General features: G+C 46.2%; 54 protein-coding genes and 1 pseudogene. 24 read left to right on the forward strand and 31 right to left on the reverse strand.

The window, feature by feature from the left end; genetic code table 11:
- The first annotated feature begins 146 nt into the window (after positions 1 to 146).
- Positions 147 to 776: a ParA family partition ATPase gene (gene parA, locus SFSGTM_RS16580; protein ID WP_162086393.1), complete on the forward strand. Its 630-nt coding sequence runs from the start codon at positions 147 to 149 to the stop codon at positions 774 to 776.
- Complete coding sequence (locus SFSGTM_RS16585) at positions 773 to 1,009, forward strand: hypothetical protein (RefSeq protein ID WP_162086394.1); 237 nt, start codon at positions 773 to 775, stop codon at positions 1,007 to 1,009. The genes parA and SFSGTM_RS16585 overlap by 4 nt, the downstream gene beginning before the upstream one ends.
- A gap of 167 nt (positions 1,010 to 1,176) precedes the next feature.
- On the opposite strand, the gene SFSGTM_RS16590 is transcribed toward SFSGTM_RS16585, so the two are convergent.
- The gene (locus tag SFSGTM_RS16590; protein ID WP_232526105.1) at positions 1,177 to 1,779 is read right to left on the reverse strand and encodes a hypothetical protein; all 603 of its coding nucleotides are present in this window, start codon (positions 1,777 to 1,779) and stop codon (positions 1,177 to 1,179) included.
- Positions 1,780 to 2,204: 425 nt separating this feature from the next.
- Between SFSGTM_RS16590 and SFSGTM_RS16595 the strand changes: the two genes are divergently transcribed.
- Positions 2,205 to 2,654 carry a hypothetical protein gene (locus tag SFSGTM_RS16595; RefSeq protein WP_162086395.1) on the forward strand — a complete coding sequence of 150 codons (450 nt, stop codon included), beginning with the start codon at positions 2,205 to 2,207 and terminating at the stop codon, positions 2,652 to 2,654.
- A 37-nt stretch (positions 2,655 to 2,691) separates the two neighbouring features.
- Positions 2,692 to 2,820, forward strand: a complete 129-nt coding sequence (locus tag SFSGTM_RS17245) for a hypothetical protein (RefSeq protein WP_269780113.1) — start codon at positions 2,692 to 2,694, stop codon at positions 2,818 to 2,820.
- Positions 2,821 to 2,977: 157 nt separating this feature from the next.
- Here SFSGTM_RS17245 and SFSGTM_RS16600 read toward each other — a convergent pair whose 3' ends face one another.
- The gene (locus SFSGTM_RS16600; RefSeq protein ID WP_162086396.1) at positions 2,978 to 3,214 is read right to left on the reverse strand and encodes a hypothetical protein; all 237 of its coding nucleotides are present in this window, start codon (positions 3,212 to 3,214) and stop codon (positions 2,978 to 2,980) included.
- A gap of 1,892 nt (positions 3,215 to 5,106) precedes the next feature.
- Here SFSGTM_RS16600 and SFSGTM_RS16605 point away from each other — a divergent pair.
- On the forward strand, positions 5,107 to 5,832 hold the full coding sequence (locus tag SFSGTM_RS16605; RefSeq protein ID WP_162086397.1) for a hypothetical protein: 726 nt from the start codon (positions 5,107 to 5,109) through the stop codon (positions 5,830 to 5,832).
- 43 nt (positions 5,833 to 5,875) lie between these two features.
- Here SFSGTM_RS16605 and SFSGTM_RS16610 read toward each other — a convergent pair whose 3' ends face one another.
- Positions 5,876 to 6,589 (reverse strand): autoinducer binding domain-containing protein, encoded by a 714-nt coding sequence (locus tag SFSGTM_RS16610; protein ID WP_162086398.1) that lies wholly within the window; start codon positions 6,587 to 6,589, stop codon positions 5,876 to 5,878.
- Between the two features lie 219 nt (positions 6,590 to 6,808).
- Between SFSGTM_RS16610 and SFSGTM_RS16615 the strand changes: the two genes are divergently transcribed.
- Both SFSGTM_RS16615 and SFSGTM_RS16620 read left to right on the forward strand, forming a co-directional pair.
- A complete protein-coding gene (locus SFSGTM_RS16615; RefSeq protein ID WP_162086399.1) occupies positions 6,809 to 7,195 on the forward strand; it encodes a DUF4902 domain-containing protein in 387 nt (128 codons plus the stop codon).
- A gap of 89 nt (positions 7,196 to 7,284) precedes the next feature.
- On the forward strand, positions 7,285 to 7,839 hold the full coding sequence (locus tag SFSGTM_RS16620) for an acyl-homoserine-lactone synthase (protein WP_162086400.1): 555 nt from the start codon (positions 7,285 to 7,287) through the stop codon (positions 7,837 to 7,839).
- Positions 7,840 to 8,098: 259 nt separating this feature from the next.
- Here the strand turns inward: SFSGTM_RS16620 and SFSGTM_RS16625 are convergent, their stop codons facing one another.
- The 11 genes and pseudogenes from SFSGTM_RS16625 to SFSGTM_RS16670 all read right to left on the reverse strand — a co-directional run bounded on the left by SFSGTM_RS16625 (position 8,099) and on the right by SFSGTM_RS16670 (position 19,184).
- On the reverse strand, positions 8,099 to 9,079 hold the full coding sequence (locus SFSGTM_RS16625; protein ID WP_162086401.1) for a M14 family metallopeptidase: 981 nt from the start codon (positions 9,077 to 9,079) through the stop codon (positions 8,099 to 8,101).
- 1 nt (position 9,080) lies between these two features.
- Positions 9,081 to 10,340 (reverse strand): ATP-grasp domain-containing protein, encoded by a 1,260-nt coding sequence (locus tag SFSGTM_RS16630; RefSeq protein ID WP_162086402.1) that lies wholly within the window; start codon positions 10,338 to 10,340, stop codon positions 9,081 to 9,083.
- On the reverse strand, positions 10,333 to 11,277 hold the full coding sequence (locus tag SFSGTM_RS16635) for a PhzF family phenazine biosynthesis protein (RefSeq protein ID WP_162086403.1): 945 nt from the start codon (positions 11,275 to 11,277) through the stop codon (positions 10,333 to 10,335). Before SFSGTM_RS16635 ends, SFSGTM_RS16630 begins: the two co-directional genes overlap by 8 nt.
- On the reverse strand, positions 11,274 to 12,473 hold the full coding sequence (locus SFSGTM_RS16640) for an MFS transporter (protein WP_162086404.1): 1,200 nt from the start codon (positions 12,471 to 12,473) through the stop codon (positions 11,274 to 11,276). The genes SFSGTM_RS16635 and SFSGTM_RS16640 overlap by 4 nt, the downstream gene beginning before the upstream one ends.
- Positions 12,463 to 13,332: a sugar phosphate isomerase/epimerase family protein gene (locus SFSGTM_RS16645; protein ID WP_162086405.1), complete on the reverse strand. Its 870-nt coding sequence runs from the start codon at positions 13,330 to 13,332 to the stop codon at positions 12,463 to 12,465. The genes SFSGTM_RS16640 and SFSGTM_RS16645 overlap by 11 nt, the downstream gene beginning before the upstream one ends.
- Positions 13,333 to 13,357: 25 nt before the next feature.
- The gene (argH, locus tag SFSGTM_RS16650) at positions 13,358 to 14,833 is read right to left on the reverse strand and encodes an argininosuccinate lyase (protein ID WP_162086406.1); all 1,476 of its coding nucleotides are present in this window, start codon (positions 14,831 to 14,833) and stop codon (positions 13,358 to 13,360) included.
- Positions 14,826 to 15,065 carry a hypothetical protein gene (locus SFSGTM_RS17370; protein ID WP_434784344.1) on the reverse strand — a complete coding sequence of 80 codons (240 nt, stop codon included), beginning with the start codon at positions 15,063 to 15,065 and terminating at the stop codon, positions 14,826 to 14,828. Before SFSGTM_RS17370 ends, argH begins: the two co-directional genes overlap by 8 nt.
- Positions 15,066 to 15,077: 12 nt before the next feature.
- A pseudogene (locus SFSGTM_RS16655) lies at positions 15,078 to 16,049 on the reverse strand (ATP-grasp domain-containing protein); the annotation flags it as partial.
- Positions 16,046 to 17,104, reverse strand: coding sequence for a cysteine synthase family protein (locus SFSGTM_RS16660; RefSeq protein WP_162086408.1), 1,059 nt, complete (start codon positions 17,102 to 17,104; stop codon positions 16,046 to 16,048). The gene SFSGTM_RS16660 and the pseudogene SFSGTM_RS16655, both read right to left, overlap by 4 nt.
- Positions 17,101 to 18,084: a GHMP family kinase ATP-binding protein gene (locus SFSGTM_RS16665; protein WP_162086409.1), complete on the reverse strand. Its 984-nt coding sequence runs from the start codon at positions 18,082 to 18,084 to the stop codon at positions 17,101 to 17,103. The genes SFSGTM_RS16660 and SFSGTM_RS16665 overlap by 4 nt, the downstream gene beginning before the upstream one ends.
- A gap of 2 nt (positions 18,085 to 18,086) precedes the next feature.
- Complete coding sequence (locus tag SFSGTM_RS16670; protein ID WP_162086410.1) at positions 18,087 to 19,184, reverse strand: iron-containing redox enzyme family protein; 1,098 nt, start codon at positions 19,182 to 19,184, stop codon at positions 18,087 to 18,089.
- A 390-nt stretch (positions 19,185 to 19,574) separates the two neighbouring features.
- Between SFSGTM_RS16670 and SFSGTM_RS16675 the strand changes: the two genes are divergently transcribed.
- Complete coding sequence (locus SFSGTM_RS16675; protein WP_162086411.1) at positions 19,575 to 19,913, forward strand: hypothetical protein; 339 nt, start codon at positions 19,575 to 19,577, stop codon at positions 19,911 to 19,913.
- 129 nt (positions 19,914 to 20,042) lie between these two features.
- Here SFSGTM_RS16675 and SFSGTM_RS16680 read toward each other — a convergent pair whose 3' ends face one another.
- Complete coding sequence (locus SFSGTM_RS16680; protein ID WP_194367992.1) at positions 20,043 to 20,600, reverse strand: recombinase family protein; 558 nt, start codon at positions 20,598 to 20,600, stop codon at positions 20,043 to 20,045.
- A gap of 179 nt (positions 20,601 to 20,779) precedes the next feature.
- On the opposite strand from SFSGTM_RS16680, the gene SFSGTM_RS16685 reads away from it, so the two are divergent.
- From SFSGTM_RS16685 to SFSGTM_RS17250, 3 genes are all read left to right on the forward strand, one after another.
- The gene (locus SFSGTM_RS16685) at positions 20,780 to 21,433 is read left to right on the forward strand and encodes a class I SAM-dependent methyltransferase (RefSeq protein WP_162086413.1); all 654 of its coding nucleotides are present in this window, start codon (positions 20,780 to 20,782) and stop codon (positions 21,431 to 21,433) included.
- A gap of 141 nt (positions 21,434 to 21,574) precedes the next feature.
- Positions 21,575 to 21,946, forward strand: a complete 372-nt coding sequence (locus tag SFSGTM_RS16690; RefSeq protein ID WP_162086414.1) for a cupin domain-containing protein — start codon at positions 21,575 to 21,577, stop codon at positions 21,944 to 21,946.
- 308 nt (positions 21,947 to 22,254) lie between these two features.
- Positions 22,255 to 22,383 carry a hypothetical protein gene (locus SFSGTM_RS17250; protein WP_269780114.1) on the forward strand — a complete coding sequence of 43 codons (129 nt, stop codon included), beginning with the start codon at positions 22,255 to 22,257 and terminating at the stop codon, positions 22,381 to 22,383.
- Positions 22,384 to 22,537: 154 nt separating this feature from the next.
- On the opposite strand, the gene SFSGTM_RS16695 is transcribed toward SFSGTM_RS17250, so the two are convergent.
- The 5 genes from SFSGTM_RS16695 to SFSGTM_RS16715 all read right to left on the reverse strand — a co-directional run bounded on the left by SFSGTM_RS16695 (position 22,538) and on the right by SFSGTM_RS16715 (position 25,066).
- On the reverse strand, positions 22,538 to 22,774 hold the full coding sequence (locus SFSGTM_RS16695; RefSeq protein WP_162086415.1) for a hypothetical protein: 237 nt from the start codon (positions 22,772 to 22,774) through the stop codon (positions 22,538 to 22,540).
- Between the two features lie 158 nt (positions 22,775 to 22,932).
- Complete coding sequence (locus SFSGTM_RS16700; RefSeq protein WP_162086416.1) at positions 22,933 to 23,313, reverse strand: type II toxin-antitoxin system VapC family toxin; 381 nt, start codon at positions 23,311 to 23,313, stop codon at positions 22,933 to 22,935.
- Entirely contained in the window at positions 23,310 to 23,516 is a 207-nt protein-coding gene (locus SFSGTM_RS16705) for a type II toxin-antitoxin system VapB family antitoxin (protein ID WP_162086437.1), read from the reverse strand. The genes SFSGTM_RS16700 and SFSGTM_RS16705 overlap by 4 nt, the downstream gene beginning before the upstream one ends.
- Before the next feature lie 73 nt (positions 23,517 to 23,589).
- A complete protein-coding gene (locus SFSGTM_RS16710; protein ID WP_162086417.1) occupies positions 23,590 to 24,297 on the reverse strand; it encodes a hypothetical protein in 708 nt (235 codons plus the stop codon).
- Position 24,298: 1 nt separating this feature from the next.
- Positions 24,299 to 25,066: a hypothetical protein gene (locus SFSGTM_RS16715; protein ID WP_162086418.1), complete on the reverse strand. Its 768-nt coding sequence runs from the start codon at positions 25,064 to 25,066 to the stop codon at positions 24,299 to 24,301.
- Between the two features lie 766 nt (positions 25,067 to 25,832).
- On the opposite strand from SFSGTM_RS16715, the gene SFSGTM_RS16720 reads away from it, so the two are divergent.
- Positions 25,833 to 26,060 carry a ParD-like family protein gene (locus SFSGTM_RS16720; RefSeq protein WP_162086419.1) on the forward strand — a complete coding sequence of 76 codons (228 nt, stop codon included), beginning with the start codon at positions 25,833 to 25,835 and terminating at the stop codon, positions 26,058 to 26,060.
- Positions 26,057 to 26,335 carry a type II toxin-antitoxin system RelE/ParE family toxin gene (locus SFSGTM_RS16725; RefSeq protein WP_162086420.1) on the forward strand — a complete coding sequence of 93 codons (279 nt, stop codon included), beginning with the start codon at positions 26,057 to 26,059 and terminating at the stop codon, positions 26,333 to 26,335. Before SFSGTM_RS16720 ends, SFSGTM_RS16725 begins: the two co-directional genes overlap by 4 nt.
- Before the next feature lie 67 nt (positions 26,336 to 26,402).
- Here the strand turns inward: SFSGTM_RS16725 and SFSGTM_RS16730 are convergent, their stop codons facing one another.
- Entirely contained in the window at positions 26,403 to 26,675 is a 273-nt protein-coding gene (locus tag SFSGTM_RS16730) for an HU family DNA-binding protein (RefSeq protein ID WP_162086421.1), read from the reverse strand.
- Positions 26,676 to 27,052: 377 nt separating this feature from the next.
- Between SFSGTM_RS16730 and SFSGTM_RS16735 the strand changes: the two genes are divergently transcribed.
- The 4 genes from SFSGTM_RS16735 to SFSGTM_RS16750 are packed head-to-tail and all read left to right on the forward strand — an operon-like array spanning position 27,053 to position 33,147.
- A complete protein-coding gene (locus tag SFSGTM_RS16735; protein WP_232526103.1) occupies positions 27,053 to 30,082 on the forward strand; it encodes a type VI secretion system Vgr family protein in 3,030 nt (1,009 codons plus the stop codon).
- Between the two features lie 11 nt (positions 30,083 to 30,093).
- Positions 30,094 to 30,960 (forward strand): DUF4123 domain-containing protein, encoded by an 867-nt coding sequence (locus SFSGTM_RS16740; protein ID WP_162086422.1) that lies wholly within the window; start codon positions 30,094 to 30,096, stop codon positions 30,958 to 30,960.
- Complete coding sequence (locus SFSGTM_RS16745; protein WP_162086423.1) at positions 30,950 to 31,486, forward strand: DUF3304 domain-containing protein; 537 nt, start codon at positions 30,950 to 30,952, stop codon at positions 31,484 to 31,486. Before SFSGTM_RS16740 ends, SFSGTM_RS16745 begins: the two co-directional genes overlap by 11 nt.
- A gap of 2 nt (positions 31,487 to 31,488) precedes the next feature.
- Positions 31,489 to 33,147, forward strand: coding sequence for a T6SS phospholipase effector Tle1-like catalytic domain-containing protein (locus tag SFSGTM_RS16750; protein WP_232526104.1), 1,659 nt, complete (start codon positions 31,489 to 31,491; stop codon positions 33,145 to 33,147).
- Between the two features lie 511 nt (positions 33,148 to 33,658).
- Here the strand turns inward: SFSGTM_RS16750 and SFSGTM_RS16755 are convergent.
- Together SFSGTM_RS16755 and SFSGTM_RS16760 are read right to left on the reverse strand one after the other, a co-directional pair.
- The gene (locus tag SFSGTM_RS16755; protein WP_162086424.1) at positions 33,659 to 33,961 is read right to left on the reverse strand and encodes an addiction module antidote protein; all 303 of its coding nucleotides are present in this window, start codon (positions 33,959 to 33,961) and stop codon (positions 33,659 to 33,661) included.
- A 3-nt stretch (positions 33,962 to 33,964) separates the two neighbouring features.
- On the reverse strand, positions 33,965 to 34,261 hold the full coding sequence (locus SFSGTM_RS16760) for a type II toxin-antitoxin system RelE/ParE family toxin (RefSeq protein ID WP_162086425.1): 297 nt from the start codon (positions 34,259 to 34,261) through the stop codon (positions 33,965 to 33,967).
- Positions 34,262 to 34,713: 452 nt separating this feature from the next.
- Between SFSGTM_RS16760 and SFSGTM_RS16765 the strand changes: the two genes are divergently transcribed.
- Positions 34,714 to 35,358 (forward strand): hypothetical protein, encoded by a 645-nt coding sequence (locus tag SFSGTM_RS16765; protein ID WP_162086426.1) that lies wholly within the window; start codon positions 34,714 to 34,716, stop codon positions 35,356 to 35,358.
- A gap of 116 nt (positions 35,359 to 35,474) precedes the next feature.
- On the opposite strand, the gene SFSGTM_RS16770 is transcribed toward SFSGTM_RS16765, so the two are convergent.
- Positions 35,475 to 35,990 carry a hypothetical protein gene (locus SFSGTM_RS16770; protein WP_162086427.1) on the reverse strand — a complete coding sequence of 172 codons (516 nt, stop codon included), beginning with the start codon at positions 35,988 to 35,990 and terminating at the stop codon, positions 35,475 to 35,477.
- 65 nt (positions 35,991 to 36,055) lie between these two features.
- On the reverse strand, positions 36,056 to 39,034 hold the full coding sequence (locus SFSGTM_RS16775) for a Tn3 family transposase (protein ID WP_162084761.1): 2,979 nt from the start codon (positions 39,032 to 39,034) through the stop codon (positions 36,056 to 36,058).
- 158 nt (positions 39,035 to 39,192) lie between these two features.
- Here SFSGTM_RS16775 and SFSGTM_RS16780 point away from each other — a divergent pair, with 158 nt between their 5' ends.
- From SFSGTM_RS16780 to SFSGTM_RS16790, 3 genes are read left to right on the forward strand one after another with little or no spacing between them, the layout of a single operon-like run.
- Entirely contained in the window at positions 39,193 to 39,393 is a 201-nt protein-coding gene (locus SFSGTM_RS16780; RefSeq protein WP_162084760.1) for a DUF5397 domain-containing protein, read from the forward strand.
- The gene (locus SFSGTM_RS16785) at positions 39,393 to 39,674 is read left to right on the forward strand and encodes a virulence factor (protein ID WP_162084759.1); all 282 of its coding nucleotides are present in this window, start codon (positions 39,393 to 39,395) and stop codon (positions 39,672 to 39,674) included. Before SFSGTM_RS16780 ends, SFSGTM_RS16785 begins: the two co-directional genes overlap by 1 nt.
- Positions 39,675 to 39,718: 44 nt before the next feature.
- Positions 39,719 to 40,276 carry a recombinase family protein gene (locus tag SFSGTM_RS16790; RefSeq protein WP_162084758.1) on the forward strand — a complete coding sequence of 186 codons (558 nt, stop codon included), beginning with the start codon at positions 39,719 to 39,721 and terminating at the stop codon, positions 40,274 to 40,276.
- 6 nt (positions 40,277 to 40,282) lie between these two features.
- On the opposite strand, the gene SFSGTM_RS16795 is transcribed toward SFSGTM_RS16790, so the two are convergent.
- Positions 40,283 to 40,615, reverse strand: a complete 333-nt coding sequence (locus SFSGTM_RS16795; RefSeq protein ID WP_162086428.1) for a hypothetical protein — start codon at positions 40,613 to 40,615, stop codon at positions 40,283 to 40,285.
- Between the two features lie 139 nt (positions 40,616 to 40,754).
- Positions 40,755 to 41,285 carry a hypothetical protein gene (locus SFSGTM_RS16800; RefSeq protein WP_162086429.1) on the reverse strand — a complete coding sequence of 177 codons (531 nt, stop codon included), beginning with the start codon at positions 41,283 to 41,285 and terminating at the stop codon, positions 40,755 to 40,757.
- A gap of 266 nt (positions 41,286 to 41,551) precedes the next feature.
- Between SFSGTM_RS16800 and SFSGTM_RS16805 the strand changes: the two genes are divergently transcribed.
- The 3 genes from SFSGTM_RS16805 to SFSGTM_RS16815 all read left to right on the forward strand — a co-directional run bounded on the left by SFSGTM_RS16805 (position 41,552) and on the right by SFSGTM_RS16815 (position 43,474).
- The gene (locus SFSGTM_RS16805; protein WP_162086430.1) at positions 41,552 to 41,962 is read left to right on the forward strand and encodes a hypothetical protein; all 411 of its coding nucleotides are present in this window, start codon (positions 41,552 to 41,554) and stop codon (positions 41,960 to 41,962) included.
- A gap of 129 nt (positions 41,963 to 42,091) precedes the next feature.
- Positions 42,092 to 43,027, forward strand: coding sequence for a J domain-containing protein (locus SFSGTM_RS16810; protein ID WP_179954410.1), 936 nt, complete (start codon positions 42,092 to 42,094; stop codon positions 43,025 to 43,027).
- Between the two features lie 84 nt (positions 43,028 to 43,111).
- Complete coding sequence (locus tag SFSGTM_RS16815) at positions 43,112 to 43,474, forward strand: hypothetical protein (protein WP_162086431.1); 363 nt, start codon at positions 43,112 to 43,114, stop codon at positions 43,472 to 43,474.
- Between the two features lie 88 nt (positions 43,475 to 43,562).
- Here the strand turns inward: SFSGTM_RS16815 and SFSGTM_RS16820 are convergent, their stop codons facing one another.
- The 4 genes from SFSGTM_RS16820 to SFSGTM_RS16835 form a co-directional block, all read right to left on the reverse strand.
- Entirely contained in the window at positions 43,563 to 43,964 is a 402-nt protein-coding gene (locus SFSGTM_RS16820; protein WP_162086432.1) for a type II toxin-antitoxin system MqsA family antitoxin, read from the reverse strand.
- Positions 43,965 to 43,966: 2 nt separating this feature from the next.
- Positions 43,967 to 44,269, reverse strand: a complete 303-nt coding sequence (locus SFSGTM_RS16825; RefSeq protein ID WP_162086433.1) for a type II toxin-antitoxin system MqsR family toxin — start codon at positions 44,267 to 44,269, stop codon at positions 43,967 to 43,969.
- Positions 44,270 to 44,481: 212 nt separating this feature from the next.
- Complete coding sequence (locus SFSGTM_RS16830) at positions 44,482 to 45,003, reverse strand: GNAT family N-acetyltransferase (protein ID WP_162086434.1); 522 nt, start codon at positions 45,001 to 45,003, stop codon at positions 44,482 to 44,484.
- Positions 45,000 to 45,281, reverse strand: a complete 282-nt coding sequence (locus SFSGTM_RS16835) for a type II toxin-antitoxin system TacA family antitoxin (RefSeq protein WP_162086435.1) — start codon at positions 45,279 to 45,281, stop codon at positions 45,000 to 45,002. The genes SFSGTM_RS16830 and SFSGTM_RS16835 overlap by 4 nt, the downstream gene beginning before the upstream one ends.
- Positions 45,282 to 45,416: the final 135 nt, after the last annotated feature.

Here is a 45,416-nt window from a genome sequence, read left to right on the forward strand (position 1 = left end):
ACTGTTGCTAGGCTGGGTATTATTCCTTAGCGTACGATTCTTCTGTTTTCTACAGTGCCCATTTTAAGCCAAGTATTAATTATGTTTGCGTAATTTTACGATTAGTCGCAAAATCACATAAACGTAAAAACATAAAAGGTGAAAAAATGATTGTCGGGATTTTGAACCAAAAGGGAGGGGTGGGGAAAACCACCATCGCCGTGAACTTGGCCGCTAGTCTTGCACGAACTGGAGCGCGAGTGCTGCTGATCGATGCCGATCCACAAGGCAGTGCATTGGATTGGGCTGCGGCACGACAAGGGGTGCCCCTTTTCTCTGTGGTTGGATTGCCAAGACCAACAGTACACAAAGAAATCGGTCAGATCGGCTATGGATATGATCACATCGTCATCGACGGACCGCCTCGCGTCACTGATTTGGCCCGATCAGCCATTATGGCTGCCGATGTTGTTCTAATCCCTGTGCAGCCAAGTCCATACGATATTTGGGCTGCTGATGAAGTGGTGAAGCTTATTGATGAGGCTCGTGTTTACAAAGAAGGGCTTAAAGCCGCTTTTGTGGTTAATCGTAAAATCGCAAATACTGCAATTGGGCGTGACGTGGGCGATGCTTTAGCTGCTTACCCAGTTCAAGTACTAGTGGCTAGCATCACTCAGCGGGTAATTTTTGCCGAGGCTGCGGCTCAAGGTAAAGCGGTTCATGAAATTGATGTGGATGGACCAGCCGCTGCCGAAATTGAAGCCGTGGTAGCCGAACTACTGGGGTTTACACAATGAGTACAAAGAAAGTTTCAATTGGTGCCAAACCGACCAACAAACCAGCCACACCAACCGCCGATGCGTGGGTGGAAAATCGAACCGCTGCCGATGCACACGAAACAATGAAGCGCTTAACAATTGATGTACCAGAGAGCTTGCACCGCGCAATCAAATCTCAGTGCGCTATGCGCGGTACCAAGATAGCCGACGAAGTACGTGAGTTACTTTTACAGAAATACGGAAATCATTAAATGATATTTTGTAATTTTTCATCAATGCGACATTAGCTAAAACCTCCCTTTCCAAGAGGTGGATAAAGCGTCACGCAGGCCAACGGCCTGCTGTTGTTGATTTTAGGTGAAAGCCCCTTCCTTTCTTGCCTAAGCAAGTTTTGCCTTGGCAAAAGGTAGGAGAAGCTTCACTCAATTAGCCTAGCTTGCCTACTTTCTTCTAATTTAGCGCGACCGTTCTCATCTGGCGATGTAGATTTCCGACGATACTCTTTTAGGAACATAACTCGATTGCCTTTAAAAAATAGTGACGGATTGACCCAAAACAGATTGGGCTGTCTTGGTGAGATAAATCCCTTGGATAACAACTCTTTTAGTCCTCGAGTGAAAGTATCGTCACTCATATCAATTTTTCTTCCAGACAATCCACCATCAAACCAAGCAAGATAAACACTATCAGCAAAACCGCCATTCATTGGCTCTGCCTGGTAAATTTCAAGAACCGCCTGAAACACCCTAGCCGCCGTTCTACTTAAGTCATAAATTGCTTTAACACCTGCGGCAAATACCTTAACAAACTCCTCATCGTCTTTTTCTTCAATTGTATGAATTGTAGCGATTCCAGAAATAACACCTGTTGTCGGATCGATTAAATCCTGTTTAAGTCCAGTCCTTACCCTACGACGCTTTATATCAATCTCACCAGCAGTAACAAGTGGATTGGTATTTGGGCTGTACTCTAGCTTACGAAGATTTGGGCCTTTCCTTGCTGTGGATTGTGTCATTTTCATGCCTTTAATCTGCTGGTAAATCAACTATTTGATTTTTAATGCTGGTCAAAACCGCATTTTACAATGTTTTTTGCGGTTCAATAAGCACAGTATCCGCGACTAAAACGCAAAAATCAAATCTTTTTTGCGGGTCAAGTGGGTGCGTTTTGCGGTTCGTACCGTTAGTTTTGCGGGACGTTTCTCACCTGGCGTGGCCTGGAGGCCACCCCTTCTCACTCTATACGTAGTATGTGCATTTTTATTAAATAAATTATATACAAATCTAAGGCAAGCGAAGCGCGTCAGTAAAGCTTTAAAACTGCCGTGATGAGCCTGTGTGCAGGTCAGGAATCGGCTTGCCGATTGTGCACAGGCGAAGGGTTATCAGCCTGTGTGCAACTGAGCTGTGCACAGGCGGACGCGAGATAAACCACTGTAAGTGAGTCTTGGAAGGTGTTATGCCGCTTTGCGGCATCGCGCGCCATGCGCGCAAACCCAATAAGGCGTGCGCTGTGCGCACACATTTTAAGAAGCGAACGCTAAAAACAAAACCCTACAAACAAAGCCAAAACCAAAACAAATCGTTATTCAACCGCAAGTGGCCAGCCCAGTCTAGGCGTGATGAAACCCACGCCAAGACCCGCATAAATCACCCCAGAGCGCCAAAACCGCGCTCTGCGGCTCAAGCGGGTGCTTGTGAGCACTTGGGCAATACTGAACAAGGTTATTTAACCATTTTAAAACCAGCTTGCATAAAGGCAGGTGGGTTTGGCCTTGTGGATACGTTCTGGTATTGTCAGGAGCTGATTGGTGCGATTATTTTGACTGCGCTGGTAGTCATGTATGTCTTTGGTTGTTTTAATCGCTTAAATCGCCTCAAATCGGGTTTTTTGTGAGATAGTAAATCTTCTGTATTTGTAAAAGGATATGAAAATGTCGATTGCATCCTTAGTCGGTCTTGGTGCGTTTACTTTGTTTATGCTTTTTATGGCGATCTACGCGAACACGCATCGCGCCGAGGATTCCAAAAAGAAACAAAATATTCAGGAAAATAAAGCATAAAGCATCATTTAAATTGCCTTATCATGATCGTACGTATCCTCACCTGGCGTAATTAATATGAAAACCATTACATCATTATTCATTTCTGGTTTTATAGACGGCGTTGAACTGGCTTTGGTAAGCAACAAAAGGATGTTGCTACAGGTATTCAGTCATCTCAGATAGCAAAAGCAATGCTGGATACATGACTACCCATGATGGTTTCTATTTCACGCGTTAACGTATCCAAGGTGGCAAACACTTTTGTTTTGCCAAGCGCTGTTTGTAGCGTCCAGTTTTTATCCTGTTGACCTTCGATACACAAAATCCAGCAGCCTGGCTCAATATCACGCACCGCATAAAATTTAGTGATGATGCCTAGCTCAAAATACGCTTTTGCCTGATTTATTTTCATGAAATTTTGTTTTCGTGATGATGAATTGTGGTTTTCATTATAACAAAACATTCAAAACGTGATGTAATAGACGTACGGAAGCCATCCTAATTTTTTCAAATTAGGATGGCTAAAAGCTTAAATTTTGCGAGACGGCATGATCTAGGCAACTCAAATGAGTCTTAAAATGCAACCTAAGTTGCGGCAGGGATTTAACCCCAATTATCATTTTGCCGAACTCGGCTTATTTTGGCTCTGTGCCAAGTAATTCGCGCTTTTTGGCGAATTACAGTAAGTAAAAACACGTGTTTTCAGCCGCATGTTTTTTGGTCAAATCTTGATTTCTTGATTACAAGAGGGTTGATTTTGCGAGAGGTGATAAAAATACACGTCTGGTATGAATGACAATTGCACGGTCGGGTAATTTATGCAGGCAAAAAAAAACCACCAGACCCAGAGGGAATGGTGGTTAAGTTGTTAAATACACTGTAAAACAGGTATTTTTGCTTACCCGCTTTTACCAAATAAATTGGCTTTGCGGGTTTCGGCGTTTCGTAAATTTCAGCCGTCTCGACTTAAATTTAAACAAAGTTGGTACTTTTTTTCTCCCGTTTTTATTTATTTAACAGGTAGTACTACTAAACAAAAAATCATGGTTCTGAAAAACCAGTCCATTCTTGTTTTTACCACCAATTGTCACGATTTTTTGCGCCAATCTTCTAGAAAATACCACCCCACGGCCAGGCAGGGCAAGACATTCGCGGCCAAGCGAACATCAGTTTCAACCAGGTTTCCAGCCTGATCTAAGTCACTTTAAAACACACACATGGGCTTTCAACCCTAACACCTTTCATACGGCCCCTGCTTTCTTACCCTGTTCGTCACAGGCTCACGATCACCACCGCTTTGGTCAGCAGCATTCGTGCCTCATACTTGCAAAGTCTCCCTCTCTTGCGCCTCACCAAGTGCCACCTTGGCTAAAACGGCCGTCAGAGATTCCCAACTTAGTCAGTTCCCCTTCTTCGGTGTTTTGAAGTGTCGGGATTCTTCCATTACTGTCACATCCTCCTAGCGGTCATCTAATTTGTTTACCTTGGCTTTAAAAGCCTACCCCGCATCATTTCTGACTTGGGTTTCGCGGGAAAAAGATTCCAAAAATTCTCCGTTACTGGCTACAAACGTCGCTGATTACCAAAATACCGCCGCGCATCAAAAAACTGATGTTTTCAGAGATAACATCTCGAACGCTCCCTCCAGCTTTCGCTGTGGGTTACGATTACATGCTTAAGCTATCCATAGACCCAGTCCTTCAACTGGTGCCGATCTGTCCAGGTTTCCCCTCAAGACCCTGTTATGTTTCCATAACCTCATAAGCCCACATGTCGAGCCACGTCATCCGCATTACTGCAAATCCCGTGGGCTACTGGCAAAAAACACCAGTAACTTTCATGGCTGACAGGTACCGTCCAATTCTTTCCTGAACAAGCCCGTTTCGTTGTCGCCCAATATTCATAATAAAAATTTGAAAGATTGAGTCGAAGGAGGCATTTCAGCCTCCAGCGCTCAGCGTAGCCGGACGAACTCTATTAGAAGTATCCGGCTTCACCGTACTAACCTGAACTGGCAAGTTCAGGCTAGGGAGAATCCTCTCCCAGCGTTTTTGTGTGTTGGGGCTGGCGGCCCCTTGTGTTACAATTTCAGGGTTGGCCGCCCCGTGACAGTCTCATTTTGAAACTGCCAGAGGAGAAAGTCAAATTTTTATGTGGAATCTTAATATACTATGTAACACCATTGTCATTTTGCTTTTATATGATGTAACATAACAGTAAAAAGCCGTAACCGTATCAGCTGCCATAGCCGCTATTTTCGGTGTCAATTTTGTTGCTAGTTAATTTTTCCGTAGTGAGATTTCCATGACAGAACCCCAGCCCTCTGCCGTCCAGAAAAGACCCCAAATCAACCACGCCTTGTTCCTATTTGACAAGAAAACCGCCTGGATGCAACGGCTGGCTGATCTGTCCAGGTATGGTTATTCGTTCTACATACAAGGCCAAATCTCTCGTGAAAAAGCCTACTTCATGGCCGAAAAATTCGCCTTATTCTACGGCACGGGTTTAGGCCGAATGGAGCAAAGCCGACTACGCAAACAGGGGCAGGCGACATTTCGATTTCTTGCCTGGCATGATGAAAAGAACGATGTTGTCCATTGGGTATTATTGCGAACAGATGGTTCTACCCCAGAACAAGCCGCTCGGGAAAACTGGCGCAGCCTGGTTGATGACAGGCTGGTTGTTGTCGGCGGTTATGAACTGGTGCGCGTGACCAAGGTGGGTACAAAGAAACCAGTGTGGACATGGCGTTATACCAAAGCCCACTATGCCGCTTTACGAGAAAGCCTGATTGGTGACATTCGCGGTCATCGAGACCTGCTTACCAAACAGCTTATCCATGAGATATGGCGCACCCCTGGGTTCTCTGCAGCCCGTGAGCAGGTAAAGCAACTGAAGACCTTAATCCTGGCCGAATGGAAACGTAGCCGGGGAACAGACCCACTGCCTGAGATTCCAGCCAGACTGGGCTATGTGCGCAAGCTGGCAGACAAAGGTACCGTCATGAAGAAAACCAAGGTGAAGAAGTGAAGATTAGTCTTGGTTTTTTGTTAAGGGCGCACAGGTATGTATTTTATTTTAAGATTCCCATCATCGCGGCTCGGATTACTGCTGCTGTTTTATTTGGTGTATTTAGCTTAGTAATAGCATTACCAATATGAAAATTCACTGTACGCTCGGAGATGTTTAGGATGTCAGAAATTTCGCTGGATGTCTTTCCATCACCTGTCCATTTTAATACTTCGATTTCTCGAGGAGACAACTGTATCATGGACTCTGGCAACAGTTTTGGCGTTAGTCGCTGCGCCATCACTGAGTGTGTTGCCTGGGCGAGCCATGTCATTTTACACTCATTAGCCTGACGTTCCATTTCAGAAATGGGCTCCTCAGCACGGGCTAGCGTCAACATGCCTGACGCATTATTTATATCCCGACTCGACTGAGCCCAGCCAATCTTCAATCCGAAGGATTGCGCATCTTCCCAGAGTTCGCGAGCAGAGGAAAACAGACTCTCCGTCCAAATGACCGGTAACGTAGAGCGCATCCCATGCTGTACAGTCGGGTCAGCTGCAATATAATTCCGTTCCTGATATTGGTTTTGCCATGCTATGGGATAATTATTGAATAGGGCAAGCTTTGGTTGAGTTAACGGCAGTGGCATACGTAAACCATAAGCGCAATGGTCAAACCCAAGCTCACGTCCTATGGACACGACCAGACAAAAGAGTTTGTCTTCGCACTCAACAGATAATAAGGCATGAAGCTGATTTTCTTGCCAGGTTGTCATTTTTAGTTCCTTGATTGATATGTCTCTGCTGAAGTGGAGTGAATCCACTATACACTGTGGTGTCAACTTTACACCGTATACAATGTAGGAAAAACCCTTCCTGTTAAAGATAACAATAGGTTTTTTTTTATGTCATGTTAGTGTAAGGAATTCTATTTTTTAAATACAATTATGTTTAATTTAATTGACAACGATATGAGGCTGGGTAACTTTACTCTTATGGATAAGGTATCTTGGGATTTTTACGTGCGTATGACAGTGGAGACACTTACCTCGCTTCGGTTGAAGCATTTAATGTCTGCCATTGATTTAGATGAGCCGGATCAGTGCCAAAAAGGGACGGGCCTTACGCAGATATCTGGATATACCGAATGGGTTAGCGAGACCACACCAACCATTACGCTAGGGTGGGACTGGGAACTTAATACGCTGCAAGCACACCCATTCGTTTGCAGGGTTGGGGCACCACGAAGTAACATTATGATAGTTGACGATCTGCAGCAGGACTTAAAATATATTGAAAACTCAAGACTATTAGAGACTTTTATTGACCAACTCCAATGGCAGGAAGAGGTACGTGAAAGTGTTAATAATAAATATAGTTAATCTGTCAATCTGTTAATTCTAACAGTTACCTAAAGTGCTGAAATCCAGCCTAATATCTCCACAACACAACGTGTTTTGGAGGAGTGGTGATGCGAGTCATATCAGGTATACCAGAAGTATTTTCGGGAAGCTTATTCCCTGATATTTATCGTTATCGCCATAAAGTGTTCGTTGAGCAGCTGGGCTGGGATCTTCATACAAAAGATGGTTTGGAACAAGATCAGTTTGATCGCGCAGATACAGTATATGTCGTAGCGCAGGATGAGGAAGGTAGTATTTCTGGATGCGCAAGGCTGCTTCCAACAAACCGTCCTTATCTCCTGGGGGAAGTATTCCCACAGCTTCTTAATGGCTTGACACCACCATGCTCTCATGAAATATGGGAGCTTTCACGTTTTGCCGCAATCGATTTTAATAATCAGACCTCTTCAGCGTTAAATCAATTTTCTTCACCGGTTGCAATTGAATTACTTCGGGAATCTATTGCTTGTGCCGCTAGACATGGTGCAAAACACATCATTACCGTATCACCGATTGGAGTTGAAAGACTGCTGCGTAAGGCGGGTTTTCATGCGCATCGGGCGGGGCCGCCGATGGTTGTTGATGGGCATGCGATATTCGCGTGCTGGATTGAACTTGATTAGCCATATCTTGGGGTAATCCCCCAATTTTTAGCTGGGGTTAAAAGTAGAGTCATGCGGCCATGGCAATTTAGCACCAGCCGTGTTCGCACAAAAATTTAGCAAACAACAGGCTGGCATTTGAGGTGGGTGTGTCTACGGTAGTCAGGACAGGTCATACCGGCAGAGTCTTGGATTTGAAACATAAACCAGTCCAAGTTTTTGTCCGCATCCCCCTCATAATTACGTTTAAATGGTCATTATTCGATGAGCGTCAACACCCCTATGCTACCAATGGAAGTGCATTTTTGTGATTACCGCGATTGCTTATTTTGGCCAGATAAAACCACTCATTTTGCAATTTTGCATTTGGATTCGGGAATAAAATTAAACCAGCATCTGATGCTCGAATTTCTTCCCCAGAATATCTTGTAGCGATTATGTCCCCTGCCTGCAGAGGAGAAAAATTTACCCAGTCATGGGTGAATTGATCTCCAAGATGCTCACGATCATAAACCTTGTATAGTTCATATACTTGGTGGGAAGGAACTTCAATAGATATCGACGCATCGATTATTTCTAAATAAGTTAGTGCGTTAAGGATTGCAGTATATGCAATAACTTCTGCATTCGGATCCGTATGTTGACCACATTCTAACGTAACCCCATACTTGCCAAGTATTCGCATAGTCTCCGTGGTTCCAATACCATGACTGGGGGAAAAATTAGTTATGCCTTCAGTATTAGAAGACCCAACCCGATCAAGCCTTTTCTGAATACCTCCAGTGAATGCATTCAACCAGCCATAAATTATTTTTTTAGGTCCTAACTGCAAAGCAAGTTCGAACTCTTCATTAGCAAAGGAGAAGGGCTCCAGCAGTCCATTATTATTTTCTGGGCCAATGAATATAAAAGGGCATCCGGGAGCTGCAAAAGAATGAAGGTCCAAGAGAACATCGTGTCTTTGCAAAATTGGAATTAGCAAATTTGATATGTGATCTTCATTATTTTCAGGATTTGAAACAATTTTCATATTGCGATTTAAATTACGATCCCCTTCTCTTGATAACTTATGATAGGCGAGTTGGTTCGTAACCGGAATAAAGGTTACACCACCTTTGACTAATTTAATCTTATTGGAGTCTATCTCTTCCATCACTCTTCGTATGGCTCGTGTACCGCAGGTCTCATTACCATGGACTGCGCCAGTAACAAGAAATTGGGAGCCCGTGGCTAGAGCTTGATATGTATGGCTTTTAAGCATATTAATTTGTGATTACTACATCAATTCCAGAGACAATCTGGGCCGAATACTCCGCAAGCTCCTGCGATGTTGCGGCATCAAGAATAACCCATCCAAGCCTGGCTTCAGGACCTGTCATTTTGCCAAGTTTGGCACCAATTTTGTGTTCAAGGACAAGCTCTCTGACAGTTGCAGGAGAGGATAAATCAAAAACATGGTCTCTAGCGTAATACTTGTTTTCAGGAAAGCAATTAACTACGATATTCTCATCATGGATCGAAACCTTTTTAAGAGTTCCAAGGGTATGACGCAGATATATTTGTTGAGTGTGCCGAATAGGTCGAGGATATTGTACGAGCTCACCTAAAACCGTTCTAATTATAGCCTCCTCAATTAATTGACCGGTTGCTAATTGATACATTGCAAATATCCCGTCACCGGGAGGCCGAGCTGCAATCTCCATAAGGTATATCTTACCCTCTGCCGTAATCCTATATTCAGCGTGAGAGATGCCATCGAGAAATCCCATTCGTTTTAAAATTTTTTGATTTATCACATAAGCTGCTTCAATCCGATCCTGTGCAATTTTTTGGGCAGGTATGTTATAGCCCATCTCCAAGTGATGCCCATCTATAAAAAGATTTTCTTCTTCTGTAAGGTTGTCGTATTTCACTACACCATTACAAACGATGGTTTCAATTGAAAAGTCCTTACCTTGAATATATTCTTCGAAATTCAATTGTTCTCTGTAATTGAATTCTTCTAAAGCCTGTAGCGCTGCACTCTCATCTTCAACTAAAACTATTCCTTGTCCGCCATGTTTGTCTGAGGCTTTAATAACAGCAGGATATGCAATATCCGTTGGAAGCTCCGAGCCTTTTGAGATATAGCTAAAAGGGGGGCTCCATTGTGAGAAATAAGCTCTTTGAAGGATTTTGTTGCTTGCGATGATGCTTGCCTTGATACTAGGGCCCTTCAACTGAAGGTAATCAATTGCAATAGCACTGCTAAGTGTAAACTCTTCAATTGTATTTAATGCACCCTTGATATCGTATTTTATGGCCCACTGTTTGCACTGATGAAGAATCGCAGATAAATCTGAGCCTTCCGTATAGCAAACTTCGGATTTGACTGGCGTATATCCGGCATCATTTCTGTAACAGTCGCTACTTGGCAAATCGATTATCAGAACATTAAGATCTAACTCCGCCAAAACTGGGATGAATTTGTGGTAAAGCGAACGGGTAAACCCTCCAAAAAGTATAAATGCCGACTTACGCATTTGCTACCTCCCCTACATAAGAAACATCAATCTTAGTAAGGATATCGCTAAGGATTTCACCTGTGCCGATAACGACCGCGTCTCCTCCTAGTTCGACATTACCAATACCAGATATTGAAGGGATTATTTTCACTTGTAACATACTTTTCCTGCCAATTTGGGCCCCTTGGTGAATTGACCAAGTTTGAATCTCCATGGATTTATTTTTTTGCGCTAGGTAACTACCTAGCGCAGCAGCTGCTGCGCCAGTTGCCGCATCTTCAGCTTGTCCAAATGCTGGTGCGAACATACGCACAAAAGCCTCATGTTTTTCACAATCTACAAAATATGGATAAACTTGAGGTGCTGGCGACTTACTAATTAACAACTCCCATTCATTCAAATTCATAGATATATTTTCCAGCACTTGTCTGGATTTAACTGGGATCATTGTAAATGGAACCCCGCAGGTTACGTATGCTGGTTCAATAAAGGAAGTTTCTATCTGATCTGACTTAACATTTAATAGCGTAGCAAGTTGATCCAAAGAATGCGGCATTCTTTGGATTACAGCTGGTCCAACTTTAAGAAATGCAGAAAAGGTGCCATCCTGCGATTTCATTGCTTTAACAGGTATCAATCCAGCAACTTCGTCAAATACAAGCTCAACTGAATATTCATCAGGCCCAAGACTGGATGATGCCAGAGCTACAGCAGTACCAATTGTAGGGTGGCCTGCAAACGGTAACTCCTTTGTTGGCGTAAATATGCGCACTTGATGGGTAGCAGTTCTTTTCGCAGACGGCACTACAAATGCTGTCTCAGATAAATTAAGTTCTTTGGCTATCTTTTGCATTAGAGACGAAGAAATGCCTAGTGCATCTGGGAACACAGCCAAAGGATTTCCACCAAATGGCGTGCCAGTGAAAACATCAAGAAGCATGAATTGATAGTTCATTTATCTAGGCCCTCAGAAGCTATATGGATTTTTATAACGTCACGAGCAGTCATAGTCATAATAAATATCACAATATGTACTAGGACAATTAAAAATCCAAATGACTCCAAAGCGTTCGATACCCCTTTAGAGTCAGCTACTATACCAAGTAGAATACTTGGTACTGAAAAACCAACATACGCGGCAAGAAAATAGCCTGAAACAGATCTTGCCTTGTCCAATTTAGCTTTTTCAACTACGTATGTTAGACCTCCTAAATAAGTAAATCCATAACAAGCCGCACCCGCTATAGATGACCCCAATAATAAATAAAGTATGCTACCTTGTTGAGCACCATAAATAAGCGTCAGATAGCCACTAGGGACCAAAACACAACCGATAGCCATGTTAATTTTAGGTGTAAGTCGCCGTGCCATTGGTTGGAACACTATGCCTGCAATATTTATGAGAAATAGTGCCGGACCGGTCCAAGTTGCTAAGTCGTGAATTGCCAATTGAGCCGGAAGCAAAGCTATTACTAAGCCTGAGACGCTCCATGCGGCACAAATTGCAAGATATGGAGAGATATTTCCAGAGATAAATTTAGGAATACGCGTTAGTGGTACATTCCTGAGTTTATTTGAAGTTGGTATCTTCCACATTCCCATCATTACAATAGGAAATGCAACTAATGCAATCCAAAAACTAATTGGAATTCCTTCTTGAGAGTACATTAAACTGATTGTCGTTGCGAGTGCACCACCTCCAAAGCCTAAAGAGGAAGCGAGAGCCACATGAGCTGATATAAACTTTTCCGTCCCTGGGCGTTGCTCGCTCAGGAATGCAGTGACAGTGCCCATTGCCAAGCCGACGCTAACACCTTGGAGCACTCTCGCAAAGAACAGTGAGTTCATGGATGAAAAAAAAATCATCAACAATGTTGCTAATAGAGAACAACTTAATGCTGTAATGATAATTAATTTCCGGCCCATTCGATCAGAAGCTCCAGCAAATCCAAATAATACAGGGACAAGTCCTGCAACATAGGCAGCAAAGGCTAATGACGATACAGCGTGAGAAGCATGATTAATTTCCGCATATTGGTGATATAAAGGCACCTGCAAGTTTACAGCTCCAGTAATCAATAACAAACTAAGAACTGTCCACCAATACTTATAACTTTCTAGGGCGCTATATTTATTTAGATTATTGGGCATATGTGGTTTCTTCATTGTTCAAGAAGGAATAAATCTCCTCAACGTAAGCAATTTCATCTTTTGGATCGCGACCTCTAGTTTCAAAAGACATGATTCCTTTCCAGCCACTCTCACTCATCGCGGTTAGAAACCCACTGATGTCTAAAGTGCCCTTACCTAGCGCCATATGTGTATCGTGAATACCGTCATTATCGTTTAGACTGACCGCGGCAATCCTATCCTTCAATTTATTAAATGTAATGATTGGATCACCTGATATATGCTCATGACCAACGTCAAGTATCATCCTAACATTAGCTGGTGAGCCATCAAGTAGCTCCTCGTACTCTTTCAACTTAGAATAAACTGTATAAAATGGATGCTTATCGGAGTAATACTCCAAATTTTCCACCCAGATTTCGACACCTTTTTGCTGTGCGTATTCAGCTAGAGCAATGACAGATGATTTGTAAGCGCTGAGTGCACCCACCTTATACTCATTAATCATGTTATGAGTAAAAAGGCCTGATCCGTGTACGATAAGGGGTGCATTAAGCTTCTGGGCAAGGTCAATTTCAAGCGTAGCATATTTAACGGCAGCCTCCCTCACTAAGTCGAGTTCACTACTGAGGGGGTTGCGATAATTCCCGTGAACTATGGGGTGGACGCCTTTCGATGCAGCAAGAGTGATGAGTTTTGATACTTTATCATCACAAAAACTGGTCACACTATCCACTCGGGAGGCGCACTCTACATAAAACATCTTACATCCATTTTTAGTTGCAAACTGTATGCTTTCTGCATAAGGCAAGCTTCGCTGAGCAGCAAATCCTGTTATAAATGGAATTGAGCTGGAAGGGGATTGGGAGGGCTGTGTCATAGTTTTCTCCAAGTTAATTAGATATTTATTGTGCAACTGTTTCGATAGTTTTTTTTACAAGTAATTGCCTAGTTTTATCAGATTTGTTACAGCGATTAATGGCTTTTGTTAACTTAGTTCTTATTTCTACTAGAGTTTCATTGAAGCATATCCGTTCGTTAGACCAACCTTTATGTCCAGGTCCTCCACCAAACATCGTTGAAGCGACAATATTTATGGGTGAGAACTTTTCACGACACTCATCCTTGGTTAATTCTTTGCACAAATACTCTGCGGCTATTTGGACTCCATTCATCCCTTCAGATTCTGCGGCAGTAATCTTTTCGCCAATCTGATGGTGTGCTGATCTAAAATCATATCCCTCATTTAAAACAAGGTATTCAGCCAAATTAGTAGCACAAACATTTCCATCAATAGCAGCTTGAAGCATCCGCTCAGAATCTATCTCAAGTACTACAATGTGTCTTTCAAGAATGAGCAATGCCGATCGAATTTCCTCCATGGCTAGGTCAAATCCTTTGATAGCTTCTGTACCTACTGCGACCGAGTTTCCATAGGGGGTAGCATGCATCGCCAGCAAGGCATGCTGAAAGGCAGCGGCTGGCGACCCACTTCGGCCCTTAACGTGTTCGAGTAGAAAAGGGTTTCGCTTCTGGGGCATCATTGAACTCGAGCCAACCAATTCGTCCGGAAGACGAATGAATCCAAACTCGTGAGTAGACCATAACAGAAGGTCCGCTGCCAACCGACTCAGAGTCAATCCCATAATCGCCGAAGAAGATAACACTCTCAATATGTAATCTCTACTAGCGATAGCATCAATCGAATTATTGGCAGATGAGGAAAATCCGAGTAATGATGCGGTATAGTTTGGGTCGATGCTAATTGAAGTGCCCCCCCCCGCGCCCGCGCCAAGCGGAGAGATACTAAGCATACCCTCGATAACTAAAAGGGCTTGTATATCACGTACAAGAGCATAAGAAATCCCATTAAAGTAATGGGCTAAAGTGATTGGAAAAGCTGGTTGGTAGTGCGTATAGCCTGGCAATACTGCATCTCCATTTTTTTTTGCTCGCATTTCTAACGACTCAATCAAATTAAGGGCTGCTTTTATTAAGGAGAACAGCTCATTCCGTGTCTTCATTTTAGTAATAGTTGCCGAGAGGTCATTACGAGATCTTCCTGTCTGCAACATTCCACCTACGCTGATTCCAAGCTTTTCTATCAAATAGTTTTCGTACATCAAATAGAGGCCTCTAGCAGGATGCACATCCTTAAGTGGCTCGAAGTCGCTTCTTAAGAGATATCCTATTTCGGCAAGTAATTTAGCCGAATCTGCTTGATTTATTAGACCGCATTTAAGCAACATCAAAACATGAGCTTGATCAACTTCTGCTATATAACCTAATTCTGTAAGCAGCACTTTACGGTCAGGTGTTTTGAAGATAATTGATTGCAATACCGGGTCAATAGTTTTCTTTATACGACCTGTGTCATCCATTTAGTGGTTCCCATATAAAATCAGGAATGGAGCATGCCTCTTTGAGTGCATGTAAGATTTTAATTCTGGAGTCTCCTGCAGCAATAACATGCCCTATACGATCCCGGAAATCATTATGTACTTGTCGCTTGTCCCCCACGTGTGCATAAAGCTGAGCATCAACCAGAAACGGCTGATTATATAAAGCTTCCCAGTTAGATATGCTAATGAGCTTTCCACAGTCTGGAATCATAAAAAAACGTATACCTGCATGACTAGTCAAGCCAATTTGCAGTTTAACTTCGTACCTAGCTGCCTTTGCTATAGTCGCAGATACCAGATCGTTTCCAGTACAAATTTTTATCAAAGCGGGGATGAATCCTCCAGCCAATCGGGGATTCACTTCAATAATTACTGGCCCGCGCGATGTCATCCGCAATTCGACATGTGTTGGACCCCATTGGAGACCTAAAGCCGCGATGGCAGCTTGAGCACATTTCATTAGTTTTTCTTTAACATCATCAGGCACAGCCGCGGGCATGTCGTGGCCAATCTCGACGAAAAACGGCATTTCACTAAGATGTTTTTCAGTAACAACTATTGGCTGACCATCAAAAGCCTCAACCGAATATTCTTTACCTGTCAAATAAGCTTCTATAAGAACCCCACCAATTGGCTGTCCTCGTTCGTTGTGTCCTTGCGCTAATAAGGATTTCGCCCATGCGATGGTATCGGCAAGATTGTCAGAAAAGCGAACTCCAAAGCTTCCAGAACCAGACTGAGGTTTTATAACAACGTTAGGCCCAGCTTTTTTATAAGCCATTTCAATCTCATGTTGTGAGTTGACAAGTATTGATATTGGCATAAGAAGTCCAGCTGCAGATAACTTTTGCCTCTGTACATATTTCTGACGACAATCTGCAATCGCAGTACTTGAACCTGATGGAAGGTTCAGTATATTAGCCAATTCAGCCGCCATGCCGACAAAGTAATCCGAGGAGGAATAGACACCAGCGATACCTTCAGGTGCGTTTTCATCAATCCAAGTGAGAAGTGCTTGTACTGACCCTGTGTTAACTTGATGTATCTGAGTACCTTCAGGAAATTTTCCATCATATTTCTCTGGCGATTCGGCCAATACCACAGGATTGAACCCAAAATCTTCGGCTGATTGAATAAAAAGTCGCCCAGTCCCACTGGTATTGCTTTCAACAAAAATGAACTTTTTAATTTTCATGCCATGACCTCTACATTTGATCGATTGGCTTGTATAACTTCTTGTAAAGTACGCCTACCCCAGTCCATCATTGTCCATTGCTTCATTTCCTTTAAAGGTGAGGAGGTTATTAAAGGTTCTGGGAAAGCTCTATTTAAGTTCAGGTTTTGGGCATCAACCCAGTTGTCATCAAAAACATTGTCGAGGTATCGATACCCTTCATCTGCACATATAAAAACTGTAGTGAGTTTTGGATGTCTATCTGCCCAATGTTTGGCAACTTTGTAGGCAGCGCCACCAGTTGCACCTACAAATAGTCCATGTTGCTTATGTATGTTTCGAGTAGCTGCAAACGTTTCTTCGGCGCTAAGCCAATGCACTTCATCAAAAATAGTATGGTCGAGTATGGCAGGCATAATGCTATTGCCCAGTCCGCGAACGAGACGCTTTCCGTCAGGCTGACCAAATAAAATACTATTAATTGTATCTACCCCAATCGCCTGCATGTCAGGGTTAACTTTGCGCAGAAATAAACTCGTGCCACACATAGATCCTCCTGATCCTACAGTGCCAATTAGACAATCAATTTTGCCAAGTGCTGTAGCAAAATATTCTGCTAATAAAGCATATGAGCTTGGATTGTTATGATTTTCGTATTGCATAGGCCAAAAACTGTCCTTGTGTTTATCAAGGTGTTCGTTTAGTCTATCAAGCCTGGCTCTCTGATAGCCGCCAACTTTGGATGGCTCCGCTACGATATCCACTACAGCCCCAAGGCTTTCAATTCTATTTTTTAATAAAGGATCCAACACTGGGTCACTAACTAAAATGCATTTGTAACCATAATGGTTGCATAGCATTGCTAACGCCAAACCAAAAGTACCGGAAGTGGTTTCAGCTATAGTGCTCCCTGGTCGAATTTTCCCTTCCTTCCGTGCATTATCAAGGATGAACTTGGCAGGTAGAAGTTTCATTAGGAAGAAACTGGCCGCATATAAGTTATCTTGCAACTTAAATAGTTTAGGGTAGAGTACCGCATCCTGAAAACATGAATGAATTGAAGGCTGCAGACTCATTGTGACTCCCAGGCAGTATTGAAATACCACATACTTTCGATGCCAAGATTAGTCAGGCCTTTCTTGGTAATATTTATCCATTGGGCAAGGTTTGAATCTGATGGATCGAAAATAAATCCTGCTACGCTTCCACTGTGAGCAACTTGTAATCCGCATGCACCATTCTCCGAAAGTAAATGTAGTAGTCCATCGAAATTTGGTTTGGGCAAATGTTTCTGATTAAGTTTAGCACTGGCCGTAGCTACTTTTCCCATCAAAGATATTGATTGCGTCCGTACTGCAGCCCTCAATGAGCCGATCATTGGCCTAAAAGCACCTAATTCTTGCCAGCCATATTCAGGCAAAGGCATCTGAATTGTTGACACTCCCGAACCGTTAGGGTATGTGTTAAATCCGATAATGAATGCTGGAGGGAGCTTTTGAACCAATGATTCAAGGATAATCCCCTCACGTTGGCAAAACACAACAGCCTGATCTTCAAACATTATCGAGTCTGAGGCTATTTCAGCCATAACAGAAATTTCCGAAATTTCAATAGCTGTTAATGACTGATGAAATGCTGCGGCAACAGCGCGAATTGTGGCCACGACGTCGCTGGTTGATGATCCTAAACCCATTTCAGCCGAAGCATCAGATACAACCTCAAGGAATCCCCCATAGCCCTCAATTCCAAGGTAAAGCATGGTAAGAGCTGCAGCTCTTTTGGATTTGGATTTCCATTCTTGCTCAATCACAAGCTCCCCGTTATAAACCGGGATGAACTTTGAGTGAGATTTAATACTTGGCCATGGGAGAGTAACTAAAAATCGACGGATGTTTTCTCCTTCGCGTTCGATAGCTCCCTGAAGAACTTCCCCATGGTGGCCGATAGCGGAACCAGTACCCGTATTAAGTTTAATCTTGTCGACACTCACCCGCTGGGGGAATATTTGTATATTCGACAAACGAAATCTATCGTCAATCGTTGAAGTTTGAGGCATGCTCAGGCCTCCACAGTCGCGTGTATTGGATTCACAGCTTGGCAAATGTCGGGCTGATTTGTTGTGATTTCAATCAAATACTGCAATACGTGGTCATATTGGATTTTAGCTGCCGCAACCGCCATTTGTGCTCCAGCTACTACGTGTTGGAGTTCCTTAGGCGTAAGAGTGGGAGTCTGATGTAACAACCCGTCAATAAGTTCTTCCGTATGTACAGGGTCGATTGAAATATGCGCGGTGAAATAGATTTGAATGTCATCTTTCAAAAAGTTCACTCGATTCATACCCGCCACAATTTCCTCAAAGTGCGGCTCGACCCACCCCTCATTTGTCAAAAACCACCCATACTTCATGTACTTCAAGCCTGGGCGGGAAAGAAGGATATTAAATATATTTGTGGTAATTTTAGTAAACCAAGGTCGGTTATTTGTCCGGTAGTTCATGAAATCCTGCTTTGACCCCAGCCCATCTAGTAACCTACGTAGCCAGTAGGTATGAAAATTACGTAGGCTGCCATGGCCTAGCTCATCCCATAGGTTGGATACAGTGCTTATCTTCATTAATCCTTGCATACCAACACTTAACATAGCCACTTCATCGTCGACTACCTCATTTCGAATAATTTCGTTCCAAAGAAATACCCTCATGGCTTCTGAACTTGCATTATTCCGGAGATAGGGAAACAGTGAATGTGTTAGGCTTGGGTTTGCAGCGGCTATTTGCCTTAAATGGCCTACTGCGTCCTCAACAGTAGTAATTTCTTTTAAGTGGGGCAACTGTAGCCAATAATCTTTGGCTTCGCGTTCAAGTACTATCTTTGCAGCTATGATCGCAATCTCAAACTCATCATCAATATCTAAATATAAAGGACTATCCTGATATCCAAAAAAATAACCTGAAACAATACCTAGGTACTCATTGAGAACCCGCGAATGCTCTAGAGAGTCATTACGTAAATTATTAAGAAACTCCTCCTGGTTATCCCTATTCATATTTATAAATTGTTTAAAACCTTTATCCATCGCTTGATGTACTACTGGAGGCCAATCCCAGTTTTGTAATGGTGGGATCTGATTAACGATTTTTTCGATATTGAGCATTTATGATTTCCTAATTATTATCGGTTAAGTTCGTAGCGAGATTCTATTTGGATCCACACTTAAGAAAAACCTGTAAAAATTACTAGGATATAAACCTGATTGGAATGAAACAGAGCTCGATGGGTAAAGTGGACCCCAATTTCAGGACAATGAATTAAGCTGGTAACCTGCTGTAAAAAGGAGCAGGTTCTGGACTTGAGCTATGCCTTACTGTGTCCTGGCCATCTTAATAATTATAATAATTAACAGCACTGCCAATACGGGTACTGAAACACCTCTGAAACAGGCGGAAACAGACTGTAACCAGGTATCGTCAACACAAGCCCCCTCCCGGCGTTATTCGCAGTGTAGCGCCTGCTATTCAACAAAATAACCGTTATGGAGATTGTCATGTTAAAAAATTCAAGCAAAGCTATTTTAATCACTGTATTAACCGGATTCATTGGCATAAGCGCAACCAGTGCCATGGCGGAAACCAAATTTGAAAAAACGCACCCTGCCCGCGATCAGGTCAATGACCGTTTGGCTAAACAGGATCAGCGCATCCATCGTGAAGTCAAGGAAGGTGACATGAGCAAACAGAAAGCTGAGAAGCTGCATAAAGCAGATCATAAAATCCGTCAGGAAGAACGCAACATGGCGGCGCATAATGGAGGCCACATTACCAAGCAAGAACAAAATACACTGAACAAGCAAGAAAATAGCGTCAGCAAAAAAATCGGGAAATAATTGATCAGCATAAGCCAGCCAAGCTGGCAGTACTACTTAACCCGGCAACCGTTTGTTGCCGGGTTAATTCTTTATGATGCACTTGCTTCAAGGTGAGCGAGCAGTGGCACTGACAACCCATTGTTGGCGTCATCCTCTCCGCAGATACTGATACAGTGTTTCCCGGCTAATACCAAACTCACGGGCAAGCTGCGCTTTCTGCTCACCTGCAGCAGCGCGTGTGCATAGATCGGCGGCCTGTTCAGGCGACAACGCTTTCTTTCGCCCACGGTAGGCGCCACGCTGGCGCGCCAGCGCAATGCCTTCACGCTGGCGTTCGCGTATCAGAGCACGTTCGAACTCGGCAAAGGCGCCCATCACTGACAGCATCAGATTCGCCATTGGGGAATCCTCGCCTGTAAAGAGCAGTCCCTCCTTAACAAACTCGATGCGTACGCCTCGACCTGTCAGCTTCTGCACGAGACGACGCAGATCGTCAAGGTTACGTGCCAGCCTGTCCATGCTGTGCACCACTACCGTGTCACCTTCACGCACAAAAGCCAACAGCGCATCCAGCTCTGGACGCCGGGTGTCCTTGCCTGAAGCCTTGTCGGTGAATAGCCTGCTAACCTTGACCTGCTCTAATTGCCGCTCAGGGTTCTGGTCAAAGCTGCTGACTCGCACATAACCTATACGTTGACCTTGCAAGATGACTCCAAAAGTAAAAGTGTCAGGCTGAAATCTATTACCTTTGGCAGATTGTGTCAATAAATATGGTTTACGGTTCTATCCTGACGGTGTTCGCATAGTATGCCTGACATCCGGTTAGGGTATACTTCATTCGGACAAAAAATCCGGCTTGATGACGGGATGCATAGAGGGAGTGCATGAGTAATTTTACGATGCAACAGTACTACGGGGCCAGAGCACCAGAGTATGACCGTGTGTATCTAAAGCCGGAACGTCAGCACGATCTGCGGTCTATCGAAAGCTGGCTGCCGTTAGCGTTATCAGGCAGATCCATCCTTGAGATCGCTTGTGGCACTGGACATTGGACGCAGTTCATCGCACCGGTGGCTAAAAGTATTTATGCCATAGATTCCTCGCCCGAAACTCTGGAGATTGCACGAGTGCGGGTACCTGCTCAACATGTCCAGTTCGTAGAAGGTAACGCATATAGCTTGCCGACACTCACTCCGCTACCCTCCGGTGGTTTTGCAGGATTCTGGCTCTCTCACGTTCCCATATCCTCAGTTCGCTCATTTTTGCTCAGCTTCAACCAGGCTCTTTGCCCTGGGGCAAAGGTTGTGCTCATGGACAATCGGTTTGTCGAAGGCAGCAGCACTCCAATCTCAAATCAAGATGCTGATGGAAATACCTATCAAATACGAAGTCTCGCTGATGGCACGACGCATCAAGTATTGAAGAACTTTTCTACAGAGAAGCAGCTACGTGATGCTGTTGCCGGTATCGTCGACAATGTTCACTATCACGAGTGGGAATACTATTGGGCGCTGGAGTATAGCGTTATTGCCTCGTGAGGATCGGGATATGTTGGGCGGTGTAAATGATATACGCTTATCGTACTTTAACCTCTCTTTCGTCAAGTAACGCCTTATTACGAGCCGACAGGTAGTAAAACTGGCAATAGCAATCACTTTAAATGTGTGCAGAAAGACTACATGACATTGTTACATCATAAAAAACTACCGGGCCACTCACTCTTGTCTGGACGTGAACCACCTGATGAAATTGGCTTTCGGTCTGACCAGCTCCAGATTTGGTATAACAATACAAACGAAAGTTGGGTCGGTGATGGCGAAATTCCTCACATGCACACCACAAGCGACGAGTGTTTCATTGTGCTCAAAGGCTCAATCGAGGTTGAAGTGGAAGGCAAGCGGTCGATAATCAACGAGCGCGAATTCTGTTGCTTTCCGGTAGGGGTGTATCACGCAGTGACGAAGGTATTCCCTCCTGTGGAGACCTTGATGTTGCGCGCGCCTTCTGTCGAAGACAAGGTCTATCAGCCAGCCCCAACACCAAATAAATAAGCGGGGATCTTTCCGGCAAAATTAAATTTCACTTGGATCGAATATTCTTTAGCGTGCTTTATTTTCCGTTTTCTGAAGCGACCCCATATTAAACTTAGTTATTTAACCATTTTAAAACCAGCTTGCATAAAGGCGGGTGGGCTTTGGCTTTGTGGATACGTTCTGGCATGGTCAGGGGCTGATTGGTGCGATTATTTTGACCGCTCTGGTAGTCAGGTATGTCTTTGGTTGTTTTAATCGCTTAAATCGCCTCAGGACGGGTTTTTTGTGAGATAGTTAATCTTCTGTATTTGTAAAAGGGTATGAAAATGGCTATTAATTCATTAATCGGTTTAGTTGCTGCAACCCTTATTCTGCTTGTAATTGCTATCTACGCGAACACGCATCGTGCTGAAGATCACAAAAAGAAACAAAATATTCAGGAAAATAATGAATAAAGCATCATTTGAATGGTCTTAGCATGATTGTTCATATCTTCACCTGGAGTAGTTAATATGAAAACCATCGCAATATTTAGTTTTGGGTTTGTTGACGGCGTTAAATTGGCTTTGGTAAGCAACAAAAGGATGTTGCTACAGGTATTCAGTCATCTCAGATAGCAAAAGCAATGCTGGATACATGACTACCCATGATGGTTTCTATTTCACGGGTTAACGTATCCAGGGTGGCAAACACTTTTGTTTTTCCAAGTGCGGTTTGTAACGTCCAGTTTTTATCCTGTTGACCTTCGATACACAAAATCCAGCAGCCTGGCTTAATGTCACGCACCGCATAAAATTTAGTGATGATGCCTAGTTCAAAATACTCTTTTGCCTGATTTATTTTCATGAAATTTTGTTTTCGTGATGATTAATTGTTGTTTTCATTATAACAAAACATTGAAAACGTGATGTAATAGACGTACTGTAAATTTAAATTTTGTGAGATGACGATTAATTTTGATCGTATTTTGTTCTTCGCTGACGTTATACAAAAACAAGGAGTAGCTAATGCAGCATCGGCTCAAAAGCGACACCGAAGCGTACAGCTAAATCCGCAAGTCGCTTATCAAGCGTCCATAATTCAGTACTGGGTGTAATAAGCGTAGATGCCAGTAATGTAATATCTACTAATCCGCATCCAAGGCCATACAGTTTCTCATGTTCGATGAATTGCATGACTTCACCTAGACTTACCTGGTTACAGGATTGCAAAAAGCTAATGTTATTTAACGTTTTGATGCGGGGTGCTGGTGGTGTTCCACAAGCAAGTTCGAGTATGACCATTGGATGAGTGAATGCACGGTCTAGCTCTATGATATTAACCAATACATCATTACCGTTTCGGAAGTGATCTATCCACACCGAGGTATCAATGAGTACATTCATTGCGAAGCGGCGTGATCACGGCGGCGCGGTATATCTTGAATTTCAGGCATGGTGCCGCCTAGTGCGACAAGCCGCTTGGCGGCTTGTACACGTACAAAAGTTTTAATCGCTTCTCTGAAAATATCCGCTTTATCCATGTTCGTATCGGCCATTTCCAGGGCTTGTTCATAGAGGGCATCATCAATAGTAACCGTCGTGCGCATTGCTATCTCCATTTTTGCATCATTAATGATGTTAATGTACATCAAAAACATCATCACCACTACTATTAAATGTTTAAAACAGCTTTTTCATTTCGAGTGCTGTGTGGGCAATGTCGAGCTGGTTTTTAAGTTTCTCAACGTGGGTTTCAAGTTCAGTGATTCGCTCATCACGTTCATCTGGTGTGTCATCTTCTTCATTTTGTTGCAACTGATTTACAGTGTTTGTCAGGTGAGCTACGCGTTGTTTCAATACATTGTTTTCTTCTGTTTTTTGCGATACCGTATTTTCTAACGTGCTAATGTCACCTGATTCAGCCTCACGTCTTTTTGTATTCTTAAATGCCATAAAGAAGTAAAATATAACGGAAAATGTGATGGCGATGATTGCGATAGTGACGATAAAAAAGAACCATCTGTAGCCTATTATTTTCCAGTACGTATCCTTTAATACTGCTTTTGAAACATCTGAAAATGGATCTGCTTTCGCATCTTTTGTTGCTTTTGCGACTGATGCGGGATCACATCCTGGAATTATTTTAGGAATTAGATTATTAAAAATGCCAAATGAATAACCACAACCGTTAATAATCGCCTGATCTTCATTCGCTACGCGGTTATCAACAATTTGATTTATTCGAGCATCGGCGTCATTTAATTGATCATTGCATTTGCCAATCAGATTTTGCTGGTCTTTGATCTTTGCAAGATCGTCATCGTCGTGACAACCAGTTAACAGTCCAGTCAGCATTAACATTGTCATGATTGTTTTTATAATTCGCATATCAAACCTCAATCAGTTCATAAAAAATCTTATTTTCAACTTCTTCACCAACCAGATAGTCATTTTCTTTTACCCATTTGCCATTACTATTTTTGGTCCATTTTGCGTAGGTTGCAGACGGGGACAATGCTTTTTGGTATCTATTTAGAATGGCTTTTGAATCGGACACAATCTGGATCAGATCGACCTTTTTATTTTTGATTGAAAGCGAGCAACCACGAACAAAAAAGTCCAAGTCGCGCTCCCATTTTGCTGAAAGTTCAATTTCAACGCCAACTGTTCTTTTGTCGGACATAATAATAATTAAATCGAACTGTTTTTCACCCGCGACGGATTTTTCTGCGAGTTCTGATTCGGTCAGAAAGGTGTGTCCATTCTTGATTGCTTTCAAAGCTGTTTTTTGGATAAACAGGTCATGCCTAAAATGATCTTGCCTGGATCGATACGGATCCAACTGGTAATTCAAAAGTTGATTTGAATGTGAGGTGGCAATTTCAAGACCAGCCCTGGATAAAGTTAAAAAAGTTGGCGGAGAACCGCTCGCCGTTTTTGTTTCTACTAATAGTTCTTTTTTTACCAGGCGATTTGATAGTCCAGTAGTCGTTGTCATATTTAAAGAATCGACGATTTTTTTGGATGAAAAACCGAAACGATATACCCACAAAAGCGCGGCGATTTCTTTCTCGCGGCCAACAGCTTTTGGTGATTTTCCCGTGGCTTTAAACTTTTCCCGCGCTGTGCTTAAATTAGATTCTATGTTATTGTTCATAATTAGATAATGTATTGAAATTATATATCTAATATAACATGCTAGTATGGTGTTGTAAACTATATTTATTTTTTAAATTGTGTTGTTGTGTTTGTGCTGCAAAAGCTTTTGAATCGCCATAATCTAATTTTGCTGCGCAAAACGGCTGTACGCCGCGCTACGCGTTTATTATAGCTATTTTGCTGGACGCAAAATTTCAAAACTTTTACAGCCTTTCGTCGGCTTTGCCTCCTCCAGCGGACTAGTCGTCCTCGGGTGCCCCGCCGCTTCGCGGCTACCCCGCAACCCGACTGCGCAAATCGCACTAGTTGGCACTAGTCCAATTTACTGGATTCCGCTACCGCAGAATTGACTGTCGTCATCGTGTTTCGGGGTAGCCGCAAAGCGCGGCGCAGGGGCTGTGCCCCCCACCCAAAGTCGCGCACTTGGGTGCGCTAAAATTGCCGACGCTACGCTGGCAATTTTCCTTTGCGCGGCTCCACCCAGCATTTTGTCTGCGCCAAAATGGGCTGCGGCTGTACGCCTTGCCCCGCTTCGGCGGCACCTCGCGCCATTGCGCGTCGCCAAAACCTGCCTATTTTGATTGTTAATTTTGGTTTTACAGTTGTTTTGCAGAATCGCGTGCGAGCGTATTTCTGTTTGTGGTGACTTGTCACAATCTTCCTGTTCAGGCTTTGTGATAATTGGGATAGATGAATTGCAATTACGATTCTTCGGCATTACAATATTACTACTTTTGTAGTTATATTATGTTTGGAGAGCAAAGATGGGCATGCCAGTTAGAATCGACGATGCATTATATGAACTAGCGCGAAGCGAAGCGAAAGTAGAGCACCGAACAATTGCGGGACAGATTGAGTATTGGGCTATGGTGGGCCGGGCTTCACTCGACAATCCTGATCTACCTGTGAGTTTTGTGGCGGAATCACTGGCTTCAATGCGTGAGCCACGCAAACAGACAACACCTTTCGTACCACGCAGTCAGCGTGCATGAGTTACACCGTTGAACAGACGCGGCGGTTTGCGCGTCAATATAAAAAGTTACACGACAATGTCGCCGCTGACGTTGATAGTGCAGTCAAGCGTGTGGCTGAGAACCCAGCCGTCGGTGATCGCAAAAAAGGCGATCTCGTCAATTTATTGGTTTACAAATTCAACAGTCAAGGACAGCTCTATCTGCTGGGCTACACACTCGACGACAATGTCCAGCTGGTTTATCTAGAAGCGATAGCACCACATGAAAACTTTTATCGCAACCTCAAACGCTAAGTAATGCCTGGATAGTCTGGTCGTAGCCAGTCATTGAGCGTCATCCCAATACCTGGCCATGCAACCTTTAATTAACTGCTTCTTTTAATGCCTTGCCAGCACTAAACCCTGGTGAATTGCGGGCAGCGATTTCCAATGCGGCGCCTGTTTTAGGGTTGCGTCCTGTACGCGCTTCGCGCTTAGACACCTTAAATGTACCAAAGCCCACTAATGCCACATCATCGCCTTTCTTAAGGGCATCCGTAATACTGCTAATGATGGCATTTAATGCGTTTTCTGCTGACTCTCGTGTTAATTCTGACTCCTTGGCAATGAATGCCACTAGCTCTTTCTTGTTCATGGTCGCTCTCTTTTGTTTATGGAAATTGATGGATAGTATCGGCACGTGTGCCGTTGCGTATTATGCCACGGCATTATTGGGGAATGGCATCGGTTGCGTGACATGTTCCGTTGCTGGTTAGGCCATTTTATGTTGTTCCAACATGCAGCGAGTGACCTGCCTATAAACAACATCCACACGAATTTGTGTGTAACCCCCCGCGCATTGTGGGCTGGCGGCCATGTTTCCCGGTGCTTGCTTCATGACAGACAAACTTATACGCAATAAGTATCTAAACACAGCATATAATATCAAGCTACACCGTCATTCACGAACGGCATGTTCATGACGTGAATGCGCATGCATAACTAATAATTATTGTTGAGTCTGGAGTTACCATGATGAATAACAACGACACCACCGCATTTGACAGCCTAGCCGCAATAGCAGGTTACAGCAGCGACACACGGCTCTATGAATTCACCTTTGCCGATACCGATGAACTCACTCCTTGGCTAGACAACAACGGCCTGCTGGTTGCCGCCTTCAGCAGCAATGACCGCCTGCACCAGGTGCCCTACACCGACATTCTCGTGCTCTCACGCCGCCCAGACCTGCCCCTGCAATTAGCAATGGGTCGCGCCGCCACCCTGCACATCAGCCTAGCCAACACCAGCCGCACCCACCTCAACGGCTACATCACCGACATCCAGCCACTAGGCAGCGACGGTGGCGTAACCCGTTACCAGTTGCGCTTATCCCCCTGGCTGGAAGATCTACGCCATGCCACCCATAGCCGGGTCTGGCAGGAGCAGTCAGTGCTGGCGATAGTCGATAGTGTATTTGCCGATTATGCCCCACGTGCCTACTGGGACTGGAGCAATGATGCGCTGTCGCTGTTGTCTGCCCTGCCTGTGCGTAGCTACTGTGTGCAGTATCGTGAATCGGATCTGGCGTTTGTGACGCGCTTGCTGGCTGAGGATGGCTTGAGCTGGCGAGTGGATCAGGATGATGTGGATGCACCTGATGGGCATACGCTGGTGTTGTTTGCCGACAGTACGCAAGTCAGTGCTTGCCCTGCTGTGCCGTTTGCACCAGCAACGGGGTTGCGCTTTGCGGGTACTGGCTCGCAGCAGCAGGCGGACAGTATTACGGCGTTGTCTTCTTCGCACCGGTTGATACCGGCACGGGTGACGCTGGCGAGTTTTGATTATAAGGCGAAGTCGGTGGTGGCAAGCTCGGTGCCAACACAGCTGGTGATCGGTGATGCGCAGTATCAGAAGTTGCCACCCATAGAGCATTATGACTATGTGGGGGCATATGCGTTCAGCCAGGCGGATGAAGCACAACGCCATGCGCTGGTAATCATGCAGGCGCTGGAGGCACGGCAGCAGATTTGGTCGGGGTTGAGTACGGTGCGCAGTCTGCGGGCGGGGTTGCAGTTTGGCATAGACGGGCATCCACGGGTGGGGGTGCCTGGTACGCCGGAGAGTTGGGTAAGTACGCAGGTGGTGCAGGCGGGGATTAATAATTTGCCTTATGCGGCGCATGGCAGTGCTGCGGGCAATACGCTGGTGCCGTCTTTGACGGACTGGCTGATGGCGTTGTTAGCGCCATCATCTGATGATGCTGACACAGCGCACAACACGGCAAGGCAGCGCGATCAGGATGTGGATGCGCTGTCTGCCCCGCTTGCGGATGAAGCCCGTGCCGCGCTGGTGGCGACTGCCCAGCGTCTGGGTTATGCCAATGCGTTTATCGCATTACCTGCCAACCGCCCATGGCGACCCTGGCAGTCACGGCATTTGCATATGTTGCCAACTGGCATGGGCAGTCAGACTGCACGGGTGGTGGGGTTTGATGGGGCTGATGATGGTTATGCTGACAGTGATGCGTCTGGCAGTTCCCCTGCCCTGTTGGGCAACGATGAGATTTGTTGTGATGCGCTGGGGCGGGTGCGGATACGGTTCCAGTGGCAGGATGCACTGGACCAAACTGGCAGTCGTGCCAGTTGCTGGGTACGGGTGGCGCAGCGTTCTGCGGGTGGCGGGATGGGCAGTCAGTTCCTGCCGCGTATCGGGCAAGAAGTACAAGTCCAGTTCATGGAGGGCGACATCAATCGCCCGGTGATAGTGGGTGCGCTGTACTTTGGTCAGGGTGAGGCCGGTGTGCCGGCAACCCCTGCGGGATCATTGGTAGATGCGGATACGAGTGCGTTAAGTCAGGCAACTGATCACAGTGTGTCAGCTCAGGGCAATTTAACCGCAGGCTATGCGCCTGCCTGGCATGGTGCGGGGGTGGGTGCGGATGCGCATAACAACGCTGCTGCGCAGTTTGGTATCCGTAGTCAGGAATACAGTGGGTCGGGTTATAACCAGCTGGTGTTTGATGACAGTGATGGTGCGGGTCGGATACAGTTGAAGACAACACAATCAGGGACAGAGTTGAATCTGGGGCATCTGCTGCATACGGCAGATAACTATCGGGGCAGTTTCCGTGGTAATGGGATTGAGCTGCGTACCGATGCCTGGGGGGCATTACGTGCAGGGTCGGGCTGGCTGGTGTCGAGTTATGGGGTGAGCCACAGTGCCAGTCAACGCCAAACCGCTGGGGATGTGCCTGCGGGCTATGGGTTGTTGAATACGGCCAATACGCTCGGGGCGAGTCTGAGTCAGTTGGCGGATAGTCATTTGAGTGTGGGTATTGCGGCGCTCAAGGGCAGTAGCAAAGCCAACGCCAGTTATCTGAATGACGAGGCTGCGCCAATTCCTGCCTTGGGCAAGGTGTTGCAGGGGATGGTGGATGGCAAGGCGCTGGATGCAGCACAGGGGGATGCGGCAGCACAGAACACGCAGGCAGATGACCAGCACCTGCCCCACCACACTGATCCAGTGATCAGCATTCTGGCGAAGCATGATTTGAGTATGACGGCGAGGCAAGATGTGCAATTCAACGCAGGTGAGACGTTGAATGTGCTGAATGCGGCAGATAGTCAGTTCACTACGGGTGGGGCGTTCCGTGTTCACAGTGGGCAGGCGATAGGCTTGACGGCTGGGGGGTTGAAGCAGAACCAGACGGCGGGCATGCAGTTGATTGCAGCACAAGGCGATACGACGATACAGGCGCATAACGACATCATCAGTTTAAAAGCTAAAAACAATCTGGATATGAAGAGTGCGCAGGCGAGTATCGACTTTGCTGCGGCGACGGATATTACACTGCGTACCGCAGGCGGTGCGGCTATCACGATTGCTGGGGGGAATATCACGGTGCAGTGTCCAGGTAAGATATTGGTGCAGGCTGGGGTGAAGGGGTTTACGGGGGGTGCTAGTATGAATTATGCGTTGCCGCAATTTGCCACTTCCACTATTTGCATACCTTGCTTGCTCAAGGCGCTTAACGCAGGCTCAGCATTAGCCAGTGTCTAACAGGAGTATTGATGTATTTCGCTAATGACTATTTGGGCGCATGGGAATTGCTTGATCATGCGCTATCCATTATTGCTGAACGACCTGCGCTGAATTGGATAGCCGTCGTCGATCAAGCATTTGATTATCAGGCAGCGCCTTTACGCTGGCGTAGTGAGTCGGTGTGTTTGTATGACAATGACCTGATGCAGCAATTCGCCAAGCTTAGCCCAGTGCTGCTGGCGCTACCCACGGCTGAACCAGAGCCTTTACGCAAAGCGCTGGTTACCCTGTTTGCACACTGCGAGGGACGCCCTATGTTGAGTCTGATTGCCAGTGAACATTCCGCAATGGAAATTGCCGAGGCTTGGCGTCCGTTTCAGAAAGTCAAAACAGACGATGGGCAATTATTTGTGCTGCGCCTCGCTGATACGCGGGTGTTACCCGCGCTGGCCGTGGCACTACCGCCAGCGGCATGGCATGGATTAACCCATCAGTTCGCAGCCTGGTACATCATTAATCGTAGCGGCGATTTGGAAAATATCCCGCTAGCCGAAACAGATGCAGAGATTCCTGATGAAATCACGCTAGATGCGGAAGCGGTTGCAATGATGCTGGACTTGGGGCAGCCTGATGCGGTGATAGCGGCGTTGCATGAGAAAACGCCTGATCTGGTACCAGACTCCCAGCGAGCACAGTTTTACCAACGTATAACTGACATATGCGCCTATGCCAAACAATATAGGGTTGAGTCATTCCAAGACATTGTCGCCCTCGCCATATTAGGCTGCCTCACCAACAATGAAGCTTTGGCTGACCCGAAGTTGCAGCAATTATTGGAGCAACATAAGTGGGAGCAAGGCAGTCTTATTTCGGAATTGGAGGCGTATGTTGAATAAAGTTCAGATACAAAAAATGAAAACCCTGCTCCTCATTCTCGTACTATGCCTGCCGCTGGCAGGCTGTTTTGAAGAACCTACCGCGACCGTTTCCTATGGTGCGATTAGTTATATCGACGAACCTATTGTCTCCATCATCATCAACGGCGAAGGCGGCATACTCGGCGTTAACCCTCACGCTGGTGGCGCAGGCGGCATGTGCTGCGTAGTGATTCCCGAGCATTGGCACCCTGGCCTTAAAGCCACGATTAAGTGGCAAATGGATGGTACGTGGCTAAAGGACAGCCAAGGCAAACTGGTCATCCGCAACGGCAAAAATGTCCTTGTCCAAGGCCCATGGAAACAAAAAATCGTTGATATACCCGAATACAAGGAAGCAGATACGGTTGCGATTAACTTCTTCCCGCATGATGACGTAAAGGTGTTGGTAACCAAATGGGGGCCAGGCTCTCCCAATTATCCCTATCCAGTTCCAGACCCTAACCATTGTTGGGATGGTATTGAAAACATGTGTAAAGGAAAATAATTATGACAGCATTGACTCCGCAACCTTTTCCAGCTGACGGCTATCGTAAATTATCTGCTAAGGAAACCATGCAGCGCGCACAGGCCATGAACAGCACCATGGCTACAGACACCCAGCCCAAGTGCTCGGGTCAGGTACATGTCGGCATGTTTTTTGATGGTACAGGTAATAATAAAACAGCGGATTATGATGATTTGCCACCAGAAAAACGTAAGCACAGCAATATCGTCAAGCTTTTTCACGCTTATCCAGATGCACCTGATAGGGGTTACATTGCCAATTACATTCCCGGTGTCGGCACAGCATTCCCTGAAATAGGCGAAAAAAGCACCAGCGCGATGGGCTCCGCCGCTGCGGCGGGCGGTGCTGCCCGCATTATCTGGGGTTTGTTGCAAGTAGTGAATGCCCCTTATCGCTATGTAACAACTGCGCCATTAATCCCAGACAAACAGGCTGGTGATATTAGCAATATGCAAGCGTGGACAGCCGATGCTGAAAACCGCAAGGTGTTACACCACTGGCAGGATCAGCTCAAAGCCGCACTCGCAGGCAAAAAACCGCACGTTGAGCAAATCAATCTGTCAGTATTCGGTTTCTCGCGTGGGGCTGCCGAAGCACGGGTATTTTGCAATTGGTTAATGTCGGTATGCAAACAGGAAAATGGCGGCTGGACATTTGCGGGCATTCCGCTATGCATTACTTTTTTGGGAATATTCGATACCGTGGCATCAGTAGGCGCTGCCAATTTATGGGGCGGCAACTCGGTAACGGGGCATCAGCAATGGGCTGATAATAGCCTGCAAATCCATCCCGCCATTGAGCGCTGCGTGCATTTTGTGGCGGGGCATGAGGTGCGGGCAACCTTTCCGCTGGATTCAACGCGGATTAAACAGCAATACCCTGCCAATACCAAAGAGGTGGTGTACCCTGGCTCGCACTCCGACCTGGGGGGCGGCTACGCACCCACCGCCCTCGGACTGATTCCTGCGCCTGATGATAACTTGAGCATCATTCCTGGCATGACCATGTACCATGAAGCTATGAAATCAGGGGTGCCATTAATTGCGTGGCAGAAATTACCAAAGAATTTCAAAGACGACCTGACACCTACACAGGCTACTATTGCCGCCTTCAACACCTACGCCCAAGACGCAAAAATCAGCTCAGCTGCGGTAGAGCATATGCTGGAACAGCATATGGCGCTGTATCTCAGCTACCGTTTCAAATATCGCAATGCGCTACCAGAGCGCATGTTTTACAAACGCGCCAATAAAGCAGATCGGGGTTATTTGCAGACCACCCAAAACACCATTCATTTCCGACTCGGCGAGCTGGCGGTTGGCGACCCTAATTCACCCGATTTTGATCCGGCTATAGCCGCCGCTCAGGCGAAAGCGCGTGCTATTGCAATGGCTAAAGCCACTGGTATCGCATTCGACGAACAAGACCTTAAAACCCAGCAACTCTACAAAATCGCTGCCGCCATCAATATTAAAAAGCTTACCCCTGCAATTGAACAGCTTTGTGAAGACTATATCCATGACTCCATGGCAGGGTTTATCGGCATGGCAACAGTTTGGGACAGAGGGATAATGAACGAAGAAGCGTTCAATAGCATGGGTATCATGAAGTTTCGCCATGTGTTCTTTGGGAATGATTAAGCCGCTATGAGAACACCAGCCGCACCCACCTCAACGGCTACATCACCGACATCCAGCCACTAGGCAGCGACGGTGGCGTAACCCGCTAATGACGAGCATAGCTTTATTGCGGCGCAGTCTCCGTTGCAGTATCCTGCTTCGACGATGACGGCTTAATAGGCTCATTGGGAGCGAAGCTACAATTTAGCGACATTAGGGGCGGAATCACGTTAGAAGCATTGCTGGACATGGTTTTCACTCAGGGTGTTTTTGACTAAAACCGCGAAATGTCAATTAGCTGCTTTTCCGCCGCTGGTTAATGCCTCAAGCCGATCAATAATGGCAGAAATGTCAACGAGGCCACTGCCTATAAAAATCTGACGGCAACAAAAAGAAATGAAACGCGCGATGTTTCACGCTCACAAGACGTTCTTGTCTTAATTGACATTTCGCGGTTTTAGTCAAAAACACCCAGTTTTAGCCTCGATGAGTAAGACTCTCGCACGAGAGTCTTACTGTTCTGCGATGTGCTTTATGCGGAATGAGCCATCTCTGCGTGCAGTTTGATACCCAGTGCTGACATCACCTTGAGAATAGTAGAGAAGCTTGGATTTCCTTCGCCAGATAAGGCCTTGTAGAGGCTTTCTCGTCCCAATCCACTATCTTTGGCAAGTTGTGTCATGCCTTTGGCGCGTGCAATCGTACCGAGTGCTTTGGTAATAAAAGCCGCATCATTACCCGCCTCGTCTAGACATGCTTCAAAATAGAGCACCATATCCTCATCAGTCTTGAGGTGTTCAGCACTATCCCATTTTCGTAGTTTGATCGTTTTCATTGCTCACTCCTCAATTTGTTGCGCAATCTCCAACGCGGTTTTAATGTCTTTCGATTGCGTGGACTTATCTCCACCAGCCAGTAAGATCACTATTTCAATTCCTTGTTGAACAAAGTACACGCGATAGCCTGGTCCATAATCAATCCGCATTTCGGAAACGCCTTTGCCAACAGGTTTGCAATCCCCAAAATTACCATCTTCGGCGCGATCGATTCGAACCTGTACACGCCTCACGGCCTGCTTATCCTTCAGACTAGCGAACCAGTCATCGAAAATTTCCGTTGTGTGAATTGAATTCATATGGTTGATTGTAATCTTTGGGATACATTGCGTCAATTGTTATTGGTTGTCTTTGACTGACTGGGAACATTTCAGAAAACGGAAATTATCGTTATTGCGATTGGGGGAAGCGTGTGTTTTTGACTAAATCGGTGTACGAATCAAAGCGCACATCCGATATTGATTTTGCTTAGTTTCGGACAGGGCTAATTGGGGGTGTACGCAACTGGACGGTTTCGGGTAGACGTTGATGTGACATGTCACTGAGTGGTGAGGCGGCGAGCCGATGTCCAGGTCGGGGCTATCTTTCGCTTCTCGGCCTAAACGGACTCTCTTTAAGTAAATTATCCAACCTAGTAAGGTGCCTGCTGTTATTAGACCACTACAATTATGAGCAGGCAGATGTTGTGTCGAGTGAGGTTGAGTTTTAAAATCCATATCGGTTATTTATAGCCTTAGGAGGGGTGTTAAAAATGAAAGTTATTATGGGTAATGAGCCAGAAACTAAATCAGCATTAACTGGCGACCAAAAAGTTAGCCTAGCTATTGCTATAGGCATAATCGGTTTTTTACTTGCAAAACATCATGCATTTCTAACGCCTCATGCTTTCAAAATCACTATGGCTGTTATCGCTTTTTCGGTTGTTGCTTTGTTGCTTAAAGCAATACCTGAGCGTGCCGCGAGACAAGTATCTAATAGTTTAGAAAAAATGGCAGAACAGGATAATAAAGGAATGCCGAAAATTTCTAATGGGCGTATAGCTCATGATAACTACTGTGAAGAGTTGGTGCGCCGCGCAAAAAAACATAATTCAGTCGTAAATATGGCTACTTTTATCTTTTTATTAGCGGCTATCGTTATTTATTTTCTTAATCTGAGCATGATAATGTTAATTGCATGTGTTGTATTGGCTGTGATGTCTCGTTCGTTTTCTATTAGATCTAATCGCTGGCTTTCTTCTGCTGAGTATTATTCTTTTCCTGGGGCTCGATTGCAAAATATGCAGCATCGGTGCATATTTTGTGGCGCAAAAGGGATATATATAAAGGGACAGTATGCATCAAATAATAAGTATGCTTATTGTACAAAATGCGAATCACCGCTTTTTGTACAATAAACGTTGAATTAAGTCAGTGCCTGGGCAGGATGATGCTTTAAGCGAGCTGGAATTTGGCATCCATAGGTGTAACGATTCGGATAAAAAGTGAGCACACAGATGAGTATTCTGGAATATCAATTATTAAGTATTTTTCTTTTTTCATCGGTAAACTCTTGATCCGTTAGTGCTCCCGATTTTTTTAGTTCTACCAGACTTTTTAGTAATTCTATTTTTTGCTGTTGAGTTTGAGTTGTTGCTGGAGGCGATGTTTTTACATTAGTTGCAATTGCAGGTGTGCTAGTAAGCTTATTCTCAACCATCTCAGCTGGCTGAGCAGGTGGCAATGGGACATTGAAACCAAGTTGTTTAAGTTTTTCATCATCAGGATGAGTAACGCCTTCTTCAGGAAGTTCTTCGAGTTCGACAAGCAAGCCTGGTATTTTTTCTTGCGCCTTAGCTAACATTTCATTGAACATTTTCTTTGAATATTCTGCATCATTGCCTTGAACGGCATTTTTAATTCCAGACATAATTCCGCTCATTAAGCCGCTAGAGCTTGATGATTTTTGCTCATTAATAATGGCTATTCTAGTGCCTTTTTTAGATAGGTAGATACAACCAAAGATATTTTCTTTTGACTGTCCGAGCATTCCATTGTTGCTTGAACTAGATACACCAACCTGGGGTCGCTGTAGAAAACGGAATTTAAAGTACGTTAAGCCCCAGGCATCGGCCGCAACGGCCTGAACTTACCTGCCCCGATCTTAGCGCTGGAGCGCCAGACGTAATCGCCCGTCAGGTTGATGTGCTCCCAGCCCAGTGGCGACAGGTATTGCAATAGCAAGGTGTCCACCTCCTGGCCATGGTTCCGCAAAGTGGCTGTGGCCCGCTCCAGGTAGACCGTATTCCACAAAACGATGGCCGCCGTGACCAGGTTCAAACCACTAGCCCGGTAACGCTGCTGCTCAAAGCTGCGGTCGCGGATTTCGCCCAGTCGGTTGAAGAACACAGCCCTGGCCAGCGCGTTACGCGCCTCTCCCTTGTTCAGTCCGGCATTGACGCGGCGGCGCAACTCCACGCTTTGCAACCAGTCCAGAATAAACAGCGTGCGCTCAATGCGGCCCAACTCACGCAGTGCCACCGCCAAACCGTTTTGTCGTGGGTAACTGCCTAGCTTTCGCAGCATCAGCGAAGCTGTCACGGTGCCTTGCTTGATGGATGTGGCGAGCCGTAGGATTTCATCCCAATGGGCACGAATCTGCTTGATCTTCAATCGCTCACCGCTGATCATCGGTTTGAGACCGTCATAGACGGTGTCGCCTTTCGGAATGAAGAGCTTGGTCTCGCCTAAGTCACGGATGCGCGGCGCGAACCGAAAGCCTACGAAGGGCATCAGGCCAAAGACGTGATCGGTGAAACCTGCTGTGTCGGTGTAGTGCTCCTCGATCCGCAAGTCCGACTCGTGGTACAGCAAGCCATCCAGCACATAGGTGGAGTCGCGCACCCCGACATTGACCACCTTGGTGCTGAACGGTGCGTACTGGTCGGAGATATGGGTGTAGAAGGTGCGCCCCGGTTCCGAGCCGTACTTTGGATTGACATGGCCGGTGCTTTGGGCCTTGCTGCCTACCCGGAAGTTTTGTCCGTCCGATGAGGACGTGGTGCCATCCCCCCAGTGGTCGGCAAAAGGTTGCCGGAATTGGGTATTCACCAGGTTGGCCAAGGCGGCGTTGTAGGTTTCATCGCGGATGTGCCAGGCTTGCAGCCAAGCTAGCTTGGTGTAGGTGGTGCCAGGGCAGGACTCGGCCATCTTGGACAACCCCAGGTTAATACCGTCAGCCAGGAGGGTTGTCATCAACAATGTTTTGTCTTTGGCTACGTCGCCGGACTTCAGGTGGGTGAAGTGGTTGGTAAAGCCAGTCCACCCATCGACCTCCATCAGCAGCTCGGTAATCTTGATGTGGGGCAGCAGTGCCGCCGACTGGTCTATCAGGGCTTGTGCCTCATCGGGTACTACCGCGTCCAGTGGCGTGATCTTCAAACCCGTGGCTGTGGTGATGATGGCGTCCGGCAACTCGTTGGCTAGCGCCATCAAGTTGGCCTTGGCAAGCTGGGATTCCAGCAGCGTCAACCGCTCATGGAGGTACTGGTCACAGTCAGTTGGCACGGCCAGCGGCAATTCGTCGGCCAGTTGCATTGTGGTGAACTTCTCGACAGGGACAAGGTACTCATTGAAGTTCTTGAATTGGCGAGAACCTTGCACCCACACATCACCTGAACGCAGCTTGTTCTTCAGTTCCGACAAGGCGCATAGCTCATAGAAACGGCGGTCGAAACCATTGCTGGTTTTGACTAACCGTGCCCAGCGGGGCGTGATGAATTTGCTGGGCGCGTCCGCTGGCACTTGTTTAGCGTTGCTGGAGTTCATCAAGCGCAGTGCCTCGATAGCTTCCAGTACATCTTTGGCTGCTGGCGCGGCACGCAGTTTCAGCACATTCAGAAATTCAGGCGCATAGCGGCGCAAAGTCGCATATCCATCACCCATGCGGTGCAGGAAATCAAAGCTCTCGGGCTGGGCCAGCACTTGTGCCTCGCTGACGCTCTCGGCGAAGTCTTCCCAAGGAAGCACCGATTCAATGGCTGCGAATGGGTCAGCGCCTGTTTTCTTGGCTTCAATCAGCGCCAAGCCGATACGGCTGTAGAGGCACACCTTGTCATTGATGGCTTTGCCGGAGGCCTGAAACTGCTGCTGGTGCTTGTTTTTGGCTGCGTTGAACAGCTTGCCGATGATGCGGTCGTGCAGGTCGATTATTTCGTCGATGACCGTAGCCATGCCCTCAATGGCCAGCGCTACCAAGGTGGCATAGCGCCGCTGCGGCTCGAACTTGGCCAAGTCAAAGGCCCGCATTTGCCCACCCTCTCGGGCGATTTTGAGAAGACGGTTTTGATGTACCACGTGTTCAACACTGGCTGGCAGATCAAGTGCTTGCCATGATTTCAGGCGCTCAATATGCTCCAGCATGTGGCGCGAGTTTGGCTTCTTGGGTGATAGGCGCAGCCAGGCCAGCTTGGTTGTCTTGCTCCCCTCCTTGTGCAACAGTAGCTCATCCAGTCGCTGGCGGTGGGCGCGGGTCAGCTGATCTGACAGTGCCGCATAAATGCATTTGTTGGCACGGGTGATGGCTTCGGCACAAATACGCTCAATGACGTCAACGGTGGGCAACAACACCCCCTTGCTACGCAGCGACTCGGCCAGAACACTGGCCAGTACGATGCCCTTGTCAATCTGCAAGGCAAGCTCACCCAGGCTGTGCACTGCGGCCCGATAGTGGCTCAACGTGGTGAACGACTGAAATTCATAAGCGGCTTGGAGTTCCAAAAGATGTTCGCGCCGCGTTTCGGCACGCTGGTGCCCGTAGTCGTTCCAAGCCTCGCGGGGAACCTTCAACTCATTCGCCACCATGTTCAGTAAGTGGGCGGAAGGTTCGGCATCAACGCCCAGCAAGATGCCAGGGTAGCGCATGTAACAAAGCTGAACTGCAAAGCCCAACCGGTTCTGAGCACCGCGATGCTGGCGAATGAGTGCCAAGTCGACCTCGCTGAAGGTATACAGACGGATCAACTCATCCCCGGCTGTCGGGATGGCCAGAAGGCTTTCGCGCTCATTTGCAGACAAGATCGAACGGCGGGGCATGCTGTTTCCTTCTTCTTAAAAATGTAGGTTTTTGATAAGCCTCGCCTAGTCGCCGATGCGGCACGCAAAATCAAGGCACTTCCATTCTCACAAATAGTTCTTGATATGTTATTCTCAGTCAACTACCATTACAACGAGTTTTGATAAGGAGAGATGCTATGCAAGCCGTGACGACTGCCCCGCCCATACCCACGGGCAAGATCAAGAGCTTTGGTGCGTTCGGGCCAAAGTACGAAGTTGGCAAGCCACTTCGCCAGTTGGATGATGGTGACTGGATGGTCGAGGTCAAGATGGTCGAGACAGGCGAGTCCGCCGAATATCGGTTGACACATGTTTACGATGATCCAGAGGCTCGCTAATGTACGCAGTTTCCTTTGATCTGACGGTGGCCGACGCCGAGATGAACCACCCAAAAGGGGTTTCACAGGCATACACCGAGATCGGTGCCATCTTGGGTGAACATGGTTTTCGCCGAGTTCAAGGTAGCTTGTATGTGACAGACAACGAGGACATGGCCAATCTCTTCCTTGCCTTCCAAACGTTGCGTGCTCGTCCTTGGTTTCCGAAGTCCGTACGAGATATCCGAGCCTTCCGCATTGAGCAATGGTCAGATTTTACCGCCGTGGTTAAAGGAGTCTGAGCAATGAGCCAATCCACCGCACATAAATTTCACATTACAAAATCATGTTGATCGGGTATGCACGCGTTTCGACACAAGACCAAAACCTTGACCTTCAGATCGACGCTTTAACCAAAGCGGGCTGTACAAAACTGTTTGACGACAAAATCAGCGGCAGTAGTAGAGAACGGCTAGGGCTTACGAAGGCTCTGGATATGCTGCGCGAAGGCGATACCCTCGTGGTGTGGAAGCTTGATCGTTTAGGGCGTAGCGTAAAAAACCTGGTCGATTTGGTCAGTGATTTGCACAAGCAAGGTGTCCAGTTCAAAAGCCTGACTGACGCCATTGACACTGGCACCCCGTCAGGCCGCTTCTTCTTTCACGTCATGGCCAGCCTAGCCGAAATGGAACGTGAACTGACGGTGGAGCGCACCCGCGCAGGGCTGGAAGTCGCCAGAAAACTTGGCCGTACAGGTGGGCGCAAACGAAAAATGACCGACAGTAAGATCGAGTCAGCCAAGAAGCTGCTGGCCAACGGCGTGCCACCTTGTGACGTAGCTCATAACCTCGGCGTGTCCGTGCCAACCCTGTACCGCTGGATTCCAGCTTCTGGGACGGCTTAACGTACTTTAAATTCCGTTTTCTACAGCGACCCCAACCTGTGCATAAGCGGAATTTCCACAGCCAATATAGCTCATTGTTACTGGGCCAAGATTTATTGTTTGCAAAGAAGGTTCGCCTGGGCGGTCAGGTAGTTCAGTAGGCATTAAGTTAATGTGTTTTGAAGGAAAGTAAGTGCGCGTGCCTATTGCAGCGACAAGTGCATCGACAGACCCTTTAACGTCAGTTGGGTCTGGATTTACAAGATAAAGTCGACTAACGGTAGATGACGATTGTGCAGCAGCTATGCTGGATATGAAAAATAAAGACGCAAGCAGCCCACGAATTCCTGTTTTTAACATTAAATTATTCCTGTAATTGCTACATTGTATCAATGTGATGTTAGCTAAAAAATCCCTTTTCAAGGGGGTGGCTTCACATTGTTGTATTTAATAATATGTTTGGTTATTTTGTTGTATTGCGACAATTAAATCAAAACATTCAGTTTGAACCACCTGCCTGCTGTGATACGGGTGCTGTTGGAGATAATGTTGCCAAACCATTGTTGAATATTATTCTTTCGCCAACGGTTGGATTATGGCCTTCGCGGTAAAAGAATATTCCAATCTGGTGCGTGTCATTTGTCTCAATATATACTTTATCCACATACTTAACACCCTTATTCGGATCTTGAATTGCATTCGTAGCGCCTGCAATGATGCCACTCGCAAGACTAAGTGGTAATCCTAATGGACCATCAAAAATTATCCCAGATGCATTTCCGCCATGCGGAGCATTCACGTGATTCTCGACGCCAGTTATTGTGCCTAATGTTCCATCTGCTAATTTTGGAAACTGCATGGGACAAGCTGGTTTCGGGTCACCCACATTTTGCAAGACTGGAATATCTGGTGCACAGTAGTTTTCAGATGCCAAATGGAACCCATTGGGGCCTAAAGTGGCGAGCGGTATGGAGGTGCATCCTGTCATAAAAATTGATAACAGCGTTGCTGAGCCTAGTTTTTTTAACATCTTTATTAACCTTAATTTAAGAAAGAGGCCATGGCCAAAAATAACACGAAGCATTTAAAGTTGATCTGTTAAGACAACCATCGAGTTTGAGATGGTAACCTAATCACACGCAGCCGTAAGCCAAGTTGCCTTATTTTTCTTGGTGGTTCTGCTGTGGTGATTGCGCACAAGAGGTGTTATGTTAAGCGGGGGGTGTCAATTAACTGTTGTTTGTTGTTACTGAATAGCTATAATGATGTGAATACTTGCATCATTGGAGCAGCAAAATGCACCTGTACACACTAGAGCAATTCCGCACCACAACCGAAACAGGCGGCATGCTGTCGGTTTCCATCATCGCGCAAGGCGGCACCTTCCATATTGTCGGTGAAACCCGACGCGGCAATGCTTCCTTGATTAAAACCAGAGGTAAAGCACCTCGCGAATTTCGGGATGCAACCAGGGCACTTGCATTGTTGCGTGAGCTGGGTATTCGTGAGGCTAAAGTGGACACGCGGAATTGGCGTCCTGAGCAAGCTGATTTAGGCAGGGCAACCCGTCCAGATCGTGCCGCTGTGTTGCGAGAGGCATTGGCAGCCGCCGAGATTCAGCGCAGCCTGGATGCAGCTATTAAACAAGCGGATGACCCGAATACTGTTTGGGTGGCGCATGAACATGGCTTGTTCGGCTCTATTTAGGTGGAGCTTGAGATGAATCTTCCTATCCACGAAAATGGATAATGTAGGGTAGAATTCAAACTTCTTATAACCAGCCGTAAATATCAACCCGTAACACAAGTATAAGATCTATTCAGAGGGATGCCGCACGTGATCAAAGAGAAGAAAACGCTGTATGAGATTTTGGGGGTTTCTCCTAATGCTTCTGATTCTGAAATTAAAACAGCATATCAAAACTTATCTAAAAATCTCCAATCTGCAAAGAACGACACAAATCGTGATGATGTTGATTTAAAACTGAAGGTGATTAATGTCGCTTTCAATACCCTCTCGATAACAAGAACACGTGATGCTTATGATGCTAGGCTGGCTGGACTCAACGTACCAAAGAACACTACGACGCCACCCCTTAGTTTGATCCCATTAGAGATGGATGAAGCTTCATCGCTAAAAAATGAAGCTATGTCACTTAAGACCGAAGCTATATCACTTAAGGCTGAGAGCGTATCACTCAGGGCTGATGTTATAGCGCTTAAGGTAGAGCGTGGTTATAGTGGTTATCAATCTACAGAAAGCGTGCTGGAGAAATCATCCAGATTGTTATCACCTGTAAAGAAAGCTTTTGCAATTGTTGGTAGTCTTGTCGCAATAGGGTTGGTGATTCAATTGATATTTATGCTCATGATAAACCGACAGGCAACTACGTTAGTTGGGAATACGTCTAAAGCAGAAGAAAAAGTTATGTTGCAGGATTATTACCAACGAACAGGAGTGCGAGTAGCCAGCAAAGCGGAAATGGATTTGCTAGAAGCGGCGAGCCACCGTGAAGAACAAGAACAAAATAAAATACGTGAACAGGAACGCGCGAAACAACAAGAGGACAGAAAATATCAGCAATTCGTCGAAGATGGCAAGCAGGAGGGAGAAATTGTGTCTCAAAACCTTCAGCTTGCAGAGGAAAAAGCTCGTTATGAAGAAGATCAAAAGAAACGGCAAGCGCAAGAAGACCAGCGCAGACAAGATGAACTAGAGGCTGAGCGAATCCAGCGGGAGAAAGATAGTTGGCAAAATACCCTCACCAACTAGTATGACGCAGGGATGGCCCAGTACACTAAAAAACTAATAGTCAACGGAGATTGTGTCCGTGATTGCATTTTGCGGAGCTCTAAAATGAATATGACGGAAGTCCTCTCCAAGCGGTCAGTTGCTTTGTTGCTAGCTGCCTTTATGTGCGTAAGTTGCAGCCGCGAAACAATTACGGCAAAAAGTTTCATAGGGAAATGGAAGTCAACTAGACTTGAAACGCCAACCTATCTTTATGAAAATGGGGAGTGGGAAATTAAAACTGAAGATGGTGTAATCCTGCAATATGGCATTTGGCAATACGAGCATAATAAAATTATATGGATAGACAAGGCTGGATCTGGAATTGAAACTGATGCGAATGCTGTTTTGTCTGTAACTCCGCAGGAGTTCAGGGTTAAGGAAAATGATGGAACCACGACTACTTTTTCCAGGCTTGTTCAAAACTAGCAGCGCTTAGCAGCCTGTCTGGCTTAAATGGGGTTGGGTGGCGCAATGAATGGGTAGGCGGGGTGTAGAGCAGTCGGTATCGAGAACGTTAGGCGGTTCTGACCTCGGTCAATAGGTCAGGGTGGCGATCCAGCAGTTTAAACAGCTTGACCAAGGCCAGTGGCGGCTTGGTTTTTCCATTCTCATAGCGAGAGAAAGCATTGACACCACCACCGAAAAGTTCCGCAGCCTGGCGTTGGTCAAGATCGAGCTTTCTGCGCACCTTGGCGATGTAGTCTGGATCAACGTAGGCTGAGTTTATCTGCCGCTGGAATAAGCCAACTAATTCGCTGTAACGGTCGCCATGTTCACGATTAAGAATAACTTCACCACAAGCAGGACAAAAATCGCCTGTCACCGATGGGATGGTGGTGGTTTCGCCTTTATATGTGTAGGGTATGTCGCGCGTGTCATTGATCAGTTCTGCTGCACCACAGCATGGGCATTTCATAGTCATAGCTCCTTAAATGAGACGATTAACACATCATCGATGACGGTAAGCTTCAGATACACTTCATCACCACTTACTGTTTTGGTGCGGTATACGTCTTGCCAAACACAATGATCAGCATGAGTCGTCATACTCTTATAGAAATCAGCAGAGGTGAGCGATGAGACAACGGTACACATACCAGCTAGGTCGTTGATGCCAAGCTCACGCGCCCCATTAAATGCGCTGGCAGTAGCGCTGACCCGTCCAGCCTCGATTATGGCTTTGACAGTTAATAGCTTGCAGTGCGGGGTGCCTTTTTCCATGCGGTTATTGTAACTCAATAGGTTAATTTGTCAATTAGGTTAATTGGGGTGTCTCAGAAAACGGAAAAAATCGTACGCTAAGGCTCTAACGCGCCTTCTCGCAAACGATGGTTTTTGAGATGGCTTTCTGGGAAAGCGGCGCGGCTTGGATGTTCTCGAAAATCGTTCTTGATTTGCGCAAGGCAAAACATGAGTTTCTAGAGCGTTTTGTCTTAGCGTGCTTTGTTGTCTGTTTCCAGAGTAGGTCGGACGGTCGCCAGCGGCAAGAATAGGGTGTGAGGTGAATCAGGTAGAGCAATGAAGCCGTGATGTCGATAGAAGGCCGCTGCCGTCTCGTCCTTGGCATCGACCATCAAGGCATAGGCAGCAATCTCTGATCGTGCGGCACGGTCTAATGCATCAGCCAGCAATGCACCGCCTAGACCTTGACCCTTGAAAGCTTGATCGACAGCCAAGCGGCCCATACGAACCGCTGGTACGGTCGGATAGCGCGGTAGCTTCTTTCCGGTGCTGGCTGGAAGATCTGCCAGCAGCAGGCTTGCCGACGCTAATGTGTAGTAGCCAGCGATACGTTGCTTGTCAGTCAGTGCTACAAAGCAGGCTGCTACACGGCGGCGAACGTCTTGGGTGACTTGTTCACGTAAGTAGCGGTTCAGTGGTTCGGAGTCGCTGTTGAACATGGTGCGTTCATGCGTCACATCGAGCGGCGCGAGCCGGAATGGCGCGCGGCTCATTCAGTATGCAAGAGTTTATTGCGACGGGTGAAGGCGCGTTCCAAGGCTGGGGATGGTTGCGGCGGCGACAGCAGCGCCAATGCAAAGCATTCCTGGTCTGCCAGCGATAGGCGGATGACTTCGGCCTGCTCGATGGCGCGTTGCGCTGCGTCTTGGACAGCGGTGACCACGAAATCGGTCATGGTGCGCCCCTGAAGTTCGGCGGCGCGCTTGAGCATCGAATGTAGATCGGTGCTGATCCTGGCTTCGAGGCGTGCGGTAGAAATAGCTGCGGACATGGTGTTATCCTCCTTTCGGTAATTGTACGGCAAATTGCCGCACATATCCATGGCTATTAGTGTGCTTTATTTTCCGAATTCTGCGACGGCCCCAAAAACGACCAGAGCGAGGCTTCCATTGGTGCGCGAAAACGC

The organism is Sulfuriferula nivalis (assembly GCF_009937995.1).
GTDB lineage: Bacteria > Pseudomonadota > Gammaproteobacteria > Burkholderiales > Sulfuriferulaceae > Sulfuriferula > Sulfuriferula nivalis.

Bases quoted from the DNA above. Each gene is read 5' to 3' on its own strand.
- SFSGTM_RS16825 (WP_162086433.1), bottom strand. From the start codon at position 44,269: ATGGAAAAAGGCACCCCGCACTGCAAGCTATTAACTGTCAAAGCCATA.
- SFSGTM_RS16760 (WP_162086425.1), bottom strand. From the start codon at position 34,261: ATGAATTCAATTCACACAACGGAAATTTTCGATGACTGGTTCGCTAGT.
- SFSGTM_RS16795 (WP_162086428.1), bottom strand. From the start codon at position 40,615: ATGTTAAAAACAGGAATTCGTGGGCTGCTTGCGTCTTTATTTTTCATA.
- SFSGTM_RS16775 (WP_162084761.1), bottom strand. From the start codon at position 39,034: ATGCCCCGCCGTTCGATCTTGTCTGCAAATGAGCGCGAAAGCCTTCTG.
- SFSGTM_RS16820 (WP_162086432.1), bottom strand. From the start codon at position 43,964: ATGAAATGCCCATGCTGTGGTGCAGCAGAACTGATCAATGACACGCGC.
- SFSGTM_RS16800 (WP_162086429.1), bottom strand. From the start codon at position 41,285: ATGTTAAAAAAACTAGGCTCAGCAACGCTGTTATCAATTTTTATGACA.
- SFSGTM_RS16590 (WP_232526105.1), bottom strand. From the start codon at position 1,779: ATGAAAATGACACAATCCACAGCAAGGAAAGGCCCAAATCTTCGTAAG.
- SFSGTM_RS16610 (WP_162086398.1), bottom strand. From the start codon at position 6,589: ATGACAACCTGGCAAGAAAATCAGCTTCATGCCTTATTATCTGTTGAG.
- SFSGTM_RS16695 (WP_162086415.1), bottom strand. From the start codon at position 22,774: ATGAAAATAAATCAGGCAAAAGAGTATTTTGAACTAGGCATCATCACT.
- SFSGTM_RS16685 (WP_162086413.1), top strand. From the start codon at position 20,780: ATGAGTAATTTTACGATGCAACAGTACTACGGGGCCAGAGCACCAGAG.
- SFSGTM_RS16805 (WP_162086430.1), top strand. From the start codon at position 41,552: ATGCACCTGTACACACTAGAGCAATTCCGCACCACAACCGAAACAGGC.
- SFSGTM_RS16670 (WP_162086410.1), bottom strand. From the start codon at position 19,184: ATGCTCAATATCGAAAAAATCGTTAATCAGATCCCACCATTACAAAAC.
- SFSGTM_RS16790 (WP_162084758.1), top strand. From the start codon at position 39,719: ATGTTGATCGGGTATGCACGCGTTTCGACACAAGACCAAAACCTTGAC.
- SFSGTM_RS16645 (WP_162086405.1), bottom strand. From the start codon at position 13,332: ATGACACAGCCCTCCCAATCCCCTTCCAGCTCAATTCCATTTATAACA.
- SFSGTM_RS16585 (WP_162086394.1), top strand. From the start codon at position 773: ATGAGTACAAAGAAAGTTTCAATTGGTGCCAAACCGACCAACAAACCA.
- SFSGTM_RS16740 (WP_162086422.1), top strand. From the start codon at position 30,094: ATGTATTTCGCTAATGACTATTTGGGCGCATGGGAATTGCTTGATCAT.
- SFSGTM_RS16615 (WP_162086399.1), top strand. From the start codon at position 6,809: ATGGATAAGGTATCTTGGGATTTTTACGTGCGTATGACAGTGGAGACA.
- SFSGTM_RS16770 (WP_162086427.1), bottom strand. From the start codon at position 35,990: ATGCTCGGACAGTCAAAAGAAAATATCTTTGGTTGTATCTACCTATCT.
- SFSGTM_RS16780 (WP_162084760.1), top strand. From the start codon at position 39,193: ATGCAAGCCGTGACGACTGCCCCGCCCATACCCACGGGCAAGATCAAG.
- SFSGTM_RS16720 (WP_162086419.1), top strand. From the start codon at position 25,833: ATGGGCATGCCAGTTAGAATCGACGATGCATTATATGAACTAGCGCGA.
- SFSGTM_RS16710 (WP_162086417.1), bottom strand. From the start codon at position 24,297: ATGCGAATTATAAAAACAATCATGACAATGTTAATGCTGACTGGACTG.
- SFSGTM_RS17370 (WP_434784344.1), bottom strand. From the start codon at position 15,065: ATGATTCCAGACTGTGGAAAGCTCATTAGCATATCTAACTGGGAAGCT.
- SFSGTM_RS16755 (WP_162086424.1), bottom strand. From the start codon at position 33,961: ATGAAAACGATCAAACTACGAAAATGGGATAGTGCTGAACACCTCAAG.
- SFSGTM_RS16600 (WP_162086396.1), bottom strand. From the start codon at position 3,214: ATGAAAATAAATCAGGCAAAAGCGTATTTTGAGCTAGGCATCATCACT.
- SFSGTM_RS16750 (WP_232526104.1), top strand. From the start codon at position 31,489: ATGACAGCATTGACTCCGCAACCTTTTCCAGCTGACGGCTATCGTAAA.
- SFSGTM_RS16620 (WP_162086400.1), top strand. From the start codon at position 7,285: ATGCGAGTCATATCAGGTATACCAGAAGTATTTTCGGGAAGCTTATTC.
- SFSGTM_RS16625 (WP_162086401.1), bottom strand. From the start codon at position 9,079: ATGCTTAAAAGCCATACATATCAAGCTCTAGCCACGGGCTCCCAATTT.
- SFSGTM_RS17250 (WP_269780114.1), top strand. From the start codon at position 22,255: ATGGCTATTAATTCATTAATCGGTTTAGTTGCTGCAACCCTTATTCTG.
- SFSGTM_RS16725 (WP_162086420.1), top strand. From the start codon at position 26,057: ATGAGTTACACCGTTGAACAGACGCGGCGGTTTGCGCGTCAATATAAA.
- SFSGTM_RS16765 (WP_162086426.1), top strand. From the start codon at position 34,714: ATGAAAGTTATTATGGGTAATGAGCCAGAAACTAAATCAGCATTAACT.
- SFSGTM_RS16690 (WP_162086414.1), top strand. From the start codon at position 21,575: ATGACATTGTTACATCATAAAAAACTACCGGGCCACTCACTCTTGTCT.
- SFSGTM_RS16785 (WP_162084759.1), top strand. From the start codon at position 39,393: ATGTACGCAGTTTCCTTTGATCTGACGGTGGCCGACGCCGAGATGAAC.
- parA (WP_162086393.1), top strand. From the start codon at position 147: ATGATTGTCGGGATTTTGAACCAAAAGGGAGGGGTGGGGAAAACCACC.
- SFSGTM_RS16605 (WP_162086397.1), top strand. From the start codon at position 5,107: ATGACAGAACCCCAGCCCTCTGCCGTCCAGAAAAGACCCCAAATCAAC.
- SFSGTM_RS16835 (WP_162086435.1), bottom strand. From the start codon at position 45,281: ATGTCCGCAGCTATTTCTACCGCACGCCTCGAAGCCAGGATCAGCACC.
- SFSGTM_RS16715 (WP_162086418.1), bottom strand. From the start codon at position 25,066: ATGAACAATAACATAGAATCTAATTTAAGCACAGCGCGGGAAAAGTTT.
- SFSGTM_RS16735 (WP_232526103.1), top strand. From the start codon at position 27,053: ATGATGAATAACAACGACACCACCGCATTTGACAGCCTAGCCGCAATA.
- SFSGTM_RS16700 (WP_162086416.1), bottom strand. From the start codon at position 23,313: ATGAATGTACTCATTGATACCTCGGTGTGGATAGATCACTTCCGAAAC.
- SFSGTM_RS16830 (WP_162086434.1), bottom strand. From the start codon at position 45,003: ATGAGCCGCGCGCCATTCCGGCTCGCGCCGCTCGATGTGACGCATGAA.
- SFSGTM_RS16815 (WP_162086431.1), top strand. From the start codon at position 43,112: ATGAATATGACGGAAGTCCTCTCCAAGCGGTCAGTTGCTTTGTTGCTA.
- SFSGTM_RS16705 (WP_162086437.1), bottom strand. From the start codon at position 23,516: ATGCGCACGACGGTTACTATTGATGATGCCCTCTATGAACAAGCCCTG.
- SFSGTM_RS16635 (WP_162086403.1), bottom strand. From the start codon at position 11,277: ATGAACTATCAATTCATGCTTCTTGATGTTTTCACTGGCACGCCATTT.
- SFSGTM_RS16640 (WP_162086404.1), bottom strand. From the start codon at position 12,473: ATGCCCAATAATCTAAATAAATATAGCGCCCTAGAAAGTTATAAGTAT.
- SFSGTM_RS16675 (WP_162086411.1), top strand. From the start codon at position 19,575: ATGTTAAAAAATTCAAGCAAAGCTATTTTAATCACTGTATTAACCGGA.
- SFSGTM_RS16665 (WP_162086409.1), bottom strand. From the start codon at position 18,084: ATGCCTCAAACTTCAACGATTGACGATAGATTTCGTTTGTCGAATATA.
- SFSGTM_RS16660 (WP_162086408.1), bottom strand. From the start codon at position 17,104: ATGAGTCTGCAGCCTTCAATTCATTCATGTTTTCAGGATGCGGTACTC.
- SFSGTM_RS17245 (WP_269780113.1), top strand. From the start codon at position 2,692: ATGTCGATTGCATCCTTAGTCGGTCTTGGTGCGTTTACTTTGTTTATG.
- argH (WP_162086406.1), bottom strand. From the start codon at position 14,833: ATGGATGACACAGGTCGTATAAAGAAAACTATTGACCCGGTATTGCAA.
- SFSGTM_RS16745 (WP_162086423.1), top strand. From the start codon at position 30,950: ATGTTGAATAAAGTTCAGATACAAAAAATGAAAACCCTGCTCCTCATT.
- SFSGTM_RS16730 (WP_162086421.1), bottom strand. From the start codon at position 26,675: ATGAACAAGAAAGAGCTAGTGGCATTCATTGCCAAGGAGTCAGAATTA.
- SFSGTM_RS16630 (WP_162086402.1), bottom strand. From the start codon at position 10,340: ATGCGTAAGTCGGCATTTATACTTTTTGGAGGGTTTACCCGTTCGCTT.